Here is a 55,839-nt window from a genome sequence, read left to right on the forward strand (position 1 = left end):
GTACATGAGCGCGTTCGCGAACCCTTGCTTGACGGCCTCGGGGATCTCCGGCGGGGGCTCCAGCATGATCTCGCCCTCCGGCATTTGCGGAGGTGGACGCCGTTCCGGACGACGTACGAGAACGCTGCTCACCGCTCGGACCCTTCCGAATCATCAGTACAGATCACCATGACCGGCAGTCAATGACCGGTCATCCTAGTGATCGCCATTCTCCCGGCGAACCTGGCAAACGTCGTACGGCGGATCTTGACCCTGAGGTTCAAGCGGTCAAAATGTCGCTTCTGTGAACATCGAACCCGTTCATGAACGTTGCCGTAAGTTCTGTCGGGCTGGTAGTCAATATGCGGTCATGATCGCTCAGTGAGATCTCGTGCGGCATAACCGCTTGACCGAACCAGCCAAGATCGGTCAATCCGAGCGAAATGATCGGAGGTCGCATGAATCCCATGACCGGAGCCGACCTCTGCCGCATCGCGCTCGTCGCACCGGGCCGCCGCATCGATCTCTCCCTCCCCGCCGACGTCCCGCTCGCGCACATGCTCCCCACGCTGCTCCAGGCAGCAGGCCGGGACCTGGCCAACGCGGGCCTAGCGCATTCCGGCTGGGTGTTGCAGCGCCTAGACCAGCCACCCTTCGATGAGTCAAAGACTCTGGCCGCCCTAGGTGTCCGCGACGGTGAGGTGCTCTACTTCCGCCCCGAGATGGCCCAGCTCCCCGAAGTGGTCTTCGACGACGTTGCGGACGTAGTGGCCACTGGTATCAATGAGCATTCCGACCGCTGGAAGCCAGAGCACACCCGTCGCTTCGGCCTAACCGCAAGCGCCGCGCTCCTAGTCTCCGGAGCAGTTGGCCTGGCTCTCTCAGGCCCACCCTGGCCCCTGATCTCAATCGCCGCCGGAGCCATCGCCGCCGTACTCCTAGCCGCAGGCGTAGTCCTGTCCCGCGCGCTCTCGGACGCCGGTGCCGGGGCGGTCCTAGGCTTCAGCGCGCTCCCGTACGCGTTCCTAAGCGGCCTGGTAGCTCCCGCCCGTCCCCTCGAGTTGACCGACCTAGGCGCCCTGCACGTCCTGTCGGCCACCGCAGCAGCTGCCCTTGCCGCGGTCATAGCCGCCTTCGCCGTCATCGAAGGTCTCCCGACCTTCCTAGGCGTAGCCTTCGCCGCGCTACTGGGCGCTGTCGCCGCAGCCCTAGTAGAAGGCGTTGGCGCAGATCCCACCGGTGTGGCAGCCAGCTCGGCCTCAATCTGCCTGGTCCTAACGGCCCTAATCCCATCCCTGGCGTTCCGCTTGGCGAGACTGCCCCTCCCGCCCGTACCGGAGAACGCCGAAGAGCTCCGTAGCGCCCAGACTTTCGACGGCCCGTCCCTCCTCCGCCGCACCAGAGAAGCCGACCGCTACAGCACAGGTCTAGTGGCAGGCGTAGCCCTGGTCTCCCTAGCCGCCCAATTCTTCCTCGTAGCCGAACGAACCTGGCTCGTCACCACCATGAGTCTCTGCATCTCCCTAGTTCTGTTGCTCCGCGCCCGCGTCTTCCACGGCAGAACGCAACGCCTCTGGCTTCTTGGCAGCGGCCTAACCGGCCTAGCGCTCCTAGGCGTCTCCTGGGGAACGACAACATCCCCCGGCCAAATCCTCCTGGCCGCCGCCGCCCCCATGCTCCTGACCGTAACGGTCATGCTCGTGATGGCCCTGCGCCTCCCGACCCACAAACCCAGCCCCTTCTGGGGCCGCGCAGGCGACATCCTCGACCTGACGCTCATCATCAGCCTGTTCCCGTTCGCGATGGCCCTGCTCAATCTCTACTCCTGGCTGCGTGGATTGGCCGGCTGATGCAAACCCGCAAGGACCTCTACCAAGCCCACAAGCTGATGACGCAGCGCGTCGCCCTAGCCCTACTCCAAGGCAAACCAGGCGCCGCCGAGTCACCCCTCCGCCGCACAGGCGTAGGCGCCCTCTGCGGCGTGATGGTCGTGGTGCTGGTCGCCGCAGGCTTCGGCATCACTGGCCTGCTCTTCAAGGGCGGCGCCCGCAACCTTGAAGAACCAGGCCTAGTCCTCATCGAAAAGGAAACAGGCGCCGCATACTCCTACAGCGCCGAACAAAAACGCCTCATCCCGTTCCTCAACTACACCTCGGCCCGCCTGGCCATGTCAGGCAACATCCAACGCAAGTTGGTCTCAAGCCGCTCCCTGGCCAAGTATCCCCGCGGTCCCCTAACAGGCATCCCGGGCGCCCCCGAATCTCTCCCTGACCCGAAAAAATTGGTCCGCGCCCCCTGGTCCCTCTGCGCCCACACCCCACCCTCAAGCGCCATCGCCACCGTTTCGCTTCTAGGCGGCCAAGACGTAGGCGGTCGCCCGCTAACAGACACCCAAGCGGTCCTAGTCAAAGCCGGCCCTCAAGCCTGGCTGATCTGGCGCAACACCCGCATGCGGATCTCGCCCCAATCAGCCCGCACCCTCACCAACGCGCAACCAGCCCCCGTAGGCGAACGCTGGCTGAACGGACTTCCCCAAGGCCCCGACTACGCACCCCCGCTCATCCCCAACCGCGGCGGCCCCGCCGCAACAACCCCAGACGGCCGCACCCCCACCATCGGCCAGGTCTACCGAGTTCCGCCCATCGCCGGATCCGCCGAACGCTGGTACGTGCAACTAGCCGACGGCGTCTCCGGCATCTCCAAGACCCAAGCTGGCCTGCTCCTCTCCACCACTGGCACCGCCGCCGCCATCGACATAACCCCAGCAGCCGCCACCAACGTCTCAGCGACCAATCTCTTCAACCGTCAACTGCCAGAGAGTCCACCCCAAGCCCTCCCATACGAACCAAGCGAACCCCTCTGCGCCGTCTACAACGACACGAGCCTGAACGCCCGCTTCACCATCGGCGGCACTCTCCCAAGCCCCCGACCCCCGATCGTCCTACCCGGCGGCGCCACCTTCGCAGGCACACTCACCGCCCCCAACCAGCGCCCTCAGTCGTTCTCCCTCATCACTGAGCAAGGTGTCCGCTACCCCATCCCCACCCCCGAAGACGCAACCAAGCTCGGTTACTCCACAAGCTCGTCCGTTCCCATCCCCGCCAACCTCCTCCAGCTCTTCCGCCCAGGCCCCGCCCTGACCTCATCCGCCGCCGTCCGGCCGCTTCCGGCCACCTAGCCCTTGAGTATTCAAGCCCTTGACCACGTACCACCTGGCAAGACAACTCCAAGACCACGACAACCCCACGTTGACCACCAACCTGACTGGTAGACAGAAAATCCATTACGTACCTACGATCCAATTTGCTCAATGTCACGGGGTGTGTCGCCTAACCGGCGCTACAGGAGACATCGGCTGGTTTGCGCAGGGCGCGTCGTGATCGATTCCGAACCCCACGCGCAAGGAGCAAGCAATGACACAGCAGTCAGCGCACAGCCGGGAAGGCATGCGGCGCGGCGCCGACGCGATCGAAGAGGCCGAGAACAAGCTGCGTAAGACCCGAGCCCGCCTGGACGCAGAGCAGAAGGCACTCGCGGCCACCTGGAAGGGCGAAGGCGCGACCGCTTTCGTGACCGTCTTCCAGCGGTTCGACCAGCAGTTCGTCAAGGTGCTCACCGACCTGAACACGATCCAGAAGAAGCTCGGCGACGCCCGGGTCACCTACGCGGCCAACGAGTCCGAAACCGTCGCCCGCGTGAACGCCCTCAAGGGCCTCATCAACGACTGAGCTCCTTCACCAGACGACATCGGAGACCCGAGACCATGAGTGATCTGACCCGAGTGCACTTCGGCTCAATGCAGCAAGCCCAGGCGAGCTTCCAGAAGGCATTGAGCGAATACAAGGCCGCCCTCGACGAGCTCGAGAGCAAGGTCAAGTCCACGCTCGCGGAGTGGGAAGGCGGCGCCCAGCAGGCGTACCACCGCATGCAGTCCCAGTGGAACGCAGCCGGTGCCGAGCTCGGCAGCGTCGTCAACCGCATGGGCGCCGCCATCGGCGAGTCCCACGACGGCTACCGCACCACCGAAAACCGCAACGCCGCCAGCTTCAACGGCTAGGGCGAGACCCATGCCACAAGGAGCAGGCGCAACGGGGGCGCCCCGTCCTGACAGCGAACACAGCCCAGAGAAGATGCGCCAAGTCGCCCGAGCGATGCGCGCAGAACTCGACAAGCTGAGGTCTGGCACTAGCGGTCACCCCAGCACGGTTGGCGCCATCGGTGACTGGGACGTACCGGAGCAGCTCGCAGAACGCGTCGGCACGGCACATCAATCCATGCTGACCTACATCACCCGGTTCGCGAAAGCGTACGACGCCGTGATCGCACGCATCGAGTCCTCTGCAAAGGACTTCGACCTGGCCGACCTGGCCGCTAGAGACGCGGCGAACAGAGCGGGCCGAGGCATGGAGCCGCGAGCCACGCACGAGAGCCAGAACTAGACTTCGACGGTTCCCGAGGGGGACAGGGGTATGGGTGGTCAGTCCTACCCGATCAGACGTGGCTCGATCGGCGCTGGTCATCCAGAGCAGTTCGACTACCACCAGATCATTCAGAAGATCAAGGCTTCTGACTCCGCTGGTCTGCACAATCTTGCCGGCACGTACGAATCGTTGAGCAAGCTGCTCGACCAGGCGATGTCGGACCTGGCCTTCCACCGCGGCCGCCTGAAGGCAGCATGGCGGGAGGGTCCGTCTTCTGATGCGGCGCAGGGCCAGCTCAAGACGCTGGAGAACGCCGCGAACGAACTCGCCGCGGCCAGCATGACGTTCGGCTTCGCCTTGAAGCAGGCAGGCACGCAGGTCGACACCTTCAAGAGCAATGTCCCCTCAGAACCCACCGACCTCCTCGGACGGCCCAAGGCCCCCAAGTCCGAGCTCTTTATGGAGAAGTCCGCCAAGGACCGCGAGGCCCAGCAGTACATGGCCACCATGAACCAGACCCTCGCCGACGTCTACTCCGTTATTCCTGCCTCCATCTCCCTCGACCTTTTCGGCGAAGAACGGGACCCGAAGTTCGGGCTGCCAGGCGGTGGCGGCGGCGGGACTGGTGCCGGAAGCGGTTCGGGAGGCCTGGGGGGCGGCGGAGGAGCCGCCAGCCAACCTGCTCCAACCCCTGGTCAACTTCCACAGTCCCCCTCAGTTCCCCAACCTCTTGATCCTGCCGTTCCACCGCCGGGCGGCGAAGATGCTGGAGGCGGCCCACGCAACGGAGGCGGCGGGACCGATCTCGAGGGAATCAAACCGGCGGGCATCGCCCCGGCACCCGGCCCCGGCACAGGACCCGGTGGGGGCGGCCCAGTTCCCAGCAGCCCTGGGCCTGGCGGAGGTTCCGGCGGCCTAGGGCCGGGGTTCCTGCCAAGCCCGGCTAATCCTGCGCCTGGAACCCCAAGACTGGGCTCGGCAGGACCGCGTCCAGGCAGTGTAGGTCCCCGTCCGCTGCTTCCGGCACCCAGGCCAGGTCCGATTGGGCCGAGCCCCATGGCTCCGGGGCCGGGCGGTGCTCGTCCGACACCAGGAGGCTCGTCCCTGCGTACTCCCAGGTCGGCGCCGATTCCTTCCGGGGCGATCGGTGGAGGAGGACTTCCCGTTAGCGGCGGTGGCCAGAGGGGAACGTCAGGCCCGGCGCAGGCCAGACCTCTCGGCAGCACCCACTCAGGAAGAGCCGGCGCGGACGGAGTGATCGGCCGTTCACCGACCGCAGGCCCACGTTCAAACCCCGCTGGAAGAACGGGCGGCCATCTTGCGTCGAGTTCCGGGAATCGCTCCGAACGGACGGGCCGAGAAAACGTCCGCGAGACATGGCTCTCGGAAGACGGGGACGTCTGGACCGATGATGAAGGCACGGCGCCGCCCGTGATCCGCTGAAGAGATTGGCAGAAGATCTAATGCTGGCGAGTGTGCGAGGGAGCGTGGGACTCGCAGTCGTTGCAACGCTGGTCCTGACATCGCCGAGCCCGGCGCTGGCTCTGCCCAAGCCTCGCAAGGAGCTCTACTGGTTCAACTGGTGGGAGCTTGAGGAGAAGGTGTGGCCTATCTCCACGGGCAAAGGTGTCACCGTCGCGGTGATAGATGGGGAAGTCAATCGCGACCTGCCAGACCTCCAAAACGCGGTCTTGCCGAACGTGAACATGGACGAGGTACGGGTCAAACCTAAGCGTGAGAGCGGTGGGCATGGCACCGCGATGAGCGCTCTGATCGTTGGGCAAGGACACGGAACGGGCATGGTCGGTGTCGCACCAGGCGCCAGGGTGCTTCCTCTGACAGCCCATGGCCCGATCTCCTGGTCGCGGGGCCTGCGCTACGCGTCCGATCACGGTGCCAAGGTGATCAACATGTCCGTTGGGGCGGAAACTTTCCAGCCTTGCCTACCTGAAGTGCAAGAAGCCGTCTCCTATGCGGTGAAGCGGGACGCAGTCGTCGTGGTCTCGGCGGGCAATGAGGGCCGACGTGCGGACTGGCGAAGCGAACCGGCCAATTGCGCCGGCGTACTGGCCGTCGGCGGCCTGGACGGCTACGTCAAACCTTGGAGCGGATCGACTCCTGGTGAGTACGTCATGGCGGCAGCTCCCGCAGTGGAAGCCGGAAGCATCGACGGCGGCGGCCGGTTCGAATGGCGAGGCCACGCAGGCACAAGCCAGGCCGCGGCGCTGACCTCAGGCGTCGTAGCCCTAATCCGCTCCAAATACCCGAAGATGTCGGCCCGCGAGGTCGTGCAGCGGATCCTGGCCACATCCAAGGACGTAGGCAAACCAGGCTGGGACGACGTCACCGGCTACGGCCTGGTCCGCCCCTACCGAGCCCTAGTAGACAAGGTCCCAGCCAACGCCCCCAACCCCATTTACGGCCGCCTTGAGCGATCACCGCAGAGCGGCCTTCAGAGCCCACACAGCGCTAACCCCTCGACGAACCTTGCAAAGCGTAGGGAAGGCAAGGCTTCCGAAAAGCCATGGATACCATGGAACGGTGTTCTGGCTGGATTGATCGGTGGAGTCATGGTCGGCGCCTTCGCGATTGGGTGGCGCCTGCTACCCCGTAATAGAAGAGCATGAAATTCCAGACCAAGGCCGTGAAGGAAATGTAGACGATGGGAAATACTTCCGGTTCTGACTTCTCGTCGCTCGTCAATCAGGACACTCCCTTTGCGCCCGCGAACAAGAAGGAAGTAAAGCGGCGCATCTCCTCCTCCGCTGTCGGCGACGAGGAGCAGGATTCTTTGCTGCCCGCCGAAGAAGTGATCGACATGGTTGAGCTTTCTTCTCTCTCAAGTGCCTTCGTTCCCACTGCTGGGGCCACAGGCCCGGGAGAACAGCCTCAATATGAAATGCGAACACTGGAGGATGGTACGCCTGGCCTTGCCATATTTACTTCATCGGAAATTCTCCTCGAACGAATGGGCGGTGACCAGAATTGGTCGGAGGTGCCGCTCATAGAGTTGCTTTACCTGGTGGGAAGAGAACGTATAGGTGTGGCCGTCAATCCGCGACTGCTTTCAGGTCATGACAAGAGAGTAGGGAAAGATCGTTGAGTGCAGAAATAAAGGTCGTGTTCAAGGATATCCTAGCGGCATCATCCATATTTAAAAGCCAGGGCAAGAGGTACGACGCGATTGTTCCCAGGCCTATTAAACCTGTGCCTGTAGTCACCGATTCTTCTCTGGATGCATCACTCTCGCTTGTGCTCCAGTCTGTCGCTCTGGTGTATGACTCCGTTGGAGCTTCCATGCAAGCACACGGTGACAAGCTGAAAAGCGCACATGATCGTTACGTGAAGGTCGAGGATGACGTCTCTGACCTCATGAAAAGCATAGATGTTCCCAAAGACGTGAGACCTAGAATAGGCAATTAACCATAGGAGTAGAGGTGGCACCAAAAAAAGAGGCTGCTCCAGTTCCGCCAGGCGTCCAGCGGATCGGCGAGGAGAACTCACTGGGCGTTGATATCCATGGCCTAGCAGCGTTGGCGAACAAACTTTACTCCTATGTGCCACCTGCCAAAGAGATAGTGAATGACCTCAGGAGAGCAGTAAGGAAGCTGGTCACCGACGCTGGATGGAAAGGTGATGACGCCAACAGATTCGAGGATGCCTGGGGGGTTGACGCCGCCAACGCCGAGAAGCTTTCGATGTTTATCGAGGACGTCGCAGGAGTGCTCGATAACCTCGCGACCTCGCTTTCCGAGCTTCAATTGGCCTTGAACGAGCGCATGATCTCCCTCAAAGGGAAGGAAACAGGGAAATTCGACAAGTTGGCGCTCTGGAAAGACGCAATAACCCAGTCCAACAAGGTGCAGGCGGAAGCGGCCAAACGACTGGTCACACTATATGCAGGCAATAAGGAGTGGTCAGTCCTTGCCGTCACCAAGTCTCTCTCAAAGGACAAGAACATCGACTCTGGTCTACGGAAGAGCCTCGGTGATCTGAACGACGAGCTCGACGACCACCTTCCCGACAATGACTTCGACTGGTCAGGTTTTCTGACTTGGGCTGGCACTGGAGCGGGAATTGGCGGTGTGATCGGATCACCTTTCGCTGGTGTGGGGGCCATTCCAGGGAGCGTCGTAGGCGGTTCCGCAGGACTGCTGATTGGCGGCGGCTACAGCTCTGGAAAGTGGGCTATCGACCAGCTTGATGACTGGTTCTAGCCGTCTACCGGACCGGCGTCGACCGATCTTGTCCGGGTTCTCCGCGCTGGACCGAGCACCTCTCAATGGAAGGATCTTGTCGATGAGATCTGTCGACGTACTAGCGATTGCTGCTCCGGCGATCATCGGCGCCAGGGCCATCGTTTTTGGAATCATGCTGAAGCGGGGGCAGGGCAGGGCGAGAGTTACGCGCAGAGAGCATGTTGACTACGACAAACTTCCGCCAAATATCCGAGGTCAGGTGAGTCGACTAAGTATCGTGTTGGGACTGGCTTTTTTGGCTTTTAGTGCCATCGGAATGGTCGATCCGGGTCCTATTCTGCTGGTGCCCGTTGGGGTTATGATCTATTTTGCATATCCTTACTATCGTCAAGCTAAGCAGCTTAAGGATGCCGCGAAGCAGATTACGCTCAATGAGCGGTCTGGATGAAGGCTATGGCCGAGGTCGCCGCGATTGCGGAGGACGTCTAGGAAAGACTCTGGACCTGGGCGGCCATCATAGGAGAGTTTATGTCGCACCAGCCGTACTCGTCCAGCAGTGGTTGGCGTCAATGGCTGCCTCCGCAGTCGCCGCGGCAACTGGAGCCGGCCTCATCGCCGCGGTCGGTGGGCTAATAACTACTCAAGTCGAAACGTTGACCGATTATGACGACAAGATATCCATGTACTCCGCCTTTCCGCAAGGGTGCTGGCCACGGGCGACGGAGTCCGCACCTTCTGACAGCTCGATGAAAGACAAGAATGGTGCCAGCAGTTGGCGGTTGCGCACGTGAGAACGTCACCTTCCCGTCATGGAGGTCGGTAGTGCTTCCAATCGGCTCTGATGAATGGCTTGACGCTTGGTCTGCAGAACAGCGCAGGTCTACGATCGAGTTGGCTTGCCGTACGATTCGCAAGCTGCGCCTTGGATTGTCGCTATCATTGCTCGGAGTTGTTGTCCTGGTTGCAGGGATAATCCTCGGGGTCGAGTCCGATGATACGCGTCTCGCGCTCTCGGCTGTACCGTTGCTCGCTGCGCTTCTGCTGGATTCCTTGTCTCTCCGGATCAGCCTGTCGGGCTGGCGTTCCGTAAGAGAAGTATTCTTGGGAAATGCCCGTCCGGCAAAACTGCGATCAGTGCGTATCAGATCGGGAGTACTCGGACTGGTGGCGGTGATCACAACAATGCTCGCTGTGATACCAGTTGGGGTGAAGATCGGTGTCGTCATGCTAACCACAGAACTTACGGCCGCTCATAGTATGATCAATATTTCGATGGTCTGTGCAGTTTTTGCGGGTGTGGTGGCAGTGCGATTCTGGGTGAACCTGCTCCCGATACGTACCGTATCGAATTAGCGAGCTCTAAGAATGCGGTGACTTCTTAGCTGACGCGGAGCGTCTCGAGCGAATGGCAGTCAACAAGATTCGCCTTGATTCCTGAACTAATATCCTTTGGATATAGCTGAGAGATGACATGCATGGTCGTCTCACTAAGACAGTAGGTCTGATCGTTTGTAGTGTTTCCGGAATGCTTGCGGGTGGTAAGGACTTCTGACTTTGAGAGTATTCAGAGCCTTGACGGTGAGTGTGTTGTCTGTCGGACTGCTCTCGTCGGAGGGTTGTGACGGCGGTGGCCCTGTACGCGGCTCGGCGCAGCCGCGGGTGGATGCCGGCCGGGCGCCGGTGTGGGCTGCGCAGGTTCCTTCTGATGCGGGGGATCTGGAGCGGGCGCAGGTGGCCGGTGACGTGATCGTGGTTCAGGCGGAGAAGAAGGTGCTGGCCTACGGTCGGCGCGCCGGGAACTTGTTGTGGTCGGTCGAACGGCGGGGGTCGTTCCAGTTGGTCTCAGTGTCCGGTGGCGTCGTGGTGCTCAGCCGGTCGGGAACCTCGGACGCGTTGGTGGGGGTGGTGGATCTGCGGACTGGGGCCGAGCGGTTCTCAGCGGGGGAGTTGAGTCGTGTCGGCGTCACTGCTGATTCACTTCTGGGAGTGAGGCGCGATGGGCCCTCTGCTGAACGGGTTCAGTCGTACGATCTGCGTACCGGGCGCATCCGCTGGTCCAGGAGAGAGCTGGGCTTCTGGGACGTGGTGATGCCGAATCGCGCGCAGGACGCACAGGCCACGATGCCTCCGCGATCGGAGCCGGGCGGGGTGACCGATCCGCTGCTGGCGTCGGGTGCTCGGCGGTTGCTGGTCAGGCCTCTGAAGCGGCACCGTGAACGTTCCGAGTCGCTCGTTCAAGTGCTGGATACTCGCACGAGTCGCGTGGTCGCCAAATGGCGCTCCTCGGAGGAACTTTGCGGCCAGCTCACTGATGACAGCGGCTACCTGCGCCGGAACACGTCCCTGATAGACCCCACTAGTAGCTGCCCGGAGGGCGAGATCTCGGCAGTTGACCTGGCGACAGGGCGCCGGAGCTGGGCGGTTTCAGGAGTCGTCAACGCGGTCACGGGTGAGGGCGCTCGGTCGCCGACAGTGGTGACCGGACGCACTGTGCTTGTGATGAACGCTGAAGGGCGGCCCCAGTCGATCGAGCGGAACGGCGGCCGGATTCGATGGAGAGGCCAGCCGGGGCACCTGATCCTCGGGCTGAACGATCAGGTGGTGGTGGTCCGTGACGGGCAGGGCACCGGTGACCTGATCGGCTTGAACGCCACCAGCGGCGCGAAGCGTTGGACCAGGCGGCTGGATGGGCCGCTGACCGGCCGCCTCGGCAAGGGGCAGCGCGATCCGTATTGGATGGAGCGGCACGCGATCGTGGGGAACAGGCTGGTCTATTCCGGCCGGTCACAACGGCTTCCTCCCCAGGGCAGCGGACCGCTCGCGAACGCTCGGCTCGGTGCCGTGGTGACTGTCGTCGATCTGGCTACCGGCAGCGAGATCTGGACGGCGCGCCGCGATGCGGGCTTGCTCGGCGCAGGGCCGGGTTGGGTCATCACAGGGCGATCCGGGCAGGAGACCGGCGAGAAAGGTCCTCCGGACATTCAGCTTTATGCATTGTGATCGCGTTGGGGTCACGGATGGCGTGGCGGTCCGTCGCTGGTGGAGGTGCGTTTATCGGCCGTCTGGCGGGAGGGCGCGTAGCAGGTGTGTCGCGACGCGTTCGGAGGTGGCGCGGAGTTGGGCGTCGTCCTTGCCGGGAGCCGCGTAGGTGATGTCGATGATCAGGAGGCCGTCACGTACCAGGAGGGTGGCCTCGTTCTGGAGGTCGTCCTTTGTGACCGCGACCTTGGCCTCGTCCCCGAGCTGCTGGATGGGGTTGAACGTGAGGCGGTCTCGGCCCAGTGGGTCGGTGAACTGCTCCCGTGCATAACGTGCCCAGTCCTTGTCGGTGTGGACGCTCGAATCCCACGGGCGTTGCACCCAGACGCGGAGCTGTTCGCGTTCTTGGTCATCGGGGGCCGAGAAACTGCAGCGTGCTTCGTTCCGGTCCAGTGTCCGGCTGTCGGGGGCGGGCTGTAGGCCGGGGGTCGGGCTGTTGTCTGCGCGGAAGACGTTGCACAGGTCGGGCAATGGCGTCCGTGCGGACGGGACGATTTCGGAAGGCGAGACGGGGCGGGTGAGCAACTGTGAGGGGCCGCCGCCGTAGAAGAACATGATCGCGTTCGCGGTCAGGATAACGGTGAGTACCAGCCAGACGGATTCCCAGAGGCTCAGCGGTGTGGCCCGCCTCATGACCGGTCCCGCAGGTTCGCGTTGACGAGCCGTACCACTTCGATAGCGCGTTGCTCGAGATCTGGGCCGGAGGTCTTCGCCTTGCCGGTGACTTCCGCCGTCACGTTGTAGTCGCCCACGCGCAGGATGGCGGTGGCATCGGTGCTCGATCCCTTGATCTCGTGCCACGAGTAGCCGCGCAGGCCGGGGATGCCGTGGGTGATGTGCTCCATCTGGTTCTTCCGGCGCTCCTCCTCGAACCTATTCCGGCCGTATTCGTGGGCGTGGCCTGTCACTGTGAGCTTGAGCGGAGTCTCGTCGTCCGGGACGCCGGACGCCTTCCGCGTCCAGTTGCAGATCCACTTCGCGTTCTCGGCCTCTGCCGGATAAACACCGGAGAATGTCCTCTCTGCCGCGGCCCGGGGGACCAGCGGACAGGCGGCGACGTCAGGAGGCCGATCTCCGAGTCGAGCGAGTGTGCAGCCGATCAGCCATATGTCGAGGGCCAAGACGAGTGCGCAGCAGATGGCGACGGCAGCACGCCGCCTCCAGCCTGGCCGTGCCGGCTCCTCCGGAACGGCGGCCTCGGCGGCGGACATTCCCGTAGCGGCCAGATGCCGCTGCTGGATTGACGCGATCTGCTCGTCGAAGCTTTGGTTCCTTGCGCCGTTGGGATGGCGGACCCAGAGGACCCCACCGTCCTTGAGATGGAGGACGGGAAATCGAGTGCTGTGGAACCTGCGGCCCTCGACAACCGCGATGTCGTGCCACGGGATCGAGATCGGGCCGCTCAGCTGCCAGGGGCGTCCCACCTGCCGACAGGTGATGCCCTCATCGTTGATGACCGTCCGGCTCTTGCGTGCCGCGAGGAACAACCAGGCGAGGAGGATCGCCATCACGGTGAAGCCCCAGGGCCTCAGCTCCACCCGCATGCCGAAGAGCACCGGGACGAAGTTCGTCGACAACAGCAGCGTGAACGCCACCATGGCGAACCAGTTCCGCCGCAGGGGCTTGAAGACCAGTTCGTGTGCTGCAGGCGGCGATTCGGGTGGGCGGCGCAGGTCCGCAGGTACGGGTGTTTCCGGTGGCTTCTGAGCCCTACGGCCTCGTCCCATGAGGCCTTATGAGAGCAGAACGAACATGGTCATTCCAGCGAAGGTCAGCAAAAGGAGTCAAACACGGCCCATATTCATCGGATCGGTTCCCAACGGCCTCGCCGGGGCATTGACACTGCCAGTCAGCCCGGAGGGGAGGACGCCGACGCGGGCAAGCGGTGGTAGGAGCCCTGAGCCATGGTCAGGGCTAAGTGTCCCTTGAGTGACAGGCCAGGAACAGGGTTCATGATGCGTTCCGGACGCTACCCTCTCACTTTCGACGACGATGACAGTGCCGCACGTGACCTGGCAGCCGTGATCCACAAGCATCTCCGCGCCCGGTGACCCCATGAGGCCTGGTGGTGGTGCGGAGACGTTCAGAGGAGGCGCCGACACAAAGCCGAGGAGACGGATTTAGTTCGGGGGGTAGGTAAGAATATCGTTGTCGTTTGCCTTTAGTTGCCAGGTGTCGTTGGGGCCGGGCGTCAGATCCAGATGCCATTTGTTGGAGAACACGATTCTCTGATCGCCTGTATTGAAGATCACCCACGAGAGAGGGCGAGCCGAGACGAGTGCTTGGAGTTCCGCTGCTGGGAGGGCGGTCACAGGTCGGGGGCTGGCATTGGGCGAGTTGATGGAGCCGATCGTCTGGAGCACAGGGGCGGTTGACTCGAGGGTCACGCCGTTGGAGAGGCGGAGGAGGAAATGGGGAGATGCTTGGATCTGCACCACATGGGCGTCTCGGACCTTGAGTATCTTGCGGTCTTCTTTTTCGAGATACTCGACCATGGTCGTCTCCTAGCGCCGCTTAGGTAGGTGGTCGAAAATGTTGCCCAAGCTATCTTTGCCAACGCCGTCTCGCGTCTGGGGGTAGACTTCGCCGGATTCGGGATCCACCATGACGTCCGGGTTTCTGTTTCCGCCGATGCCGCGCCAGTCGGATGCTGCCTTCACCTCATGGATGGCTTCGTTGATCTCCTGTTCCGTGTAGCCGAGCTCTCTTGCGATGTTACCGACATCCTTTTCCAAGTCATCAGGGTCGGGTTCGTCGTCGGGACTGTTCCATTCCCGGAGTACGGAGTCGTTCAGTTCGGCTTCGAGGATGCGGAGGTTGGGGGCGTTGGCGGCACCGGTGCTGACCATGGTGACGAGGTGGGTGCCAAGGGCCCCGACGGCGATGAGGCCGGTCGTCTGCAGGAGCTTGCCCGCGGCTTCGGCGAGGGCGGCGCGCATGGCGGCTGCGCCGGCCAATGCCGCAATGGGGTTGCTGGCAGTGCCGCTTACTTTCGTCTGGGCCTCTTGGACCGCAGTCGCGTACTCTCGGCAAGCCCTCGCGATGGCGGCGCAGAGTTGAGGAAGTCCGTCCAGCAGCGTGTTGGGGAAGCAATCTGTGTAGAGCCTGCTCCAGTAGCCGCCGAAGGCGTCGATGTCGGGCGCATCGCTGTGGTCAGTGACCGTCCTGACGTTAGCCGCCATGCGGGACCGTGCATCGACCAGTGAGTCCTGGGCGGTCTGCCAGGCGGTCCCGGCTTGGGCGAGCGCTCTGCTGTTTCCGGTGGGCCAGTGTTCGGAGACATCAAGCCAACCGATCTCGACGCCAGTGAGGGTTTCCAGGAGTGACTTCGGTGCTGGGACCCCGGGGCCGGATGCCGGCGGTGGTGCAGGAACGCTTAGGGCAGGCGCTACAGCAAAGCCCAAAATACGCTCCCGGAAGGATCCTTGCTGTTGCGGCACCATCGAGAAGCCGCCGCCCATCACCGAATGCTGGTCGGCTTTGGTGTAGTTGTTCGCTGTTTGGGTGAGACCTCGTGACATGTCGCCGGTGGATCGGTGCAGGGCCTGAAAACCCCGCCATGCTGCCTGGACCGCGGGCTGATAGGCGCTGACGAATTTCGCGGCGGCTTGGTCGGTGCCAGGGTTTCCGGCCATGCCCGTGGATGAGACCAGCGCCCCTGCGAGCGTTGTCCAGGTCGTACCGAGTGCGTTCTGCGAGCTGGCGACATACTTGGCTGCGTTGTGCACCAGATCGGTGTCCACCATGACTTTGGTCATCCCGACCACATCCGAGTATTGGTGTCACTGGCGCTGCGGAGATTCCGATGGGCTCGGACGATTGCCGCGTGGAGCCTTGCCAGTTCCCTGTGCATCTCGCGAGTGGACATGCTCCAGCGGTCGCGGGCGGCTGCGTACGTCTTTTGAGCGTCGCCTTCCCATTCGGCAAGCGACCCTGCGAGATCCCTCTGAAGGGTGTCCAGCGTTGAGTCAAACTCCTGTAGCGCGCGCTGGAAGTTACGCTCAGCCTCGCGGAATGCTGCGAACTCCGCCTGAATCCGGACCATTGTCTTCACCTCAAGAGGCAGCTGGATAGTCCTGCGGGCAATCGTGGTCAGCTGACAGGCTGGCACCTCGTGGCCTGCGGCATACGGGATAGCTCCTGCTGGCGAGAGCCCGGGCCATCTGCGTTGGGTCATCCTGCGAAGAGTCGCCTGCCTGGAGATCACTGGTGACTTTACCTGGAAGCACTCCTGCGGTCATGAAGCTGGAGAAATTCCATGAACGGCTTGTCGCCGACATAGCGGCCGTGCCAGGCAAGGGTGTGCATGAGCACGTTGAGTTGAGCCCACTCGGCGCTCGGTTGGGCTACTGGCGGATCTTGGCGAGGAAGGTGGCCCACTCGGCGCGGGTGAAGTCGAGGATTGGCCCCTGTCCGCTGGCCTTGGTGTCGCGCACACCGATGGTGTTGGCTGTGGAGCGCGCGACCTCCACGCAGTTGTCGGTCGGCTCGGTGTAGCTTGCTTTGCGCCAGCCGTAGTACTTCGTGGTCATGTCGTCATCCTGCCGTACTGCTGATCTCGTCGGCGAGCGAACCGAGGAAGCTCAGGCTGCTCACTTCCGATAGTGCCGCGTCGCGGACGTGGTCGTAACGCCGCAGGTTGGCGGCGACTTCGGCGGACTCGGTGACGATCAAGTCGGTCGCGACCGTCGCCTCCACCACGATGGTCGGATCGGCAGGGTCGGGGAAGGTGTAGACGGACAACTGGGCGCGTGGCATGAGTTCCCCGATGGGTGCAGTGCGTAGAGGGAGTACGCGCACAGCTACATGAGAGTTGGACTCGGCTACTTCGACGATGTGGTGCAGTTGCGCGACGTACACGTCAGCGGGGCCGCTATAGCGGCGGAGCCCCACCTCATCGAGAACCACCTCGTACCGTGGTCCGTTGGCGCGAAGAATCTGGCCCTTGCGCTGAAGCCTCGCCTGCACCAGCCGATCGACCGAATATTTGAGCGGTCTTGCGGCCTGGGTCAGTTGGATGAGCGCCAGGATGTATTCCGGTGTCTGCATGGGGCCGGGCAGCAATCCGGGATGGTACTCGCGGATGATGTCGGCCCCGGACTCCAGGTCTGCGTAAACGCGCTGGCGCTCGCCCATCGCGTCGCCGTACTTGTCCCACCAGCCCTTCTGGGCGGCGTCGGCGGCGAGTTCCATGTAGCGGCGCCATTCGGCGTCGGGGACTTCGAGGACGCGGAGAATGTTCATGACATCGGAGAGGTCGGGACGTGTGTGGGCGTTCTCCAATTTGGAGATCTTGATTCGGGATTGGTGGATGCGGGCGGCCAGTTCGTCGGCGGTAAGGCCGTGGGCCTCGCGGAGGGCGCGCAGTTCGATGGCGAGCCGACGGCGGCGTACATAGGGGCTGCTCACGCTCGTTCTCCCTTGAACGAACCGGTCGGGTCAGCTTCGGTCGTGCGACAGATCCGGATCCAATCGACACGATAGGCGACATAGTGTCACGCTGGGTAGCGATTTCATCGTTACGCGGGGTTCCGTCGGGTCGTTACGTACGGCTGGGGAACGTTCGCGAGCGTGACGTACGGCCTCGGAACGTCGGGGATGAGCCCGGTCGTCCGGCGCATCGTAGGAATCGGTCGGAGGGGCGAGCGGACGCGTCGAAACCGAGACTCCCGCCATGCGGGTCGGTGAACTGGAATCGACCACGCCGGGCGACCGGTAGAACACCGCTCGTGTCCACGGAGGACGCCGATGCTGCTCGCGATACCCGAGCCTGCCCCGACCTGCCCCGAGATGTACTGGCAGCGCACCTTCCCCGGACGTCCCGATCAGGCCAGGCAGGCTCGCTGCTTTCTACGCGCGCTGCTACCCACCCACCCGGGCCTGGACGACATGCTGCAGGTCGTCGATGAACTCGTCGTCAACGCCATCCAGCACACTCACTCCGGCGAGCCCGGTGGCACCTTCCAGGTCAGGGTGCTGCTCGATTCGGCCGTCATCGCCGTCTCCGTGATCGACCAGGGCGGACCCAATCGCCCCGAGAGCCTGGCGTCTGGCGGCCTGGCCGAGTCCGGGCGCGGGCTTGCCCTTGTCGCAGCGCTGGCCGTTCGCTGGTTCTGGTCAGGTTCCGACCTGTCGCGTACCATCACCGCCTGCTTCCCCGCCGTCTCACACCCCGAGGTCTCGTCGCGTTTGTGAATTGTCGGCGGAATTCCGGACGCCGTCTACACCAACGCCGCCACCCGCGATGAGTGGTAACGCCTGCTCGACGATGATGGCGTCACCATGGACATGGCGCCGGCTGAGCGGTGCATGCCGGGCCCCGACCTCCAGCAGCTCGCGCATGCCCGCCGTCACCCTGGCCGACGACGTAGGAGTCGGCGACAATCCTTCATGGTCGGTGACAGGCCAGGAACAAGGTTCATGATGCGGTCCGGACGCACCTTCTCACTTTCGACGACGATGACGGCGCCGCACGTCTTAGCTGTTGGGGGCGTTCTTTGGCCTGTTGTGGTTAGCCATGGTGGGGAGGGCTGCGGGCTAGTTTCGGGGGGCGGGTTCGCGGGTCAGGATGGCGGACGCGTCGGCGGTCGGTGATCCGTCGTGGTGGTAGGCCACGTGCAGTTTGTTCTTCTTGAGGGTCGCGCGGATTTCGGCGTCGTCGCAGCCCTGGTCGCGGTCGTGTGCGTACTCGCGGATCAGCAGAGTGCCGCCGGTGTAGGAGACGGGTGTCAACGAGCCCTGGCACTCGCCACGGAGGTAGCGGATCTCGCCTCGCGTTCGTCCGGAGCGCAAGGTTAGGGTGATCTGGCGCTTGACGCCTCCGTTCGTCTTGTACGAGCCCTTCCAGGTGCCGGCGAATTTCGCGGGGACCGCCGCGGCGATTTCTGGTTCGTCTTGCTCCATTGCGGTCACCAGAGCCGAAAGCATGATGACCCCGACGCACAGTCCCCACACGCCTGTGCAGCCGATCGCGATCACGTTGATGGCGCGGAAGCTTCGATGTGGGCGTGGTCTGTATTGGCGGTGCGGATAGTAGGGAGGGGGTGTTGATCGTGGCGGAGCTGGTGGCGGGGGTGCCGGGCGAGGTGGGGGCGGTGGCGCGGCGCCCATCTGGGCGGTCTCCCAGGGGTCGATCACCTCTTCGCGTTCGGGCGCTTCGTCGGCGGGACGGGAACGGTCGGCGTCGTATGCAGTCCGGTGTCTGCTCAGCACTTCGTGAGCGCGGGTCACCAAGTGGAAGGTGGCATCTGCTTCGGGGGTTTCGGACGACCGGAGGTCAGGGTGGTATTTGCGTACGAGCCGGCGGTAGGCGCGCTTGATCTCCTCGGCCGAGGCATCGCGGTCCACACTGAGTACCTCGTAGGCGTCCCGGCCGTTCAGTCCCCAGTCCCTGCCGGTCGTGTTCGAGTCGGTCATTTCCCGCTTCGACGCGTCACGGTGGCGCGCCGGCATTCAAGGTTCCAGTGGGCTGTGGCGTCGGTGTGCCCGGCAGGGATGATTTTGGTTCCATTCGCGACCGTCACGCTTTGAGGGCAAGCGAGATAGACCATGAACATCTTCAGGTGGTGCTCGTGGCCTTCGTAATACCAGTCGCAGCGCAAGACGCGTTCACCCGCGAGGAAAGGTGCCTGGAGGAGCTCCTGGGCCGTGGGCGGCAGGTTGCCGAGGAGCCCGCGAGCTGCGGGGGAGAGGTCGAGGTCTGGACTTGCCGGTCCGGTCGCCGGAGGTGGCGGGACCGGTGGGGTGGTGGCGCTCGGGCGGTGGTCCACGGTCATTCGCCGGAAGGAGGCCGGGTCGAGTTCGTATGACGAGAGCGCATACACCTGACGGTGTTCGCTGTTGAGCCGCGGTTCGGCGACAAGGAGCCCACGATCTCCGAACACGACCGCGTACGGCCTGTGGTCTGGGTCGGAGGAGTCTTCGAACGCCCACCACTCGATGATGTTTCCGGCCCGTTTGAGCAGGCGGTCGCGGATGGCGGGACCCATCGTGTTCCAATGGTCCTGGCGCAGGGGACGGCCCTGCGTGAGCTCCATCTCACCGCGCTGGTGAATGGGAGCGGAGCGTGGTGCGCCTCGGGCGAGATGCCGCCCGCCGGCGCGGTCCGGAGGGCCTGGCTGGGAGGGGACGAGCCAGGACGCGGGCATCCGTTACCGCCTTCAGAAACTGAGGTCCACGAACTTGTCAAGCATAGGCCGATTGCCACGAAGCGGCCCTGTAGATGATGGGGTGCCGGTGTCCTATTCCGGCGGCGTGCCTGCATTGTGTGTGGACCCGACCGGTGGTGGTGCGCGCGTTCCGCTGGGTGATCTGCGTTCTACGAGATCGTCGCGGTCCATATCGTTCCGTTGTAGAGCTCGGCCATCACGTTGGCGCAGCGGCTGGCCGTCTCGGCTGCCAATGCGCTACCTGCAGCCGCTCGCATCTCGACCCACCAGACAGGCGTCGGGGCGGACACTCCGAGCAACCGTTCTGCCTCGCCTGGCACTTCGACCAGGAATGGATCTCTGATGACGACGAGCATTCGACTGTTCTCATCGAACAGCTGTGTGCCGCCGACCTGCGTTTCCGCCTGAGGGACCCAGCCATCGGGTATCTCAACTCGTTCGAGTAGCAGGGGCACATGTGGGCGATCGGTGGCCAGGACGATGAACTCCCGGCTCACGATGCGTTCCGGGCGAGGGAGTGGGAGAACGCCTGCGCGGCTATTCGGGTTGCGGCTGTACGAGTGGCGGCTCCGAGGCGACCTGCGGAGATCGTGACTCCGGGCGCGAGGTGCCGGTCGTACGGCACGATCTCGACCGAACGGCCGCCCGCGGCTAGGAGGTGGCGTGCTCGATCGAGATCGGTATCCGGGTTCGGGGTGTGGGCGGCCAGCGCGATGACTGTGCGAGCCAGTAGGGACACAAAGCCGTTCTCCGCGAACCAGCGCAGAGCCGCTCGGGCACTGAGAGCGCCGTCCGCAGTTCCTGGAGCCACGAAGACCTGGGCGTGGGCCGATGACAGGATCCCTTTGTGGAGGCCGGTGACCAGGCCTGCGCCGCAGTCGATTACTGAGGTCGAGAAGTAGCGGCTCAAGCGTCCCGTTGCTGCCTGGAACTCTTCGAAGCTCAACTCATCGCCGACCTCGCCGTCAGGGTTGCAGGACATCAGCCAAAGCCCGTTGGGTGTGCGAGCCAGGTATGTGGAGGCCTCGTCCCAAGAGGACGGACGAGCGGACGCGAGATCGCGTAGTGAACGGGGCGGGGTGACGCCCAACCTCAAGGGCAGGGAGCCTAGACCTGGGTCCGCATCGATCGCGAGCACTCTGTCTTGACGGTAATGGCGGATAACGTCCGCGATCAGCGAGGCCATGCTCGATTTGCCGGCGCCGCCGCGGATGCTGGTGACGACGATCCTGCGGCAGGACGGGACCGGCTGCCCTATGAGCGCGGCCAATTGGTCGGAGTCACGTACGTCTGAGGCGGCCGAGGCGCCGATGACCTTTTGCATGCTGCGACGCATTCGGAGCCCGACCGGATCGCCATGAGACCTGCGCCGGACCAAGTCGTCAGCGGCCCGGTAGTCCGTGGGCTGGTGTGGCGTGTACGGGTTCTGAACGGTTGCGGGGGCGGGCGGTGTTCGGGCGGTCGGAGCGGCGGACTCTTTGGGGGCTTGGGAACGCGTGGCTAGCTCGCTTGTTAGCCAGGGGCCGATCGCGGCTGGTGCGCTGAGTGTGCCGTTCTCGGGTTGTGGGCTTTCGTTGCTTGGAACCTTGAATGCCTCCGGCTGGGCGGCCGAATGGTTGCCAGACGGTGGGCGGAGGGGAGACCGTGGAGGGCGGGTGATGGACGGGACCAAGCCGGTATCGAGGGCGCCGAGTTCCTGCAGCACCTCGTGCTGCCAGTCTCGATAAGCCACCGATTCCTCGCCCCGTCACCTTTGCAAAACACGAATAGTAGAAATTCTGACGAGTCTAGTCATGCCTCGTGCCGGGAACCCCAATGGGACGCTGTCCGCCCCCTTCGGTCACCTGTGATCGAGGGCGGTCGTCGAGCCGACCAGCTTGTCCAGGGCCTGAGCCAACTGCTCGTCGCTGTCGCGCCGCAGCTCAGCAGCCACGTCCTCGGGCCGCACCCGGTGCACCCCCATGACGGAGCGTGATGGTCTCGCCGAAGTGAGGCGTGTGGTGGGCGAACACCCGCAACATCGGGGGAGCCTCCGAGTAGCGAGGGAGTTCCGAGTAGCGAGGGAGTGTCGCCCAGCCCTGACCCGCGAGCGCGTCCGCGAGCTGGTCCAGGGGAGTGGTGATAGAAGTTGGGGGGATGCTCCGGTCCCGTTCCATCGTCGACGGGCTGACCTTCTGGGCGATCGCAGGCCACACCGACAAGCGCCATCAAGGGCCCAGCGAACGCGGCGCCGCCACACTCAAGTCATGGCGGATCCTGCGCAAGTGCCTGTCGAGCAGGTCGCGGGCGTCGTCTTCGAACTCGTTTCTGTGAGTGATCTACATTTGCCGGCGGACGTTCTGGGACAGGTGGCGTTCTAGAGGGGTGTAGTCCCGCGGTGGGGTGATCGGCTCTGGGGCCTTCCGGTAGACCCGTCCCAGTGGGCTGGTCCAGATGGTGTCACCGAGTCGGTTGCGGCTGACGCGCCAGCCTTGGTCTTTGAGGTGATGGCAGGGAGTGCATTTGCTGTCGCAGTTGGCGGGGACGCTGGGTCCGCCCTTGGCGTGGTCAACGATGTGATCGATCTCGGTCCGCTGGGCGGGAACGCGGCATCCAGGGCCCCGGCAGGTCCGGTCACGGGCGATGACGAATGCGCGATCACGTCCTGTGAGGTAGCGGCGCTGGTCACGTGCCGGATGACTGGGCCGCGCACGCGTGGTGCCGTGGTTGATCAGCTCGCCGCTGACGGGGTCGGTGATCGAGAAGCGCCAGACCGTGTCATCACCTCCAGCCGCGGAACGCCGGGCTGCCTGCCGCGCGATGTCGGCGATCACATGGCCCCATCCGTGCAGCTCGGCAGCGCCCTCGCGCAGCCCCATCAGGGTCGCCAGATCGCAGGTGATCTCCAGAACGCCCCGCCGCCCCATCGGCCCGGCACCCTCCCAGGTCCCGGCGAGCAGGCCCAGATAGACATCGCTGCGGATCTGGTCCATCGGCCGGTCATCGCCGCTCTGTTTGGCGGCTCGCGCCATGGCGTCAATGCGTTCGAACGCGGCGGCGGCCTGATCTACGGGCAGTCCTCGGCCGTTCAACCGGGCGGTGCCGTTGGCGCTGAGACCATGCTCGACCCACCGTTCGTCTACACCACGCTGGTAATCACGGCGCAGCGCCTCGGGATCGGCTTCCACCACCAGCTTGTGCAGCCGGTGATCCAACTGACCTGTGGTGAGCTCGGGAGCCTCCGGCAGAACCGTCGCGGCCACCTGACGGGCGAGCGCCTCAGACAGCACGCCGGTGCGTTCCACCAGCACCTTGGCCTTGGCCTGGTCGATGCACCCTCGCCGGAGCGCACTCCATACGTCCGGCAACCGGTTGACCAGCGCCCAAGCATCCTCATAACGACTCTGTGCGGCACGCTTGGTGAGCGTCAGCGCCGCTCCGACCTCGGTCGCGACCAGACGAGGAAGATCGCTGCTCCACACACTGGACATGTCGGCCGTGGCGTCTTGGACCCTGTCGGCGACTGTCATCATGTCCGCCGCAAGCTCGGCCTGCTCGTAGGCGATCTGCCGGGCACGGGCCCGCAGCAGATCAACCGCGTCATAGCCCGACAAACGATCCCTGTCGACGGTGGCCAGCAACGCGGCCAACTCCGGCCCCGGCGGCATCCCAGCCAACTCGGACGGCAGCGTGGTGCCGCCCGGCGGAATCTCCTCGGTGACCATTCCGAACGCACCCCCTCAACTCAAATGCACTCGAAAATTGTATCGAAGATACGTGCGACATTTTGGACACCTCAAAAAGAATCTTGAACTAAATAAATAGCAATCGCCCCATCCTGGTTGAGGTAATTTCATCCCTATTCGCCCCTGTATTTGAGTATGGCTTGGATTGCGGCGGCCTGACAGATGGGGAGGGCAGCGAGCCTTGGGTACCGGCCCAGAAGAGATGCGACTGGTTATTGCGGAGTATCAGGCCTGCTGCGGGATCCTGTTTTCGGCTGACGTTCGGGGACACGGAATTCGACGCGGCCGTACGAGCCATCACAGACCGACTTGCTGTCGCGCCAGCGTGCCTGGCACGTTCCTCCCAGTCCCGAAGACATTGCAGCGGAGAAGCGGATCCAGGAGTGCGCCGCTCGAGGCCACACGTTCGACTAGCCACCGACTCTGCAGCCGACCGAGTCGACAACCGGCCCGTACGGGCCGCAGGGGCACGTGTGCGCCACGGGTGGCGAAGGCAACCTTGTAGGTCGCTGCCCGGCGTCGTGGATACGAGGCCCGCCACGGCTGTTCGAGCGTCGATGCGGCCAGTGGCGTATTGATCATGCACCCAGCCGATAGGTGGGTGAACGGTGGAATCGCAGTCAATGGGCTGTGAGGCGCGGCTGGCGGACACGCGCAGCGTGCGGACAGCGACTGTGGGGCGACTTCGGACCTGGTGGCGGGTGAAAGGCGGGGCCCACCCGTCGGGGACGCTCGACTCCTTGGCGATGCGTCATCCGCCGTCCTCCGGACGCCGTCGGGTGCTGTGACAGCGTGCACCCAAGTGGATCTGATCAGTAGTTGAACCAGGGTTGTCGCAGCGCATGTGGATGTCCGAAACCAGGAAAGTGACCCTTGACACATGGTCGTAACGCGTCCTAGCGTTAAATTACATTCAAGAGTGAATAGATATTCAAGGCGAAGGTGGATACATGTTGACGGCGGATCCGGGCGAAGTCGCGCTCTACCGGGGGCGGCGGGGGCGGACCCCTGGGCTTCCGGTGGGGCAGCAGGCCGAGGTGCTGCGGGAGCTCGCGGGAGAGGTGCGGCGGAGCGTCGTGCGCATGATCGATCGGGCTCAGATGGGGCACATCGGCGGGGACTTCTCGGTCGCCGACATCCTCGCAACGCTGTTCGGGGGTGTGCTCAACGTGGATCCCGGAGATCCCCGGAACGCGACCAGGGACCGGTTCGTGCTCAGCAAGGGCCACTGCGCGGCATCGCTGTACGCGACGCTCGCACATTGCGGATTCTTTCCCAAGAGCGAGCTGGAGACGTTCATGGCGCCGCTGTCGGCGCTCAACGGGCATCCGAACCGGACCAAGGTGCCCGGGGTGGAGACCAACACGGGGCCGCTGGGGCACGGATTTCCGGTCGCGGTCGGGTGTGCGATCGCCGGGAAGCTCTCCGGCCAGGACTGGCGGACCTTCGTGGTGCTCGGTGACGGGGAGCTGCAAGAAGGCAGCAACTGGGAGGCTGCGATGACCGCCTCCCATCACGACCTCGGCAATCTGACCGCGATCGTGGACCGGAACCGGTTCCAGCAGGGCGCCGGGACCGAGGAGACCAAGTCCCTGGAGCCGCTCGCCGACAAGTGGGCCAGCTTCGGATGGGACGTCCGGGAGACCGACGGACACGACCACGCGCAGCTGCTCCAGGCGTTCCGGCCCTCGGACACCGGCCGGCCCGTCGCCGTCATCGCGCACACGATCAAGGGGAAGGGCGTGTCGTTCATGGAGGACCGCGTGGAGTGGCACCACAAGGTCCCGAGCCGCGACCAGGTGCACGCCGCGCTGGAGGAGTTGAGCCGATGACCGCCGAACTCGTACAGGAGACCTTTGACTGCCGGCAGGCGTTCGCGGAGGAGCTCATCGCCCTGGCGAAGGAGGACGAACGGGTCGTCGCCGTCTGCAATGACTCGGTCGGGTCGAGCAACCTGGTCAAGTTCAAGGAGCTCTTCCCGGAACGGCTCGTCAATGTGGGGATCGCCGAGCAGGACCTGGTGGGTGTCGGCGCGGGGCTCGCCAATGGCGGATTCGTCCCGTTCGTCAGCGCCGCCGGGCCGTTCCTCACCGGGAGGGCCACAGAGCAGATCAAGGCCGACGCCGCGTACAGCGGGGTGCCGATCGTGCTCTGCGGCCAGAGCCCGGGCATGGCGTACGGGGAGCTCGGTCCTACGCATCATTCCATTGAGGATCTTTCGTGGATGCGGGCCATCGCCGACCTGGCCGTGGTGGTTCCGGCGGATCCGGTGCAGATGCGGCAGGCCGTTCGGTGGGCGGCGGGCTACGGCAAGCCCGTTTACATGCGGATTCCGCGGTTCAAAGTGCCCGAGGTGACGCCGGAGAGCGCGCTGTTCGAGCCTGGAAGGGCCGTCCAGCTCACCGAAGGCGATGACATCACGGTGATGGCGGCCGGGACGCTTGTCTCGCGCGCTGTCGAGGCTGCGGAGACGCTTCGCGACGAAGGCATCGGAGTACGCGTCCTCAACATGACGTTCATCGAGCCTATGGATGTGGAGGCCGTCCTTAGGGCGGCCCGCGAGACCAAGGGCATCGTCACCGCGGAAGAAGCGACGACCACCGGTGGCCTCGGCGCGGCGGTCGCGAACGTGGTTGTGCAGAACGAGCCTGTTCCGATGCGGATCCTCGGAATCAACCGGGAGTTCGCGCCCACGGGAAGCGCCTCGTTCCTACTGGAGCACTTCGGGCTGACCGCAGACGGCATAGGCCGCGCCGTACGTGAGCTGCTACAGCCATGAAGCCCTACGTTCTGGCCATTGACCAGGGAACGAGCGCCACCAAGGCGATCCTCGTCGATCGCGGGCGGAACATCGTCTCCCATGGTTCCGCCCCGGTCGCCCTTTCCGCGCCCAAGCCGGGGTGGGTGGAGCAATCGGCCGAGGAGATCTGGGAGAGCTGCGGGACGGCGGTCGCGAGCTGCCTCGAAGGCCATGACCCCGGCGATGTCGCGGCCGTCGGCCTCAGCACGCAGCGGGAATCGCTGCTGCTCTGGGACCGCGCCACGGGGCGGCCGATGGGTCCGATGCTGAGCTGGCTGGACCGCCGCACGGCAGGTGACCTGGACCGTCGTGCGGCAGGCGACCTGAGTCCGCGCAAGGTCGGCGACCTGGACCGTCGTGCGGCAGGTGACCTGAGCCTGGACGCCGCCGACATGGTCAAGGAGGTCAGCGGCCTGCCCTTGGACCCGATGTTCTCGGCGCCCAAGGCCCGCTGGCTGCTGGACGAGTACGACCCCGACCGCAGCCGTGCCAAGGCGGGAGAACTCTGTCTCGGAACGGTCGACTCCTGGCTGCTCTACAAGCTCGGCGGCGACCACCTGATCGAGGTGGGAAACGCGGCCCGCACCCAGCTCATGGACGTCCGGGAGAGGACCTGGGACAAGCGCCTCACTCAGCTCTTCGACGTTCCGCATGAAGTTCTGCCAACCATCGTCTCGTCGCAGGGGCCGTTCCCCAGCACCAAGGGGCTCGGGCCGCTGCCGGACGGCATCCCTGTAACGGCGGTGCTCGGCGACTCCCACGCTGCGCTCTTCGCCCACTGCGGCTGGACAGAAGGCACGGTCAAGGCGACGTACGGCACGGGTTCCTCGGTCATGGCCGCGGCATCCCCGACGGCCCGCGTGCCTCAGGGCATGTGCCTGACGATCGCCTGGGACGTAGGCGAGCCGACCTGGGCCATCGAAGGCAACATCAGGTCGACCGGCGCGACGCTCACCTGGCTGGCCGGTGTCTTGGGACTCGAGCCGGATGACCTGGCTGACCAGGCCGCGGAGAGCAGCGAGGGCGTCGTCATCGTCCCGGCGTTCAGCGGCCTGGGCGCCCCGTGGTGGGACGACGCGGCGGTGGGCCTGATCAGCGGCGTCACGTTCGGCACCAGAGCAGAACACCTCGCCCGCGCCGCGCTCGAATCGATCGCCTTCCAGATCGAGGACGTCCTCAGCGCAGTCGAACGAGATGCGGCGCCGATCACCACACTCCTGGTGGACGGCGGCCCGACGTCCAACGAAACCCTGATGCAACTCCAGGCCGACACCAGCGGCAGAACAGTCGAACGATCTCCGGACCGGGACCTCTCCGCGCTGGGCGCCGCCCACCTGGCGGGCCTGACACACGGCCTGTGGAGCCAAGGAGACCTGGAAACCCTGCGGCGTCCCCGCGAGACCTATGTGCCGCAAGCCTGCGAGGCCGAACGTGAAAGCCGCCTCAAGCACTGGCACGACGCCGTGGACCGTGCGCGTCACCAGGGAGGGGCATCGGCATGAGGCTCGAGGGCAGGCCGGCATGAGGTTCGAGGGCAAGACCGTGGCCGTCACCGGAGCGGGGCGGGGCATCGGCCTGGGCATAGCGCGACGCTTTGCCGAGGAGGGAGCCGACGTCCTGATGCTCGACCTGGACGACGGCATAGAAGAAACGGCCGAAAGGCACAACGCGCGAGGAGTCAAGGCCGACGTCACCGACCGTGGCGACGTCACTGCCGCCTTCGGCGGGCTCGACCGCCTGGACGTTCTCGTCAACAACGCAGGCGTCATCACCATCAGCCGCCTGGAGGACCTCACCCTCAGCGATTGGCAAAAGGTCCTGAACGTCAACACCACCGGCACGTTCCTCTGCGCCCAGGCCGCCGCCGCCATCATGCGGAGGAACGGGCGAGGCGGACGCATCCTCAACGCCGCCTCGGGCCAGGCAAGACAGGGCTTCATCTACACCCCGCATTACGCGGCCAGCAAGTTCGGCGTCGTCGGCCTCACCCAGAGTCTGGCCAAGGAACTCGCCGAGGATCAGATCACCGTCAACGCCTACTGTCCCGGCATCGTCGACAGCGACATGTGGGACTACAACGACCGCGAGTGGGGCCGCCTGCTCGGCGGATCCAAGTCCGGCGGATCCAAGTCCGGTGGAACCAAGCCCGATGGAACCAAGCCCGGCGGAACCAAGCCCGGCGGATACAAGCCTGGCGAACTGATGGCCGAATGGGTCGCGAACATCCCGCTCGGCCGCGCCGGAACCAACGACGACATAGCCAATCTGCTGCTTTTCCTAGCCTCGGACGACGCCGCCTACATCACCGGTCAGGCGATCAACGTCGACGGCGGCATGTTCATGAGCTAGTACGAGGAGATCCTGATGAGCACGACGCAGGACACGGTGTCGGCCGTCGACACATCGCCGGGCAGGGGGCGTTCGAGAACACCTGCATGGGCGGATCAGCTGCTGACAGGCTCACGTGGGCCCGCGCTCGGCCTCGTGGCCCTGTGCGTCGCCCTCTTCATCGCGACGCCGCACTTCCTGACCGGCCCTAACCTGCTCAACATCGTCGATCAGATCACCATTCTGGGGATCCTGGCGCTCGGCATGACCGCTGTGATCATCATGGGCGGCATCGATCTGTCGGTCGGCGCGGTGCTCGCGCTGGCGACGATGGTCGTCGGCTGGCTGTCGCACGAGGCGGGCTGGCCGCTGTGGCTCAGCGCGATCACGGCGATCGCGGTCGGCGGCCTGTGCGGGCTGCTGTCCGGCCTCGGCATCACCATGGCCAAGCTGCCGCCGTTCATCGCGACCCTGGCGATGTTGTCGATCGCCCGCGGTGTCGCGAACGTGATCACTGACGGGCAGCAGATCGTCGGGTACCCCGACTGGTTCGACAACCTGTCCACCGTGCGCTACCTGGGCATCTTCACGGTCACCTCGATTGTGCTCGTACTGCTGTACGTAGCGGGCTGGGCGTACATGCGCTACCGCTCCGGCGGCCGTTCGATCTACGCCATCGGCGGCAGCCCCGAGGTGGCGCGGCTGGCGGGCATCAGCGTCAAGAAGACCACCACGCTCGTCTACGTCGTGGCCGGGCTGCTGGCGGGGCTGGCGGGTGTCTTCATGACCATGCGGCTCGACTCCTCCCAGCCCAGCGCGGGCCTGAGCTACGAGCTCGACACCATCGCCGCCGTGGTGATCGGCGGCGCCAGCCTGTCCGGCGGCGTCGGCCGCGTCACCGGGACCGTGATCGGCGTCCTGATCATCGGAGTGCTGCGCAACGGCCTCAACCTCCTCAGCGTCTCCCCGTTCGTCCAGCAGATCGTCATCGGCGCGGTGATCGCGCTCGCGGTCATGCTCGACGTGCTCCGGCGCCGCGAGGCCCACTAGCAAACGCCGCGAGGCCCCCTGGCCGCGAGGCCCACTAGCAAACGCCGCGAGGCCCCCTGGCCGCGAGGCTCACTGGCAGAAGCCGCAAGGCTGCCCAGCAGAAGGAGTATCCACCCCATGAAAACCCCCATGGCCATAGGAATGGCGGCTGTGCTCGCCTTGGGCGTCGCCGGCTGCGGACGCGGCGGCTCGTCCGGCGAAGGCAAGATCGTCATCGGTCTCGCCGTCGCCAACCTCCAGGCCGACTTCTTCAACCAGATCAAGCAGGCGGTCGAGGAGCAGGCCAAGACCAAGAACGTCGAGGTCGTCGTCGCGGACGCCCGGGGCGACTCGGCCACCCAGGTCAACCAGATCCAGGACTTCATCAGCCGCCAGGTCAAGGCGATCATCTACATCCCGGCGGGCGCCACCGCCGCGGGCGTGCCGGTCAAGGCCGCCGAACGCGCCAAGATCCCCGTCATCACCGTGGACCGCAACCCGCCGGACCAGCCCGGCAAGTCGTTCATCGCCACCGACAGCGTCGCCGCCGCCAAGACCCTCGGCGAATGGACGACCAAGAGCGTGGGTGGCAAGGGACAGCTGGCCATCCTCCAGGGCCAGATCGGGACGACGCCGCAGGTCGATCGGCAGAAGGGCTTCGGCGAGGCGCTCGCAGCCGCGCCCGGGGTCAAGGTCGTCTCGCAGCAGACCGCCGAGTGGGCGCAGGACAAGGCGTTCTCGGTCGCACAGGACATGCTCCAGGCCAAGCCCAGCATCAACATCTTCTGGGGCCAGGCCGACGCGATGGCGCTCGGCGCCGCCCAGGCGGTCAAGTCCGCTGGTACTGGCAAGAAGTACACGATCGTCGGGTTCGACGGCGACGTGGCCGGGATCAAGGCGGTCCGCGCCGGGACGATCGACGCCACCATGGTCCAGCAGACCCGCAAGATGGGCCGGATGGCCGTGGACACCGCGATCAGCGTCATCGACGGCAAGGCGGTGCCTGCTCAGCAGCTTCAGCCCGCGTTCCTGCTGACCAAGAAGGACACGGCCAAGGCCGACGAATACATCGCCACCCACCCGTAGGAACGCGCCATGACTCCCGTACGAACGCGCGGCGGCTCCGGACCAACGTGCCGCGGCCCCGTAGGAACGCACCGACTCGGTAGGAACGTGCAATGACTGACAACGGCAGCCGTGGCCTGGTCGTTCGGGGTGTGTCCAAGCGCTTCGGCGCGACCCAGGCGCTCGACCACATCGACCTCGACGTACGCCCGGGGGAGGTCGTGGCCCTGCTGGGCGAGAACGGCGCGGGCAAGTCGACGCTCTCCAACGTGATCGCCGGGACGTTCCCGTCCGACACCGGCGACATGACGTGGAACGGCGAGCCCTACGCGCCGGGTTCGCCCGGCGAGGCGATCAGCCAGGGCATCGGGCTCATCCACCAGGAGATGCGGCTGTTGCCGGATCTGTCGGTGGCGGAGAACGTCTTCGTCGGGCGCCTCCTCCAGCGCGGCGGCAGGATCGATCGTGCGGAGATGAACCGGCGGGCCAGCCAGCAGCTCACAAGGCTCGGGCTGGACATCCCGCCGACCCGGCTCGTCCGGACCCTGCGCGTCGCCGAACAGCAGCAGGTCGAGATCGCCAAGGCGCTCACGCTGAACGCCCGGCTGCTCATCCTGGACGAGCCCACCGCCGCGCTCGGCTCCGACGAGACCGATCATCTCTTCGAACGGATCGAGGCCCTCAAAGGCGAGGGCATGGCGTTCATCTACATCAGCCACCGGCTGGAGGAGATCACCCGCATCTGCGACCGCATCGTGGTGATGCGCGACGGCCAGCGAGTCGCCTCGCACGACACCGCCCACGTTCCGGTGGCCCAGCTCGTGGAGGAGATGGTCGGCCGCAGCATCGAACGGATCTTCCCCGACACCGGGGCGCCGCGCGAACGCGCCGTTCTGCGCGTGGACGAGCTCACGGCCGCCAACGGGACGTTCCAGGACGTCTCGTTCGACGTCCATGAGGGCGAGATCCTCGGGATCGCGGGCATCGTCGGAGCCGGCCGCACCGAACTCGTCCGGGCGGTCGCCGGAGTCGACCCGGTCAAGACGGGCACGGTCTCGGTGGAGGGCGACGTGCTGAGGCTGCGCGGGCCGCGCGACGCCATCGACGCCGGGGTCGTGCTCGTTCCCGAGGACCGCAAGAACCAGGGCGCCGTCCTCGACCTGTCCATCGGCGACAACGTCGCGCTGCCCAATCTGGACCGCGTCGCCACGCGCGGCTGGCTCACGCCGCAGCGCGTGGCCTCCGCCGCCAGCGCCGCGATCACCGAGATGGGCATCAGGGGACGGCCGTCCCAGCCGGTGAGCACCCTGTCGGGCGGCAACCAGCAGAAGGTCGTCATCGCCAAGTGGCTGGCGCGGCGGCCCAAGGTCGTGATCCTGGACGAGCCCACCCGCGGCATCGACGTCGGTGCCCGGGCCGCCATCTACGAGGTGATCGCCGACCTCGCCCGTTCGGGGATGGCGGTGATCGTCGTCAGCTCCGACCTCGACGAGGTGCTGGGCCTGTCGCACCGCGTCCTGGTGCTCAGCCGAGGACGGCTGCGGGGCATTCTGGCCGGGGCGGAAGCCACCGACACCGCCGTCATGCGGCTGGCCACGGCATGATGCTCAGTGCCGGAACGTCCGCGCCGGCCCACAGTCCGAAAGGCCACGATGACCAGCATCCGCCGCGCCACCCGCATGGCGACCACCGACGAGCAGTTGCGCCTGATGACCCGGGTCGCCCGCATGTACCACGAGCGGGGGATGCGCCAGCCGCAGATCGCCGAGGAGCTGCGCATCTCCCAGCCGCGGGTGTCCCGATTGCTCAAGCAGGCCGTCGAGCTGGGCATCGTCCGGACCATCGTCGTACCGCCCGCCGGGGTCTTCACCGATCTGGAGGAGGCGGTGCAGAACCGGTACGGGCTCCGTGACATGGCCATCGTCGACGTGGAGGGCGAGGGCGAGGAGGTCCTGCCCGCCCTCGGCGCCGCCACCGCCGTCTACCTGGAGACCACCCTCATGGAGGGTGACCGGGTCGGCATCTCCTCCTGGAGCGCGACGCTGCTCGCCACCGTGGAGGCCATGCGTTCCAAACCCGGCGGGCGGTTCTTGGAGCAGGTCGTGCAGCTTGTCGGCGGCGTCGGCGACCCCAAAGTGCAGGTGCAGGCTACGCGCCTGATGGGCCGCCTCGCCGACATCACCGGCGCCGAGCCCATCTTCATCTCCGCGCCCGGTGTCGTCGGCAACCGCGCGGCCCGTGACGCGATCGTCGCAGATCCCAAGGTCGCCGACGTCATCGCGTCCTGGGACCGGCTGACCGTCGCGCTCGTCGGCATCGGCAGCCTGGAGCCGTCCCCGCTGCTGCGCGAGAGCGGCAACATCTTCTCGGCCGAGGAACAAGAAGAGCTGCGGCGCCTCGGCGGCGTGGGCGACATCAGCCTGCACTTCTTCGACGAGGACGGCACACTGCTGAACACCGACCTGGACGAACGCGTCATCGGGATCGCGCCCGGAACGTTCCGCGGCATCCCGCGCCGCATCGGCGTCGCCGGCGGCCACCGCAAGTACGCCGCGATCCGCGCCGCCCTGCGCGGCGGCTGGATCGACGTCCTCATCACCGACTTGGGCGTGGCCCGGCGCCTCGCCGACGAACCCGACAGGAGCACCCCGTGACCGCACCCTCGTTCCGCCTCGACGACCGGGTCGCCCTCGTGACCGGCGCCGGATCGGGCATCGGCCGGCGCCTGGCGATCGCCCTCGCCGAGATGGGCGCCGACGTCGCCTGCCTGGACCTGCCCGGTGCCGACCTGGACGTGGCCGTCGAGGCCATCGAGAAAGCGGGCCGGCACGCAGTGGCGTTCCACGGCGACGTCACCCAGGCCACCGACCTCGACGAGGCCGTAAGCCTGGCCGAACGTTCCCTCGGCCCCTTGCGCCTGGCAGTCAACGCCGCTGGGATCGCCAACGCGGCGCCCGCAGAGGACATGTCCCTCTCCCAGTGGCAGAAGGTCATCGACGTGAACCTCACCGGCGTCTTCCTCTCCTGCCAAGCCGAAGGCCGAGCCCTCCTCCGCAACGGCGGCGGCTCCATCGTCAACATCGCGTCGATGTCCGGAACGATCGCCAACCGCGGCCTCACCCAGGCGCACTACAACGCTTCCAAGGCCGCTGTCATGCACCTGTCGAAGAGCCTCGCCACCGAATGGGCCACCCGCGGCGTCCGCGTCAACAGCATCAGCCCCGGCTACACCGCCACCCCCATGAACCTCCGCCCTGAAGTCGCCGACCGCGTCGAACGCTTCGAGTCCGAAACCCCCATGGCACGCATGGCCACCGTCGACGAGATCGCCGGCCCCACCATCTTCCTGCTAAGCGACGCCGCCTCCTTCGTCACCGGCACAGACCTCCTGGTGGACGGCGGCTTCGTAGCCTGGTGACCCGCGCCCCGACGTGACGTCGCCGGGGCGGTGTGGTGGGCGTGGTGTTCGCGTGTCAGTACTTGGGTGCGCAGCGGAAGTTGGCGGCGTCGTTGGCGGCGCCGTGGCCCGTGTAGCGGGGGACGGCGGGCCAGCGGCACAGCGGCCGGGTCATGTCGCCGTTGCGGCCGAGTAGGGTGTCGGGGGCCTTGCCCTTCTCCACCCAGGTCACCAGTGCGGCGAGGGGGTCGGCCGGGGCGGCGCCGGGGCCGCCGGCGCAGTGGTCGACGCTGGGGGCCATGAAGAGCCGGGCGAATCGTTCGGTGCGGTGCGGTCCGCCCATCGTGGCGGCGACGCGCTGGTAGTAGTCGATGGTGCCCTGCGGGAAGATCAGCTGGTCGGCCCAGCCGTGCCACATGATGAGCTTGCCGCCTGCGTCGCGGTAGGCGCGCAGGTTGGGGTCGTCGGTGCCGAGCACGTCGTGGTACTCGGCGCGGGACTGGTCGAAGTAGGCGGGGAGGCCGGCCGTGGTCACGCTGCGCCAGTCGAAGGCGGGGTCCTTGGCCAGCCACCATTTAAACCACTCGACTGTGATCGGGAACGGTGTCGGTTCCAGATCGGCGGTGCTTCCGGCAAGCCCCGCGAACTTCGTCCCGGGCGTCAGCCCGTACCAGAGGAACGAGCCGTCTTTGCGGCGCGGTCCCTGCCATATGCGTTTGACGACGGCGGCGTCCCGGGCGGTGATGGTGCCGCACGGGGTCTTCGTGCCGATCAGCGCCGAGGGATCGAAGCGGCAGTTCCGGGGGTCCATGATCTGGTCGGTGACGCCGTCTGCGGGGTCGCAGGCGGCGGTCACGGCCTGGTTGATCGCGTCGAACGTGCACGGGGAGATCACGTTCCCCATCTCCCGCATCACGACCTGGGGCCACAGTTGGGCGGGGTGGAACCGGTCCCAGTTGATGGCGGGTGCGGCCGAGAGGATGCCGTCGTAGTCCCGCGGGTGGCGCTGGGCCTCCATCAGGCCCTGCCGTCCGCCGGTGGAGCAGCCGTTCCAGTACGAGTAGGCGGGCTGACGCCCGTAGTAGGCGCGGGTCACCGCCTTGCCCTTGATGGTCAGTTCGTGGAGGGAGCGGTAGGCGAAGTCCTTGATCTGGTTCCACTTCATTCCGGTGGGTGACCATGCCCAGTCGCCTGTCAGCGGGGTTCCGGTGTGTCCGGTGTCGGTGGACGCCGCTGCGTAGCCTGCCTTGGCGGCGGAGTCGGGGGGTGTGAGGACGCCGGCGAAGCCCCCACCTCCAACGCCCTGGAAGCGCCCGTTCCAGGAGTGCACAGGCATGGAGATCGCAATGTTGATGCTCTCGGGGACTCGCAGGGTGACGCGGCAGATCGCCGGGGTGGTGGAGGTCTGCTCGGCGCTGGTGACCCGGGTCCCGTCGGTGAAGGTCAGCCGGGCCAGGCCGGCGCAGGATCGGGCCGGCTCGCCTGGCCGCGCGGCGGCGGCAGAGCGGCCCGCCGGTGCAAGGCCTGTCAGGCCTGCCGTCACGACAAGGGTGGCCAGGACGGAAGTCCATGATCTGGCGGTGGGGCGGGACGGTCTCATGAAGGGGGTTCCTCTCCCGGGTCTTGGTGGGCTCGCGCGGCCGGTCAGCCGACGCCGAGGAGGGCGTGGGCCCGGTCGCGGTCGCGGCGGAAGTCGGTGGTGGTGCTTCGGTGCACGATGCGTCCCTTCTGCATGACGGCGACCTGGTCGGCGAGGCGGAACGCCAGGTGAAGATCCTGTTCGACGAGGACGACGGCGATGCCCTCGGCGCGCAGGCCCTCCAGTACCTCGGCGACCTGGTGGACGACGGCGGGCGCCAGTCCGTCGGACGGCTCGTCCAGCAGAAGCAGCCGCGGCTTGCGCAGCAGCGCCCGCCCGATGGCCAGCATCTGCTGCTCCCCGCCCGACAGCTCGTCGCCGCGATTGCCACGGCGTTCGGCCAGACGGGGCATCAGCTCGTAGATCCGCGCCGGTGTCCACGCACCACGGCGGTGGCCTTTGGCGGCGATGCGCAGGTTCTCCTCAACGGTCAGCGGCGCGAAAACCCGACGGCCCTGGGGGACGATGGCGACACCGCTGCGAGCGACGGCGTGCGCGGCCTGCCCGGCGAGTTCCCGGTCGCCCAGGAGGATGCTGCCGGAGTACGGCTTGAGCATCCCCATCACCGTGTGGATGAACGTGGTCTTGCCGACGCCGTTGCGGCCGAGCAGCGCCACGACGCCGCCCGCTGGGACGGTGAAGTCGACGCCGTCGAGCACGGTGGTGCCCGCGTAGCCGGCGCGCAGGTCGCGCACGGTGAGCAGGGCGCTCGTCGGTTCGGTCATCGCGGTCCTCCGGCGTCGATGAACAGGTCCTCGGTCCGGGCCGCGCCCAGGTAGGCGCGCTGCACCGCCTCGTCGGCGCGGATCTCCTCCGGCGTCCCGGAGGCCAACACACGCCCCAGGTGCAGGACAGTGATGTGGTCGGCCAAGCGGAACACCACGTCAAGGTCGTGCTCGACGACGACGATGGTCAGCGTCTCGGGAAGCCCTTCCAGCAGAGCCACGAACCGTTCGGTCTCGGCCGCCGACATTCCCGCCGTGGGTTCGTCGAACATCACGAGGGTGGGCTCGGCGGCCAGGACCATCGCGACCTCCAGTTGCCGCCGCTCGCCGTGGGACAACGCGGCCACCTTCTCCTGCGCCCGCCCCGCCAGGCCGACGGCGTCCAGGTGACGGAACGCCTCGTCCTGGACGCGGCGGAAACGCCGCGCGGCTCGGTCGAGGCGGTGCGCCACGCGGCAGACGCGCTGGGTGGCCAGGGCGACGTTGTCCAGCACCGAGCAGCCGAGGAACAGGCTGGCGTGCTGGTAGGTGCGCAGCATGCCGCGCCGGGCCCGTTCCGCTTCCGGCAGCGAGGTGACGTCCTGCCCCTGGAACAGGATGTGCCCGGAGGAGGCGCGCAGCGTCCCGGCCACGGTGGCGAACAGCGTTGATTTGCCGGCGCCGTTGGGACCGATGAGCGCGTGCCGCCGGCCCTTGGCCACCTCCAGGTCGACGTGGTCGACGGCGGTGAGTGAGCCGTAGGAGCGGGTCAGCCCCTGCAGTTGCAGAACGGGTGTCATGACGCGGTCTCCTTACGGCGGCGGACGCCGGTGATGCCCGCGAGGCCGCGCGGCATCAGGAAGACGACGGCGATGAACACCGCGCCCAGCACGAGCGGGCCGTGGCCGCCCACGTAGGTCGACAGGTTGTCGCGTACCAGCAGGACCAGGGCCGCGCCCAGGCACGGGCCCCACAGGCTGCCCGATCCGCCGATGACCACGCTGAGCAGGGCCAGCGCCGCGACCTCGAAGCCCATGTCGCCGGGGGAGACGAACCGGGCTTGGGCGGCCCACAGCGCACCGCCGACCCCGGCGACGGCTCCCGCCAGGCAGAAAGCGCCGTAGCGGGCGAGTGCGGGACGGTAGCCGAGCGCCCGCATCCGGGACTCGTTGTCGCGGATGCCGCGCAGCGTCCGCCCGTAGGGGGAACGCACGACCAGGGCGACGGCGGCGAGCACGGCGATCGCCACGGCCAGCACCCACCAGTAGACGAGGCCGGCGGCAAGCAGCGACGGGCCGCCGAACAGGCTGATCGGTGGCATCCCGGCCAGGCCGTTGCTGCCGCCCACCGCCTTCCAGGTGTCGGCGACCTGATGCACCGATTCACCGATCGCCAACGTCAGCATCAGGAAGACGATGCCGCGGGCACGCACCGCGATCCATCCGGTGACGGCCGCTGCGACCAGGCCCATCGCCAGGGCGGCGAGCGTCTGCACAAGGGCGTCAGGGGTGATGTGGATGCCGACCAGCACGGCGGTGTACGCGCCGACGCCGAAGTAGGCGGCCTGCCCCAGCGCGGGAAGCCCGGTGACCCCGGTCAGCAGGTCGACGCTGAGCACCAGCACCGCGAAGGCGAGCATCCGCGTCATGGTCGTCACCGGGTAGGGGCCCAGCATCAACGGCGCCGCGACCAGGATCGCGACGACCGCGACCATGATCACGGCCCTGCGGGGAGCCGGGCGGGCAGCGCCGCGGCCGGTCTCGCTTTCGCTCGCTCCGGGCGGGGACGCGGTGGTCTCCATCGTTGCCACGCCTTCCTGTATCGCCTTCATGCCGGCACCCCCGTCCGTGCGGGCAGCAGACCCGCCGGGCGCAACAGCAGCACCAGCGCCATCGCCGCGAAAAGGAAGAAGGAGGCGTACTCGGGCAGAAGCGCGGTGCCCAGAGCCTGCACCTGCCCGATCAGCACGGCGCCCAGCAGCGCGCCGCGGACCGAACCCAGGCCGCCGACGACCACCACGACCAGCGCCAGCAGCATCACCTCGTCGTCCAATCCGGGTGCGGCGCCCAGGATCGGGCCGGCCAGCACCCCGCCGACCGCCGCCAGCGCCGCCCCGCCGGCGAACACCCCGACCAGCACCCGGCCGGTGTTGATGCCCAGCGCCGAGACCATGGCACGGTCGGCCACAGTGGCCCTGATCACCGAGCCCAGCGCGCTGCGTTCCACCAGCAGATACACCGCCGCCGCCAAAGCGACACCGAAAGCGATCACCAGCAGCCGGTACACCGGATACGTCTCGCCGAGCACGTTGACGCCGCCGCCGACCATGGCGGGGGTGCCGATCGACTGCACGTCGTTGCCGAAGGCCACCGACAGCAGTTCGGTGACCACCAGGGCAATGCCCAGCGTGAGCAGGGCCTGGTCGAGGTGGTGCGGCGTGGCCCGGGTCAACCCGGCCAGCGCACCTCCCAGGACGGCCCCCGCCACCGCGGCGACGAGCACCGCCAGGACGAAGGCCGCCAGGCCACCGGTGTCGGCTACAAGAGCCACCGCGACGTATGCGCCGACCAGGTAGATCGCGCCGTGGGCCAGGTTGAGGACGTCCATCATCCCGAACACCAGCGACAGGCCCAGCGCGATCGCGAACAGCAGGGAACCCATCGCCAGCCCGTTGAGAATGCTCACCAGGTAAGTTGCCATTCCGGGCCCGCTCAGCCGAGGTCGCCGATGACGGCGTTGACGAACGTGCCGCCGCTGGACTTGACCTCGCGCAGGTAGAACTTCTGCTGGACGTTGTGGTCGGCGTCGAAGCTCCACTGGCCCCGCGGGCTGTCGATCGGCCCGACGCCGCCCAGCGCCTTGACCAGCTCCTCACCGCCGGTGCCGGACGCCTTGGCCAGCGCCTTGTCGAGCACGGCGGCGGCGTCATAGGCCTGCACGGCGAAGACGGTGGGCGGCTCGTTGAACTTCTTGCGGTAGCCGTCCACGAACTCCTTGTTGCGCGGGTTGTCCAGTTCGGTGGAGTAGTGCAGAGAGGTCTTCACCCCGACCGCGGTCTGGCCTTGTGCGGCCAGCACCCCGCCCTCGGTGAGGAAACCGGGGCCGTACAGCGGCGTCTTGCCGGCCAGCCCGAACTGCTTGTACTGCTTGACGAAGCTCACCGCCTCCGCCCCGCTGTAGAAGGTGTAGACGGCCTTGGCGTCGGAGGCGCGGATCGTCGACAGGTACGGCTGGAAGTCCTGCGTCTTGCCGAACGGCGTGTACTTCTCGCCCGCCACCTTGCCTCCGGCCGCTTCGAAGGCCTTGCGGAACCCGGCGACCATCTCCCTGCCCGCGGCGTAATCGGGGGCGATCAGGTAGACCTTGCCCTTGACGTCCTTGGCGACCTCAGGCCCCAGCGCGCCGGAGACCTTGCCGTTGCTGAAGCTGGTGCGCCAGATGTACTCGGACTTGCGGGCGCCGGTGATGGCGTCGGCTCCGGCGTTAGCGACCAGCAGCGGCTTCTTGGACTCGTGGAAGAAGTCCCGCATCCCCAGCACGGTGGCCGAGTTGACCACCCCGACCACGGTGGTGACCTGGTCCTGGGTCACCAGTTTCTGCGCGGCCGGGACACCGGTCTGCGGACCCTCGCCTTCGTCGGCGGTGACCAGCTTGACGGTGCGCCCGCCCAGCTTGCCGCCGTGCTGGTCGAGGTAGAGCTGGAAGCCGTTGCGCATGTCCTCGCCGAGCGGCGCGTACACACCCGACAGCGGCACCAGCAGCCCGACCTTGACATCGCTGCCGGAGCTACCGCCGCCGGACTGGTCCAGGCTCGAGCCGCAGCCCGACAGCGCCAGGGCGCCGACGGCCAATCCGGCGATCGATCTGATGAGGGAGGAGACGGAGCGAACGCCCATGAGGACTCCTAGGGGGAGAGGTGGGCCCTGAATCTACATCTTCTAGTACGACCGTCAATAGTTTGTAGAAGATCTATTTACGGTATTTCCGCAGTACAGCACCAGGATCCTAGGAAGGTATCGGGCGCCGAAGATGCCAAAGCTTTCGACAGATGGAAGGTGATACCCCATGGTTTTGCGACTGAGGCGTCCGTGTGTCCGGACGCAGGCAGGGATGCCGCGCCCTACGCCGACGCGGCTACGACGACGCGGCTACGACGACGCGGCTACGACGACGCGGCCACGACGGTCGCCGCCCTCCAGCGCTGGTGATCACAGCCGTGTACGGCTCGTTGCAGGGGGGCGAGGCGTACCCCGACAGGCTGTGCGAGCCGGTGTCGTGGTGGAGCCTTTACTGGGCCTGCCTGCTGATCCGCTCCCATTCGCGTGTCCCGGCGGGGAGCCACTTGGCGTGTTGCCGGTGGAAGAGCTTCGCGGCGCGAGCGCCGCTCCACCCAGCGGGCAGCAGTTCCGTGGGCAGTACGGGATCGATCAGCGGAAGCCGGCGCCAGGCATGCACGAGTTGCGTGAGCCGGACCAGCGGATCAGCGGACGGCTGACGTGTGAACGTCGCGAGGAACGCCTCGTACTCCCGCTCGACCTCATCGAGATCCCACGCCTGGCGCACGAGGGTCGGCAGGTCGCCGCCGGCAAGGTGCTCGGAGAGGAAGATCTGAGCATCGTCGTGCACCCCGGCTTCCCGCAGGACGAACTCGGCCTCCTTGACCCGGTCGGTGTGGGTGCTGATCCAGATTCCCGGCGCCGGGTTACCGAACCCCGCCCAACCCAGCCGGGTGCGCAGCAGGTCGCGGCCCGCCCGGTTGGTCTCGGCGGCCCGTGCCAGCACCACCAGCCATCGACGGTCCCACTCCGGCTGGGTCGCGGTGAAGCCGAAGATCCGCTGCGCGCCGAGATCGAGGAACTCCTCGAAGGCCGGGCTGAGCCGCCACCACACGTACCGTCCTTCACGCCTGGAGACGAGCCAGCCGTCCGCCGAGGCTCGGGTCAGAGCCTGCCGGCAGGCCTTCTCGTCAACACCGAGGCGGCCCAGCACATCGATGAAGGCCGACGTGGGCGCGGGTCGCCTGGCCCGGCGCACGTACTCACCGAGAACCGTGATCAACAGCCCGCGCGCCCCACCCGAGCCCGCGGCGTATCGACGCGACAGGACGAACCTCTCCGGAGAGGCGTTCCCGAATGGGGCTGTCGGCGCGCTGCTCTCCTGCGGCTCAGACATGCCCTCGCCGGTGACCGGCCATCTGATCGTGGGCGGGATCGGAGCGCATGCGGGCATTGTATTGCCGCTCGCAGGGCCACCCGATCACCAGCCGACGCGATCGCCGTGGGCTGGGCCGACCTCCTGGCCCGAACCCCGAGCCCGCACGCGGAGAACCTCTGTCCTTGGGTGGTACAGCCGTCGCCGTGGGAGGCGATGCCGATCTCAGCCCGGTTGAGCCCGTGCCTCCGGCTCCGACTATGCCTGCTCGTGGTTGGTGAGCCCGGCCGCTACGGCAGGGACGACTCCGTGGTGGGAACGAGGCGATCCCGTGCGAGCCGCGCCGCCTCGGCGACCTCCGTCTGAGGATGGTGGGCGACCATCGCCTCAAGGACGCGCACGTTCCACGGGTGGTCGACGTCACCGAAGAGAGAGATCAGTTTGGCCATCTTGTCGGGCTCCTGGTCGACGTACCCGAGCCGTTCGATCATCTCGGGCGCAGGTGTCCCGGCCTGCAGGCTCATCGCCGCCAGGTCGACGAGGGCCCAGGTGTTCGCGGCCCTGTCCGGCATAGGCACCTGCTCCTTCTCCTGCGCGGTCAGGAAGTTGTGGGCCAGCGCGCCGAGCTCATCATCCTCCACAAGCTCCACCAGAACGCGCCTACCGGTTTCCCCGAACGCGCCGTTCATCGTCCCGGCCAGCAGATCGAACCCGGCACGACGAGCGATCGGGCCCACCTCACGCAGTGCGCCCCGGATCTCCGCAGCGCCCGCCTCAACCGAACGCTTGGACAACCAGGCACGCACCTCCTCTGAGATGTGATCGACGCGATAGACGGAGAGCGCCTCCAACAGCGTGGTCGCATCGGCGCCGGCGTACGACCCGACCGCCGGGATCGTCAGCCCGCTCGCCTCTTCGAGCAAGGCGCGGCACACGAACCTGCCCAGCGGTGTGATCCGGACTCCCAGCCGATCCTGTTCAACGAGCCCTGCATGCGTGAGCAGGCCGACATGGATACGGACGCAGTCCCGGGCTTTGGGGTCGGGCGTCGGAGACAGGTGTTCGTGCGCGATCCGATCGTCCTGCGTGTACATGAAGACGAGCAGGTTGGTGCAGAGCCCGATCTCCTCGGCCTCCTCGTGTTCCGAGAGACTCCAGTGATCAAGCATGGCGATGAGGAACGTCTGCCACGCGTCCAGCGCCGCGTCGCCATCCGACCCCGTGACCGCGATCGCGCCAGGCCCGGGCCACGCGAGCGACCTCGTTCGATCGACATGCAGCATACCGGTCCGGACGAGCAGGTCCCAGAACCGCAGCGCCGCCCGCGTCTTCTCCTCCGACTGACGGACGGCCTCCTGGTCACTTTCGTCCAGCACACCGAGGAGCTCAGCGAAGCTCTCAATCGTGGGCTTGCCGTCCGTACCCACTTCGAAGCCCGAGCGAGCCCGTTCGATCTGTGACGCCACCACCCCATAAAGACCCGACCCCCGCACCGCGGCGACCAGCTCGTCCGTCCCCGCGATCCGGACCGCAGGAATGAGGAAACGAACGTCCTCCTGGCTGTCACTCAGATACGTCCGCCGAGGGGAGCGCTGCTCGATGGCGCGCCCTGCCAGCTCCTCGCGGATCCCGTGCGTAGACCTCACAAATCACGAAGCGTAGGCTAACGACCACACACAGGTCATGCTTTCCGCCTATCCAACCCCTCCGCAGCGCTGAACGACCCATCGGCCTCCGCGATGGCCACGATGGCGCCAAGGGCTACGCCTCTCTCCGCCACCCAACGTTCGTCACCATCCCGTTCCAGGCTCTGAGCTGGACGTGGGCAGCGCGAGACTCAGCTGTCGTCCGCTGCAGTCACGCCATCCGTCCGGCCAGCACCGTCCAGCAATGCGGCCATACGCGCCGCGTTGCGCTGGGAGTGGTCGGCGCAGCAGTTGTTGAAGATCACGTGTGTCGTCACGGCGTCCGCAGCCAGTTCCTCGATGCGGCGAGCCCATGCCTGCAGTTCGTCCTCGCTGTAAAGGTAGGCGAATTTGTCGTAGACACTGCGGCTGTCCCACCTGGCGCTGTGGCCGTGAAAGCGGACGACCACCAGATCGGATGTCGCTGCCAGCACCGGCGGCACCGAGGAGGGATGCCCTTGCGGCATGTCCACACCCACGTACGGCACGTCGTGCTGGGCCAGGAACTCCAGCGTCGTGGCCTCGTTCTCCTCGTTCAGCCAACTGTGATGGCGGAACTCCACGCAGATCCGCACGGGTGCGCAGCGCTCCTTCACCTCAAGGATGTAGGCCCGCGTCCGTTCGCCGAACGGGAACCAGCGCGGGAACTGGAACAGCACCGCCCCGAGTTTGCCCGCCTCGTACAGCGGCCACAGCGCGCTCAGAAACCGTTCCCACACTTCCTCGGCAACGTGATCGGGCACATCCTTGAGGTATACCGACTGCTTGGCCGGCACCAGCCCGCGCAAGTCCGTGTAGAGCGCGGCGACTCTCGTGGGGTGTTGTGTGAGCAGCGAGAACGCCTTGATGTTGAACGTGAAGCCGTCGGGCGTACGATCCCGCCACAAACACGCGGTCTGCTCCGCCGGCGGCGCGTAGTACGTCGCGTCCACCTCGACCAGCGGAAACTGGGTGGCGTAAAACCGCAGCCGATCCTCGGCGGTCTTGGCCGTAGGGGGATACCAACCCGATTCCAGCAACGTCTTATCGGTCCAGGAGGCAGTGCCAACCAAGATTTGACCCATGCCGGAAAGTCTAGAAACTCCCTTTACTTTGCCCGCCACAGTCAAGGAATTTGGTGCGACTGGCGTTCGACGCCATCACCGGCCGCCACCTGCCCAATGCCCTGGATGCCCGCAGGTGCAGCGCGTAGATCGCGGATGGATCGGCGAGCCGTTCCTCCTGGATGCGGCACCGCAGCGCGTCGCGCAGCCGGTCCGACTGGTCGCCGGTCCGACTTGTCGCGGGTCTGGAGCGGTTGGTGTCATGGGCTCGGTGCCGGGACGCAGGGCGGTACCGTCCCGCAAGCCTTCGGTGTAGGCGTTGTCCTGCTTGCGTTCAGAACGACTGCTCGATGCAATCGAGGCGCATTTCAAGGAAACATCCCTTGAGTCGGAAATCCTGCTCGAAGGTGAACCCGTACAGGGACAGCCTGCAGAGCCAGTGCGGTTGGGACTGGCGCGCATCCTCATACTGGACAGGGCCGCGGAGCCCGCATTCCGCGACGCCGTGTGGGCCGAACTGGTGGCCCGCGCGCAAAGTCACGAAGGGCAGTGGCAGCTCGCAGCGCTCTGGATGATGGTTCCGGGGTTCCGCGGAATCGTCAGCAAACTTTCTCGTGGCCTGATCACCGACCGTAAGGAAGTCGAAGCTGAGGTCGTCGCAGGCTTCCTCGAAGCGCTCCACAAGGCAGATGCGAACCGCCCCCGGCTTGGTACACACCTCTGGTGGGCGGCCTACCGTCACGGCTGTAAGGCACGCACGCACATGCTCCAGGAGATCCCCAGCGAGGAACTCGCTCTGTTCACCGCCCATCAGACCGGGCAGGACCATGAAACCCACCCGCTCATCGGCGCCGTGCATGAGGGCGTGCTGTCGACGAGCGAAGCGGACCTCATCAATCGCACCCGGCTTGAGGGAGAACGTCTCGGCGCGGTCGCCGAGAGAATGGGTCTGCAATATCAGGCATGTCACCGGCGCCGCGCCCGCGCCGAGGGGCGGTTGGCCGGCTACTTGCTCATCGACAACGCCACCGGTGCCCCGCCCACCGCTCTGAAGGGCGCCGTCGCCCGACGCCGCGCTGACGGCAAGGCAGGGCTGCAGACCCGGGGCGCCAGCCGATCGGATGACGCAGCGTGATCAACCAAGCCGCGCACGGAGAGGGCCTGTCGCGGGGGCGCCGCGGACACGTCAGGCCCGTGACCTTCCCCGAGCTCTTTGAACTCCCCACAGTGGTCGATCTAGCAACCGCTGGACGCGCGGTCGGGGTCAGCATCAATACGGCCTACAAGCTCGTCCACGCCGAGGCGTTCCCGTGCCCGGTCATGCGACTGGGATGGCGCTACAGGTTCCCACGGTGGCCCTCATGAGGGCCTTGCACATCGAGAGCCTTCCCATCTTCGACGAGGACGTCGAAGCGGGCTCTGACTTCGCCGCCCGGGTCGCCTGATCCAGGCCCTACTTCCTATCGGTGGCTCCGTCACGGTCACGCTATGGCCGTGACGGAGTCGTCGACGAGCTCGATCCTCACGGCGAGAGGTCCTTCACGATTGTGGGGAACACCGAACCCACGTCACCCTGCGGCGGAAGACCGCAGGTCACGCTATGGCCGCGAGTTACTGGTCCGCCCTTTGAGGACTCCACAGGTGGGAGGCTTCGCCTGTCAGCGGCCGGTCGATTGGCGGGCGAGCGAGAGGACGCCGGTGACCTGGACGCGGGTGAGACCGAGGTCGGCCCCGATCACAGCGAGGGTCTCCTCTTCCGAGGCGCTGAGCGGGCCGTCGGCGAAGGCGATCTCGGCGGCGGCGCCCAGGATGTTCTCGCGTGCCTCAGGCGCCAGCGCTCCGGCGGCGTTCGCGATCTCGACGCGGATCTGGTCGAACGGGCGAGACAGGTCGTAGTCCAGCGCCGCGTGATCATAGGCGTGGTCACCGGTCCGGCGGACGACGGCGACGGCGTGGTCGCGGGCTCCCGGGTGGGTGACATCACCCGAGCGCAGCGCCTGGGCGGCGGCCAGCCGCATGAGCAGGGCGGGCATCGAGGCGAGCTGGGCGGTGGTCGGCGCTTCCAGCACGCCCATGTTCCAGCGGCCCTTGCACGTGCCGCACTGAACGAACTCGCCACCGGTCTTGTTGAGCGGGATCACCGGAATGAAGAAGAGACTGAAGAAGTTGCGGCCCTGCCGACGCCGGTACTCGCGGTCGCCGCCGCAGTCAGGGCAGTGGAAGACCCCCTTGCTCAAGGTGAAGTACACGACCTGCAGCCCAAAGATAATCAAAACGTGCCTTTCTTTCGCTGAGGGCGGCCATCGTAGCGACAAACGATCAGAACGGCCCCTTCGTTTCCTGATCATCGCTAGGAGCCTCCTACGGGAGGCTGGCGACGTTGGATTGGAGCGCGCGGGACGGCTGGCTATTTTTCGGGGCAGAACACCGCTTTGACCGCCTGGTTGACGGCCGGGCTGACGGTCCCGGCGTTGGCCAGGCTCACCGTGGTGGATATGGCGAGCTGGTGGCGGCCATCGGCCGTTGTGAAGGTCACCGCGTTGAAGCCGGGCGCGCCGCCCGCGGACCCTTGCAGCACGGGCGCGCCGCCGCACAGGCCACCGGCCGGCGGCTGCGGCACGCCCTCGGGCGGGTCGGTGATCACCCGTTGGAGGGACGGCGGCAGCAGCTCACCTTGGGCGAACGCGCGGTGGAAGGCGGTGATGTCATGCGCGGTGGAGATCACTCCTCCGGCCGCGCCCCCGTAGCTGGCGTTGAACCGGTGCATGTCGCGCGGCCTGCCGTCGGCATCGGGGTGGTAGCCGTGCCCGTGCGGGCCCTTGATGCCCTCAGGGGGCCTTGTGGGCAGATAGGTGCGGTTCATCCCGAGCGGGACGAACAGGCGCCGGGCGAATTCGGCGGCCAGGGCGGTGCCGGTCACCTTCTCAATGATCATGCCCAGAAGTGTGTAGTTGGTGTTGGAGTAGAAGAACTTCTCTCCCGGTTCCCCCGTCCGAGGTTGGCCGCGTGAAATCCGCACCAGGTCGATCGGGCGGACATAGGTCGTGGTGTCGAAGATGTCGACCAACCCTGGGGTGAACCAGTTGGGGATGCCAGAGGTGTTGCGGATCAGCTGCCGTACGGTGATCTCACCGGCTCGCTCCACCAGGTCGTGGTTGGCCACTTCGGGCAGGATGTCGCTGAGCTTGTCCTCCAGGCCGAGCCTGCCTTCCTTGACCAGTTGCAGCACGACCGTGGCGGTCATCCCCTTGGTCTGGGATCCGATGCGGTAGCGCGAATCGGCGGGAATCGATCCGCCCCTGCCGCCCAGCAGACGAGTGCCGGCCGATCCCTGACCGACGCGCCGGCCATCGACGTATACCTGCCCGATGGCGCCCACCACCCCGGTAGTGCCCGCAAGGGTGTTCAACGCCTGCTGCACATTCCCCATCCGGTCTGGGCCGAAGCCGGTGCGAGCGGATGCGGCAGCAGTGGCAGGCACCGCGATGCTCAGCGTCACCATGCAGGCGAGCCCGGCGCGAGCCGTCGTCACACACTTCACGACAATGGTCCTTTCCTCGTCGAACGTGCGGAAGAGGACCTGTCAAAGCTCACGAAGCCCCCTCGCGCTGAGAGACGAGGGTCTTTGTAAACCAGCAGATGTTTCCCCATCGTTAACACCCGCCTCACCTGGCCTAGCCGCACTGAATCTGGTCTGCAGGCTCAGCCGATCGGGCGGCACCCGAACGGGTGGACGCTCGGGACAGCGCCTGGTGCCAAAGGCAGATGGCGGAGGGGTTGCTGACGCTAGCTGGCACGTCATTCCGCACGGTGAGCGATCCCGACGTTTGTCGGTGCTCCGGATTCATGGAGCTGGCTGTAAGGGCGACCACCCTGTGGGATACGTTGACTCGTCGTGCTGAATACGCGCCTCGATCTTGACCGGATCCGCATGGCTCGCCGTGTGATCGACCCGATGTTCCTGGACACTCCGCTGTTTCAGTGCGACGCCTTGGCACGTCCGCTTGGTTGTGCGGTGAGTATCAAACTGGAGACGGCCAACCCTGTCCGCAGCTTCAAGGCCCGGGGTACCGAGCTTGTCGCGAGCCAGCTGAGCGATCAGAGCCGGGGCGCTGCGGTGTGTGCCAGCGCCGGCAACCTTGGCCAGGCACTCGGTTGGTCAGGCCGCCGCCATGGCCTCGACGTGACGGTCGTGGCATCGCACCGGGCACCCGCCGCCAAACTTGATCGGATCCGCGCTCTAGGTGCGGCGCTGGAGTTGGTCGACGGCGACTTCGAGATGGCCCGGGAACGGGCGGCGAGCATCGCGCAGCAGCGCGGCATCCGGCTGGTCGAGGACAGCCTGGACATCGAAACCTGCGAGGGCGCGGCGACCATCGGCCTTGAACTCGCGCGCCAGGCGTCCTCCTTCGACGTGGTCCTGATCGCCCTGGGCGGCGGTGCGATGGCCACCGGCGTGGGCTATGTCTTGAAGGCTCTGGCGCCAGGAGTCGAGGTGATCTGCGTACAGCCCCAGGGCGCACCCGCGATGACCCGCTCCTGGCATGAGCGCCGTGTCATCACCACCGACTCCACCGACACCATCGCCGACGGCGTCGCCGGCCGATTCCCCATTCCCGCCGTTCTGGACGACCTGTTGAACGTGGCCGATGACGCCGTCCTGGTCCATGAGGCCTCGATCGTCGCGGGCATGCGGATGCTTCTGGAGCACGCGGGCCTGGTCGTCGAACCCTCAGCAGCCCTCGGCGTCGCTGCCGTCCTCGAAGACCCGGACCGCTTCGCCGATCGCCACGTGGTCAGCATCATCTGCGGCAGCAACGTCAACCTGGACGACTATCACCGCTGGGTCGGGCCCTGACCTCCCTGGGCAGCCGAGACGAAGCGGACCCGGCCGGTGGTGTGACCAGCCGGGTCCGCCGGGGCGGTCAGGGGGCGTTGACGAGCTGGTGGGGCGGCACCGTGACGGTGCGGGCGCCGGGCTTGCCGCTGAGGATGACCTTGCGGAGCGCGACGTTGTTCTTCAGGTCGGACTCGAAGAGCCGGCGGGCGGGGTTGGCGATCACCTGGATGTAGTAGGTCCCGTTCGGCAGGTTCGTCACGTCGAACGACTGGCCGGGCAGGTCCTGCGAGTAGGTGTCACCGCTGCCGACGTCCAGCACCTCGCGGACCGACAACGATGACAGGTCACCGCAGGCCGAGTGCAGATCGGTGTTTCCCGGCTTCCAGTTGGCGTTCTTGACCAGGTAGTTGATCGCGTCGGTGTTGGCCAGGCAGAACGCCTCCTTCTGGCTGCGTACGACCTCCTTCTTGTCGGCCTTGAGGAGCCGGTAGCTTGCGAAGTCGGTGAAGTGCCAGTGCTCGTGGCCGTCCCGGGCGTCCCACTCCATGGTGCCGGTCTTGGCGTGGCCGACTTGCTTGCCCTTGGCGTCGTAGAAGTACTGGTAGGCGTCCATGAGACCCTGCTTGACGCGGAAGCCGTCCACGACCAGCGGGGATGGACCCGCGTTCCAGACGTTGGCGCTGAAGGCGAGATAGTCCTTCTTCGTTGCCGCCGGGTGCCCGTCGCCGCGGCCGTCGGTGAGCTTGATGTTCCATGCCGGCAGGGAACGCAGGTCGGGCTTGGGTCCCTTGGGCACCACGTTGGGTCCGGTGGGCCGCGAAGCCGCCCTGAGCGTGGGCGCCGACTTGCGCGGATGCGGACGTTCGTCGTCCTGCCTCATACGTACCGTGACCCGTACGGTCCTTGGTTTCGCGGGGATCCCGAACAGATCCCGATAGGCCTTGTTGATGGTGACGGTGGCCGTGTACGTGCCGACCGCGAGTTTGACCGGCTTCTCGTTCTCGTCGCTTCTGGCGGGGATGGCCCAGCCGCGTTGGATGCCCCAGACCGACCCGAGCGTGAACGGATTGCCTGCGCAGCCCACCGGATACGGAGACGTCGACGGCCCGCCGGGCTCGGTCCGTGCGCCTTCACCGGCAGGGCAGATGGCCTGGTCGCGTTCAAGGACCTTCTTGCCCCGGGCGTCGGTCAGCGTGACGTGCAGGAACTTCTTCAGGCCGAGGAAATCGCCGACCATGCTGCGCGGCAGCGTCCGGGTGCGGACCTTGCCGCCCTGCCGGATGATCTGCGTCGCCACGACCGGGTCGCCGTACGACCTGCGCTTGACCTGGATCTCGAAAGGCGCACCAGTGGCGCCCAGGTACGTTCCGAGATAGAGCTCGACACCGCGTGAGTTCGGTGTGGTGTCGAGGGTCACCGTGTTGGAGGCGACCAGCAGGTGGAGACCCGGCTTGGAAGGCGCGGCCGTCGCCGCCTGCGTTCCGCCGGCCGCGAGCAGGAGCATTCCGGCGGCGAGAGTGAGGGAACCCGCCGGACGAAGGGAACGGATGATGGGAGTCCTCCAGGCACGTATTCGCGAGGAATCGCGGAACTTCGAGGGCAGGCGGGGATGCGGTCGCGGGCCGTTTCCATTGAGGAAGGGCAGCGGCCGCCTGAACTCCATGACATTCCTAAGATGTCCGGGAGGTCACAAATGGTTGCCTCGCACTAAAAAGTATTTGCACGAGTACAAGCCGTGATGTCGGCTGGTCAATCCGTCCTCTTGCGACCGCCATACCTTCAGCCCGTCATGTGGTTCAAAGCCTTCCGCTGACTTATCGCTCGATTAATATTGCTAATTGATCGACGACCTGGCCGGGGCAGGGCAGCCAAACAAAGTTCGGCGCCTACAGGCCGATTGGCCATCCAAAAAAACGATCTTCCAGCTTCACGGCCGCCTTCGCCCAGCGCCAGCGTTGACCAGCGCACGGCGCCACCACTCGCGATTCTGGAGTCTGGTCTACCTGCTCCGCATTTTCGACTGAACGGCTCGCAAACGCGGCTGACACATGCACATCACGCTTTCCGACCTCACCCCGCCACAGCGAAGCGAATCGAGCTTGTGCCGAAGTCGGCCGCTCCACCCACGTTTCGGCTTCCAGTGTGGGCGCGTATCCGGCGGCGCGGAGGGCCTCAAGCGTCGCGGCGACAGGGTTTGGTACTGATCACGACCGTGGGCGCGATGCGGCGTAGCGCCAGCTTGCGCAGCGAGCGGTGCCCCGCGAGCTCCTTGATCAGCGCTGTCCAGGACCTGCAGGAACTGGTGCACGCGGCGGCTGGCAACCGCCCGATGACGTCGTTCTCTGCCTTCAGTTCTGCCAATCGCCTTAGCTCTGCCAGTCGCCGACTCCGCTCCAGATAATCTCCAGCCAGCTGCTCTCCGTCCGGTCCGTGCGCCTGCCGAAGGCTTCGTGGGCCTGGCGCATAAGGCTGGTGCCGCCGGCCTCGTGCAGCCGTTCACCGATTTCCACAACACGTGCCCTGGCCGGGCTCCCGGGGTCGGGTGGCCGGGACCTGCGGGTCTCGATCCCCCAATCGGTGAAGATCATGAGGAGCTCCAGGCTCGCCTCCTCCGGGCGTAGGTCCCGTAGGGATTGTGTAGCCGCCTCGGACCAGTCGGGGTGGGCGCAGGCGCTATCGAGGGCCGCGCGGGCGTCGGCGAGGTCATCGGCCTCGGCTTTGAGCAGGCCAAGGGCGAACGCGGCGGCGGGATCGGCAGGAGACGCGTCGCGGTGGAGCTGGGCGCGCAGGAGCGCACCTACGCGCAGGGGTCGACCCGAGTCGCTGGTAGAGAAGTGGCCCTCATCCTGCACCTCGCCGTTGGGCATACGGACGTGTGCGGTGGTGACCCACCGTTCGTCGAAATGACGCACGACCAGGTCGCTGTCGATGGCATCGGTGACGAACGGCGGCGGGTCGGCTGCTTCGCTCAGGACGTGCAGGCGGGAGCAGCATCCGACGAGGTGGACGATCAGCCTGCGCTCCTCGTCCAGCATTCGTCCGTTGCCCAGGCTGATGGAGAGCCAGAACGCCAGGAGGAACCACGCCTGGTCGAGGAGGTCCGGCAGATCCGCCCCGGCTCCAGTCTCCTCGATCGAGCGAGCCCCGGAGAGTACGCGTGTGGCCGCCGCCAGATGAAGGTGCGGGTTGATGCCGCGTTCGTCAAGCCGGGACAGCATGGCCAGGTTCCCGAAACCCTCCTCTTCTAGCTGTACCGCCGGTTGTGCCGGGTCATCGACCGATGTCAGGCGACCAGCCCGGACCACCAGGCCGTGGCGAGGAGCCGGCGGCACGTCGCCGCCAACGGCTTCCTGGACGGTCGTGTACAGCCGGTCGGCGTAGCCGCGCACGATCTCGGTGGCGAGGAACGCGCCGGCCCGCTGGGCGCGGACCAGGTCGTCGGTCATGGGCGGCAGCAACGTGACGTACGGACCGGAGCGGAGCGGGAACCGCTCCACCAGTTCGGGAATGTCTCTCGGGATCTGCCCAGGGTTCCCCCGGGCAGGCCCAGGGCCAGCCGCCGAGTCACCGGTCACGTCCGTGGGCGACTCTGCCCGCCCCACGGGCTTGCGGTTCTTCTTCTGGAAGCGCTCGAGCCACTTCATGTTGCCAATCATGGCCTAGTCCGGCGATCTAGCTACCGATCGGGAAGGTTCGCCGGGTTGGGCGGAACATGATTGTTGGGTCAGGGGCGTGCCCGGTTCCGGGCTTGTTCGATCTCGTTGATGTGGGTTTCCGTCCACTGTCGGAGGGCGGTGATGGGTTCGGCCAGACTGCGGCCGAGCGGCGTGAGGTCGTATTCGACCCGGGGCGGGATGGTGGGGTGGACGGTGCGGGTGACGAACCCGTCGGCTTCGAGGCTGCGGAGCGTCTGGGTGAGCATTTTCTGCGAGACGCCATCGATGCGCCGGCGCAGGTCGGTGTAGCGCATGGTGCCCTCCAGGAGGGCATCGACGATCAGGACCGTCCACTTACCTGCGATGTGGTCGAGGATCTGGCGGGTCGGGCACTTCGCCGAGAAGGCATCGGCCGGCAGTCCGGAGGACTCCACAATGGTCTCCATGTAGAGAGAGTAGGGCACTAATAGGTGCCCTCTTCCCGATGGGGAGTCACTCTCCGATAGTTAGTTGCATGACACACCACACCATGTCTGTTGCAGAAGCGATCCGCACCCGCCGCACCGTCCGCCACTACCGGCCTGATCCGATCCCCGCGGCCGCCGTCGACGTACTCCTGGATCTCGCCATTGAGGCACCCACCAGTTGGAATCTGCAGGACCGGTCGATCGTTGCCGTCACCGGAGAAGAGGGCCGCGAGGATCTGGCCTGGGCTACCGGTGGGCAGCCCCAGCCGCAGGAGGCGCCGCTCATGCTGGTCTTCGTCGCCGAACCACTGTCGTGGCGGGATGACCACAGCGACGTCTATGACCAAGCACGCCACAACCGAGCGTGGAGCGAGGAGTTCGTCACGATGTTCTCCGCGGCATCGCACGCATTCCAGGAAGACCTTGAGGAACGTGGCCTGCTGCGGGAGTACGCGGTCAAGGACGCCATGATCGCGGCCACCTACGTGATGCTCGCCGCGACGGAGATGGGGCTGGCCACCTCGCCGATGAACGGCTGGGACGAGGCCCGGGTGAAGAAGGCGATCGGCATCGGTGATCGCGACGACCTGGCCATCGCACTGCTGATGTCCGTCGGCTATCCGGCGGAGAAGCGACGCCACCCCGGCCGCCGCGCCCCGGAACACAACGTCTTCCGCGAAGTCTACGGATCGACCAGGGATGCCTCTCCCGCTGCGTGAGTGATCAGGCTGCGGCCTTCGTGCGCCGCTGGCCCCATTCGTGCGCCCGCTGGCCCCAGCGGATCCCCTTCTCGCTACGGATGCGTGCGCGCTCGCGACGCTGGGCGGCAAGAACTGCTTCGTAGTCTCGAGCGCCCATTCGCCACGGGCGTGCCTTGTACCGCGCGATCATTCGGTTGGCGTTGCTTAGAATGTGCGCCTGCGGCGGGAGGAAACGTGACGGGATGGCGTAGCTGGCAGGCCGACAGCGAGGAAATGGCGTGGTTGACCGCCACCCGCCGTGATCCCGAGGCCGCCGCGTCCATTGAGGCGGCCTGGCGCGACGGCGACCAGATCGGCGACGCCAAATCGGCCCGTCATCTGGGATGGCTGTTGTATGAGCGCGGCGACCTTGAGGGGGCGTTGGAGGCGTTCCAGCGAGGCGATCAGCGAGGTGATCCTGAGTGCGCGAGCCGGCTGGGGTTCATGCTCAGAGCGCGGGGAGATCACAAAGGTGCTGACGCGGCGTTCCGCCGTGCCCAGGCAGGCTGGCGGCATGGCGACGCGGAGGCGGCCTACCACATCGGGGAGGGCCTGTTCATGGACGGTGACCTGGCCGGCGCGCTGGCGGCGTGGGAGTACGCCGATGAACAGGGCTCCGCGGTTGCCGCTAGAAGAATCGGCCAATACTTGTCAGAGGAGCGGGGACATGACGACGCCATGCCCCGCGATGCAGTGGGAGCCGCGTCCGCGTTCAAGCGCGCTGACGAACGCGGTGACGCCGACGGCGCCTGCAACGTCGGTTACGCGCTTGAGAAGAAGGGCGATATCGCCGGTGCCCGCTCAGCCTTTGAGCGTGCGGTGGACCGAGGTCACGATCACGCACCGTTCGGACTGGCGCGCATGCTGGAAAAACTGGGAGATCTCGTCGGCGCCGAATCTGCCTTGCGGATGGGCATTCAGAGAACCGAACACCTCAGCTCCATGAACCTCTGGAGCCCGCTTTACGATCTGGCCAAGTTTCTCGAAAGGCATGGCGATCTGGACGGCGCCGAGGCCGCCCTCCGTCAAGCAGCCGAACGAGAAGCTCCCAGCGCGTCCTTCATGTTGAAGAGATTCCTAGAACGGAACCACCGAGAGTAACCATGCGCCACCAAGGTCGATCTTCTTGATCCCCCTTCTTGATCCCCGCATCGCGAATCGGTGCCGATGGCCCATCACAATGCGAGGAACAGCAGAAGGCCGGCGACGACCGATCCGAGGATCGCCCCGCCGTAGCAGAACGTGTTGATCAGCTTGTTGAGATGCTTGAGCTGCAGCCCGTCGTACAAGGTGTAGCGGAAGCGATGCGCCCAGTGGAAAAGGGACAGTACGCAGAGAAAGAACAACGCGACCCGGGCGAACGGATTGCGGAGAAGGGCGAGCAGGTCCCCGTGGTCCGGCGGCGACATCCATCCCAGCGGGAACGCCAAGCCGAACAGCAGCACCAGAACCGGCATCAGCAGCGCCGCCACCGCGCCACCGGCACTGAAGAGCAGCCACAGGAACGGTTCGGGAGATCGCCTCGCCGCCATCTCATCCCTCCATGCCGCCATCTCAGCCCTCCATGACGAGCCAGACCGCCAGTGCGGACGCCACCGCCCAGGCGAGGTAGAGGGAGGCGAGGATCCAGCCGTGCGGTACCCGCCTGCCGCGCAGTCGGACCACCGCGGCTTTGGGGGTGAGGTTGAACCAGGTGATGGAGTGATACATCAGGAACAGGAACGCCACGACATTCACCGCCAGGACCCACGGCGTGGCGGACCA

57 protein-coding genes (2 of these 57 cut by a window edge) are annotated in these 55,839 nt (G+C 66.1%); 26 read left to right on the forward strand and 31 right to left on the reverse strand.

Annotated elements, in window-relative coordinates; all coding sequences use genetic code 11:
• Positions 1-132: the beginning of a type VII secretion protein EccCa gene (gene eccCa / locus ACH34W_RS03180; protein ID WP_395959136.1), read on the reverse strand. 3,879 nt of this gene lie to the left of the window's left edge; only the first 132 of its 4,011 coding nucleotides appear in the window; the start codon lies at positions 130-132; its stop codon lies off the left edge, out of view.
• Positions 133-446: 314 nt separating this feature from the next.
• Here eccCa and eccD point away from each other — a divergent pair, with 314 nt between their 5' ends.
• From eccD to ACH34W_RS03235, 11 genes are all read left to right on the forward strand, one after another.
• Positions 447-1,829 (forward strand): type VII secretion integral membrane protein EccD, encoded by a 1,383-nt coding sequence (eccD, locus tag ACH34W_RS03185; RefSeq protein ID WP_395959137.1) that lies wholly within the window; start codon positions 447-449, stop codon positions 1,827-1,829.
• The gene (eccB, locus tag ACH34W_RS03190) at positions 1,829-3,157 is read left to right on the forward strand and encodes a type VII secretion protein EccB (RefSeq protein ID WP_395959138.1); all 1,329 of its coding nucleotides are present in this window, start codon (positions 1,829-1,831) and stop codon (positions 3,155-3,157) included. The genes eccD and eccB overlap by 1 nt, the downstream gene beginning before the upstream one ends.
• 235 nt (positions 3,158-3,392) lie before the next feature.
• Positions 3,393-3,707, forward strand: a complete 315-nt coding sequence (locus ACH34W_RS03195; protein WP_395959139.1) for a WXG100 family type VII secretion target — start codon at positions 3,393-3,395, stop codon at positions 3,705-3,707.
• Between the two features lie 35 nt (positions 3,708-3,742).
• On the forward strand, positions 3,743-4,036 hold the full coding sequence (locus ACH34W_RS03200) for a WXG100 family type VII secretion target (RefSeq protein ID WP_395959140.1): 294 nt from the start codon (positions 3,743-3,745) through the stop codon (positions 4,034-4,036).
• A gap of 73 nt (positions 4,037-4,109) precedes the next feature.
• Positions 4,110-4,418, forward strand: a complete 309-nt coding sequence (locus ACH34W_RS03205) for a hypothetical protein (RefSeq protein WP_395959141.1) — start codon at positions 4,110-4,112, stop codon at positions 4,416-4,418.
• Positions 4,419-5,887: 1,469 nt separating this feature from the next.
• Positions 5,888-7,027: a S8 family serine peptidase gene (locus tag ACH34W_RS03210; RefSeq protein WP_395959142.1), complete on the forward strand. Its 1,140-nt coding sequence runs from the start codon at positions 5,888-5,890 to the stop codon at positions 7,025-7,027.
• A 35-nt stretch (positions 7,028-7,062) separates the two neighbouring features.
• Positions 7,063-7,503: a hypothetical protein gene (locus ACH34W_RS03215; RefSeq protein ID WP_395959143.1), complete on the forward strand. Its 441-nt coding sequence runs from the start codon at positions 7,063-7,065 to the stop codon at positions 7,501-7,503.
• Entirely contained in the window at positions 7,500-7,823 is a 324-nt protein-coding gene (locus ACH34W_RS03220; RefSeq protein ID WP_395959144.1) for a DUF6317 family protein, read from the forward strand. The genes ACH34W_RS03215 and ACH34W_RS03220 overlap by 4 nt, the downstream gene beginning before the upstream one ends.
• A gap of 14 nt (positions 7,824-7,837) precedes the next feature.
• Positions 7,838-8,617: a hypothetical protein gene (locus ACH34W_RS03225; RefSeq protein WP_395959145.1), complete on the forward strand. Its 780-nt coding sequence runs from the start codon at positions 7,838-7,840 to the stop codon at positions 8,615-8,617.
• An 82-nt stretch (positions 8,618-8,699) separates the two neighbouring features.
• The gene (locus ACH34W_RS03230) at positions 8,700-9,047 is read left to right on the forward strand and encodes a hypothetical protein (protein ID WP_395959146.1); all 348 of its coding nucleotides are present in this window, start codon (positions 8,700-8,702) and stop codon (positions 9,045-9,047) included.
• A gap of 1,130 nt (positions 9,048-10,177) precedes the next feature.
• Positions 10,178-11,599, forward strand: a complete 1,422-nt coding sequence (locus tag ACH34W_RS03235) for a PQQ-binding-like beta-propeller repeat protein (RefSeq protein ID WP_395959295.1) — start codon at positions 10,178-10,180, stop codon at positions 11,597-11,599.
• Positions 11,600-11,650: 51 nt separating this feature from the next.
• Here ACH34W_RS03235 and ACH34W_RS03240 read toward each other — a convergent pair whose 3' ends face one another.
• From ACH34W_RS03240 to ACH34W_RS03270, 7 genes are all read right to left on the reverse strand, one after another.
• Entirely contained in the window at positions 11,651-12,271 is a 621-nt protein-coding gene (locus ACH34W_RS03240) for a hypothetical protein (RefSeq protein ID WP_395959147.1), read from the reverse strand.
• Positions 12,268-13,365: a hypothetical protein gene (locus tag ACH34W_RS03245; RefSeq protein ID WP_395959148.1), complete on the reverse strand. Its 1,098-nt coding sequence runs from the start codon at positions 13,363-13,365 to the stop codon at positions 12,268-12,270. Before ACH34W_RS03245 ends, ACH34W_RS03240 begins: the two co-directional genes overlap by 4 nt.
• A 393-nt stretch (positions 13,366-13,758) precedes the next feature.
• Positions 13,759-14,133 carry a hypothetical protein gene (locus tag ACH34W_RS03250; protein ID WP_395959149.1) on the reverse strand — a complete coding sequence of 125 codons (375 nt, stop codon included), beginning with the start codon at positions 14,131-14,133 and terminating at the stop codon, positions 13,759-13,761.
• A gap of 9 nt (positions 14,134-14,142) precedes the next feature.
• Positions 14,143-15,396, reverse strand: a complete 1,254-nt coding sequence (locus ACH34W_RS03255) for a hypothetical protein (protein WP_395959150.1) — start codon at positions 15,394-15,396, stop codon at positions 14,143-14,145.
• Complete coding sequence (locus ACH34W_RS03260) at positions 15,393-15,815, reverse strand: WXG100 family type VII secretion target (protein WP_395959151.1); 423 nt, start codon at positions 15,813-15,815, stop codon at positions 15,393-15,395. The genes ACH34W_RS03255 and ACH34W_RS03260 overlap by 4 nt, the downstream gene beginning before the upstream one ends.
• Before the next feature lie 169 nt (positions 15,816-15,984).
• Positions 15,985-16,170 (reverse strand): DUF397 domain-containing protein, encoded by a 186-nt coding sequence (locus tag ACH34W_RS03265; RefSeq protein WP_395959152.1) that lies wholly within the window; start codon positions 16,168-16,170, stop codon positions 15,985-15,987.
• Positions 16,171-16,174: 4 nt separating this feature from the next.
• Positions 16,175-17,047, reverse strand: a complete 873-nt coding sequence (locus ACH34W_RS03270) for a helix-turn-helix domain-containing protein (protein ID WP_395959153.1) — start codon at positions 17,045-17,047, stop codon at positions 16,175-16,177.
• A 339-nt stretch (positions 17,048-17,386) separates the two neighbouring features.
• Here ACH34W_RS03270 and ACH34W_RS03275 point away from each other — a divergent pair, with 339 nt between their 5' ends.
• On the forward strand, positions 17,387-17,833 hold the full coding sequence (locus ACH34W_RS03275) for an ATP-binding protein (RefSeq protein WP_395959154.1): 447 nt from the start codon (positions 17,387-17,389) through the stop codon (positions 17,831-17,833).
• Positions 17,834-18,175: 342 nt separating this feature from the next.
• Here the strand turns inward: ACH34W_RS03275 and ACH34W_RS03280 are convergent, their stop codons facing one another.
• From ACH34W_RS03280 to ACH34W_RS03300, 5 genes are all read right to left on the reverse strand, one after another.
• Positions 18,176-19,054 carry a J domain-containing protein gene (locus ACH34W_RS03280; RefSeq protein ID WP_395959155.1) on the reverse strand — a complete coding sequence of 293 codons (879 nt, stop codon included), beginning with the start codon at positions 19,052-19,054 and terminating at the stop codon, positions 18,176-18,178.
• Positions 19,051-19,674 (reverse strand): hypothetical protein, encoded by a 624-nt coding sequence (locus ACH34W_RS03285; RefSeq protein ID WP_395959156.1) that lies wholly within the window; start codon positions 19,672-19,674, stop codon positions 19,051-19,053. The genes ACH34W_RS03280 and ACH34W_RS03285 overlap by 4 nt, the downstream gene beginning before the upstream one ends.
• A 281-nt stretch (positions 19,675-19,955) precedes the next feature.
• Positions 19,956-20,303, reverse strand: a complete 348-nt coding sequence (locus ACH34W_RS03290; RefSeq protein ID WP_395959157.1) for a hypothetical protein — start codon at positions 20,301-20,303, stop codon at positions 19,956-19,958.
• The gene (locus ACH34W_RS03295) at positions 20,300-20,788 is read right to left on the reverse strand and encodes a hypothetical protein (RefSeq protein WP_395959158.1); all 489 of its coding nucleotides are present in this window, start codon (positions 20,786-20,788) and stop codon (positions 20,300-20,302) included. Before ACH34W_RS03295 ends, ACH34W_RS03290 begins: the two co-directional genes overlap by 4 nt.
• Before the next feature lie 858 nt (positions 20,789-21,646).
• On the reverse strand, positions 21,647-21,769 hold the full coding sequence (locus ACH34W_RS03300) for a hypothetical protein (RefSeq protein WP_395959159.1): 123 nt from the start codon (positions 21,767-21,769) through the stop codon (positions 21,647-21,649).
• A gap of 173 nt (positions 21,770-21,942) precedes the next feature.
• Between ACH34W_RS03300 and ACH34W_RS03305 the strand changes: the two genes are divergently transcribed.
• Entirely contained in the window at positions 21,943-22,119 is a 177-nt protein-coding gene (locus ACH34W_RS03305; RefSeq protein WP_395959160.1) for a hypothetical protein, read from the forward strand.
• 5 nt (positions 22,120-22,124) lie between these two features.
• Here ACH34W_RS03305 and ACH34W_RS03310 read toward each other — a convergent pair whose 3' ends face one another.
• The gene (locus ACH34W_RS03310) at positions 22,125-23,510 is read right to left on the reverse strand and encodes a DUF222 domain-containing protein (RefSeq protein WP_395959161.1); all 1,386 of its coding nucleotides are present in this window, start codon (positions 23,508-23,510) and stop codon (positions 22,125-22,127) included.
• 971 nt (positions 23,511-24,481) lie between these two features.
• On the opposite strand from ACH34W_RS03310, the gene ACH34W_RS03315 reads away from it, so the two are divergent.
• The 9 genes from ACH34W_RS03315 to ACH34W_RS03355 all read left to right on the forward strand — a co-directional run bounded on the left by ACH34W_RS03315 (position 24,482) and on the right by ACH34W_RS03355 (position 34,171).
• Positions 24,482-25,363, forward strand: a complete 882-nt coding sequence (locus ACH34W_RS03315; protein WP_395959162.1) for a transketolase — start codon at positions 24,482-24,484, stop codon at positions 25,361-25,363.
• Positions 25,360-26,310: a transketolase family protein gene (locus tag ACH34W_RS03320; protein WP_395959163.1), complete on the forward strand. Its 951-nt coding sequence runs from the start codon at positions 25,360-25,362 to the stop codon at positions 26,308-26,310. Before ACH34W_RS03315 ends, ACH34W_RS03320 begins: the two co-directional genes overlap by 4 nt.
• The gene (locus ACH34W_RS03325) at positions 26,307-27,833 is read left to right on the forward strand and encodes an FGGY family carbohydrate kinase (RefSeq protein ID WP_395959164.1); all 1,527 of its coding nucleotides are present in this window, start codon (positions 26,307-26,309) and stop codon (positions 27,831-27,833) included. The genes ACH34W_RS03320 and ACH34W_RS03325 overlap by 4 nt, the downstream gene beginning before the upstream one ends.
• Before the next feature lie 19 nt (positions 27,834-27,852).
• Positions 27,853-28,680, forward strand: coding sequence for an SDR family oxidoreductase (locus ACH34W_RS03330; protein ID WP_395959165.1), 828 nt, complete (start codon positions 27,853-27,855; stop codon positions 28,678-28,680).
• A 15-nt stretch (positions 28,681-28,695) separates the two neighbouring features.
• Positions 28,696-29,709, forward strand: coding sequence for an ABC transporter permease (locus ACH34W_RS03335; protein WP_395959166.1), 1,014 nt, complete (start codon positions 28,696-28,698; stop codon positions 29,707-29,709).
• Between the two features lie 117 nt (positions 29,710-29,826).
• A complete protein-coding gene (locus tag ACH34W_RS03340; RefSeq protein ID WP_395959167.1) occupies positions 29,827-30,774 on the forward strand; it encodes a sugar ABC transporter substrate-binding protein in 948 nt (315 codons plus the stop codon).
• A 92-nt stretch (positions 30,775-30,866) separates the two neighbouring features.
• Positions 30,867-32,357, forward strand: a complete 1,491-nt coding sequence (locus ACH34W_RS03345; RefSeq protein ID WP_395959168.1) for a sugar ABC transporter ATP-binding protein — start codon at positions 30,867-30,869, stop codon at positions 32,355-32,357.
• Positions 32,358-32,405: 48 nt separating this feature from the next.
• Positions 32,406-33,407: a sugar-binding transcriptional regulator gene (locus ACH34W_RS03350; RefSeq protein WP_395959169.1), complete on the forward strand. Its 1,002-nt coding sequence runs from the start codon at positions 32,406-32,408 to the stop codon at positions 33,405-33,407.
• A complete protein-coding gene (locus tag ACH34W_RS03355) occupies positions 33,404-34,171 on the forward strand; it encodes an SDR family oxidoreductase (RefSeq protein WP_395959170.1) in 768 nt (255 codons plus the stop codon). Before ACH34W_RS03350 ends, ACH34W_RS03355 begins: the two co-directional genes overlap by 4 nt.
• 55 nt (positions 34,172-34,226) lie before the next feature.
• On the opposite strand, the gene ACH34W_RS03360 is transcribed toward ACH34W_RS03355, so the two are convergent.
• The 9 genes from ACH34W_RS03360 to ACH34W_RS03400 all read right to left on the reverse strand — a co-directional run bounded on the left by ACH34W_RS03360 (position 34,227) and on the right by ACH34W_RS03400 (position 44,432).
• A complete protein-coding gene (locus ACH34W_RS03360; protein WP_395959171.1) occupies positions 34,227-35,750 on the reverse strand; it encodes a tannase/feruloyl esterase family alpha/beta hydrolase in 1,524 nt (507 codons plus the stop codon).
• Positions 35,751-35,794: 44 nt separating this feature from the next.
• Positions 35,795-36,514: an ABC transporter ATP-binding protein gene (locus ACH34W_RS03365; RefSeq protein ID WP_395959172.1), complete on the reverse strand. Its 720-nt coding sequence runs from the start codon at positions 36,512-36,514 to the stop codon at positions 35,795-35,797.
• The gene (locus tag ACH34W_RS03370; RefSeq protein ID WP_395959173.1) at positions 36,511-37,293 is read right to left on the reverse strand and encodes an ABC transporter ATP-binding protein; all 783 of its coding nucleotides are present in this window, start codon (positions 37,291-37,293) and stop codon (positions 36,511-36,513) included. Before ACH34W_RS03370 ends, ACH34W_RS03365 begins: the two co-directional genes overlap by 4 nt.
• On the reverse strand, positions 37,290-38,324 hold the full coding sequence (locus ACH34W_RS03375; RefSeq protein ID WP_395959174.1) for a branched-chain amino acid ABC transporter permease: 1,035 nt from the start codon (positions 38,322-38,324) through the stop codon (positions 37,290-37,292). The genes ACH34W_RS03370 and ACH34W_RS03375 overlap by 4 nt, the downstream gene beginning before the upstream one ends.
• Positions 38,321-39,178 (reverse strand): branched-chain amino acid ABC transporter permease, encoded by an 858-nt coding sequence (locus ACH34W_RS03380; RefSeq protein WP_395959175.1) that lies wholly within the window; start codon positions 39,176-39,178, stop codon positions 38,321-38,323. Before ACH34W_RS03380 ends, ACH34W_RS03375 begins: the two co-directional genes overlap by 4 nt.
• 26 nt (positions 39,179-39,204) lie before the next feature.
• Positions 39,205-40,389 (reverse strand): ABC transporter substrate-binding protein, encoded by a 1,185-nt coding sequence (locus ACH34W_RS03385; protein WP_395959176.1) that lies wholly within the window; start codon positions 40,387-40,389, stop codon positions 39,205-39,207.
• A gap of 391 nt (positions 40,390-40,780) precedes the next feature.
• Complete coding sequence (locus ACH34W_RS03390) at positions 40,781-41,665, reverse strand: PaaX family transcriptional regulator C-terminal domain-containing protein (protein WP_395959177.1); 885 nt, start codon at positions 41,663-41,665, stop codon at positions 40,781-40,783.
• 269 nt (positions 41,666-41,934) lie between these two features.
• The gene (locus ACH34W_RS03395) at positions 41,935-43,290 is read right to left on the reverse strand and encodes a hypothetical protein (protein ID WP_395959178.1); all 1,356 of its coding nucleotides are present in this window, start codon (positions 43,288-43,290) and stop codon (positions 41,935-41,937) included.
• 191 nt (positions 43,291-43,481) lie between these two features.
• Positions 43,482-44,432: a DUF72 domain-containing protein gene (locus ACH34W_RS03400; RefSeq protein ID WP_395959179.1), complete on the reverse strand. Its 951-nt coding sequence runs from the start codon at positions 44,430-44,432 to the stop codon at positions 43,482-43,484.
• 268 nt (positions 44,433-44,700) lie between these two features.
• On the opposite strand from ACH34W_RS03400, the gene ACH34W_RS03405 reads away from it, so the two are divergent.
• Complete coding sequence (locus tag ACH34W_RS03405) at positions 44,701-45,507, forward strand: hypothetical protein (protein WP_395959180.1); 807 nt, start codon at positions 44,701-44,703, stop codon at positions 45,505-45,507.
• A gap of 523 nt (positions 45,508-46,030) precedes the next feature.
• Here ACH34W_RS03405 and ACH34W_RS03410 read toward each other — a convergent pair.
• Positions 46,031-46,621, reverse strand: a complete 591-nt coding sequence (locus ACH34W_RS03410; RefSeq protein ID WP_395959181.1) for a hypothetical protein — start codon at positions 46,619-46,621, stop codon at positions 46,031-46,033.
• A 158-nt stretch (positions 46,622-46,779) separates the two neighbouring features.
• Entirely contained in the window at positions 46,780-47,913 is a 1,134-nt protein-coding gene (locus ACH34W_RS03415; RefSeq protein WP_395959182.1) for a serine hydrolase domain-containing protein, read from the reverse strand.
• Positions 47,914-48,327: 414 nt separating this feature from the next.
• Here ACH34W_RS03415 and ACH34W_RS03420 point away from each other — a divergent pair, with 414 nt between their 5' ends.
• Positions 48,328-49,230, forward strand: a complete 903-nt coding sequence (locus ACH34W_RS03420) for a threonine/serine dehydratase (protein ID WP_395959296.1) — start codon at positions 48,328-48,330, stop codon at positions 49,228-49,230.
• 67 nt (positions 49,231-49,297) lie between these two features.
• On the opposite strand, the gene ACH34W_RS03425 is transcribed toward ACH34W_RS03420, so the two are convergent.
• The 3 genes from ACH34W_RS03425 to ACH34W_RS03435 form a co-directional block, all read right to left on the reverse strand.
• On the reverse strand, positions 49,298-50,875 hold the full coding sequence (locus tag ACH34W_RS03425) for a lysyl oxidase family protein (RefSeq protein ID WP_395959183.1): 1,578 nt from the start codon (positions 50,873-50,875) through the stop codon (positions 49,298-49,300).
• A 703-nt stretch (positions 50,876-51,578) separates the two neighbouring features.
• The gene (locus ACH34W_RS03430; RefSeq protein ID WP_395959184.1) at positions 51,579-52,856 is read right to left on the reverse strand and encodes a hypothetical protein; all 1,278 of its coding nucleotides are present in this window, start codon (positions 52,854-52,856) and stop codon (positions 51,579-51,581) included.
• Positions 52,857-52,936: 80 nt separating this feature from the next.
• Positions 52,937-53,314, reverse strand: coding sequence for a winged helix-turn-helix transcriptional regulator (locus tag ACH34W_RS03435; RefSeq protein ID WP_395959185.1), 378 nt, complete (start codon positions 53,312-53,314; stop codon positions 52,937-52,939).
• A gap of 83 nt (positions 53,315-53,397) precedes the next feature.
• On the opposite strand from ACH34W_RS03435, the gene ACH34W_RS03440 reads away from it, so the two are divergent.
• Positions 53,398-54,054 (forward strand): nitroreductase family protein, encoded by a 657-nt coding sequence (locus ACH34W_RS03440; RefSeq protein ID WP_395959186.1) that lies wholly within the window; start codon positions 53,398-53,400, stop codon positions 54,052-54,054.
• 4 nt (positions 54,055-54,058) lie between these two features.
• Here ACH34W_RS03440 and ACH34W_RS03445 read toward each other — a convergent pair whose 3' ends face one another.
• Positions 54,059-54,421 (reverse strand): DUF2399 domain-containing protein, encoded by a 363-nt coding sequence (locus ACH34W_RS03445; RefSeq protein ID WP_395959297.1) that lies wholly within the window; start codon positions 54,419-54,421, stop codon positions 54,059-54,061.
• Here ACH34W_RS03445 and ACH34W_RS03450 point away from each other — a divergent pair.
• Positions 54,319-55,176, forward strand: coding sequence for a tetratricopeptide repeat protein (locus ACH34W_RS03450; protein WP_395959187.1), 858 nt, complete (start codon positions 54,319-54,321; stop codon positions 55,174-55,176). The genes ACH34W_RS03445 and ACH34W_RS03450 overlap by 103 nt on opposite strands.
• A 74-nt stretch (positions 55,177-55,250) precedes the next feature.
• Here the strand turns inward: ACH34W_RS03450 and frdD are convergent, their stop codons facing one another.
• Together frdD and ACH34W_RS03460 are read right to left on the reverse strand one after the other, a co-directional pair.
• Positions 55,251-55,607: a fumarate reductase subunit FrdD gene (frdD, locus tag ACH34W_RS03455; protein ID WP_395959188.1), complete on the reverse strand. Its 357-nt coding sequence runs from the start codon at positions 55,605-55,607 to the stop codon at positions 55,251-55,253.
• A 22-nt stretch (positions 55,608-55,629) separates the two neighbouring features.
• A protein-coding gene (locus ACH34W_RS03460; protein WP_395959189.1) for a hypothetical protein crosses the window boundary here: on the reverse strand, positions 55,630-55,839 show its 3' end. Its footprint extends 216 nt past the window's final position; the window shows 210 of its 426 coding nt (coding positions 217-426); its start codon lies beyond the right edge, outside the window; its stop codon occupies positions 55,630-55,632.

Origin of the sequence: Actinomadura sp. 6N118 (assembly GCF_044326415.1) — a bacterium.
Lineage (GTDB): Bacteria > Actinomycetota > Actinomycetes > Streptosporangiales > Streptosporangiaceae > Spirillospora.

Excerpts from the sequence above, each read along its gene's own strand:
- eccD (WP_395959137.1), top strand. The coding sequence starts at position 447 with ATGACCGGAGCCGACCTCTGCCGCATCGCGCTCGTCGCACCGGGCCGC.
- eccB (WP_395959138.1), top strand. The coding sequence starts at position 1,829 with ATGCAAACCCGCAAGGACCTCTACCAAGCCCACAAGCTGATGACGCAG.
- ACH34W_RS03195 (WP_395959139.1), top strand. The coding sequence starts at position 3,393 with ATGACACAGCAGTCAGCGCACAGCCGGGAAGGCATGCGGCGCGGCGCC.
- ACH34W_RS03200 (WP_395959140.1), top strand. The coding sequence starts at position 3,743 with ATGAGTGATCTGACCCGAGTGCACTTCGGCTCAATGCAGCAAGCCCAG.
- ACH34W_RS03205 (WP_395959141.1), top strand. The coding sequence starts at position 4,110 with ATGCGCCAAGTCGCCCGAGCGATGCGCGCAGAACTCGACAAGCTGAGG.
- ACH34W_RS03215 (WP_395959143.1), top strand. The coding sequence starts at position 7,063 with ATGGGAAATACTTCCGGTTCTGACTTCTCGTCGCTCGTCAATCAGGAC.
- ACH34W_RS03230 (WP_395959146.1), top strand. The coding sequence starts at position 8,700 with ATGAGATCTGTCGACGTACTAGCGATTGCTGCTCCGGCGATCATCGGC.
- ACH34W_RS03240 (WP_395959147.1), bottom strand. The coding sequence starts at position 12,271 with ATGAGGCGGGCCACACCGCTGAGCCTCTGGGAATCCGTCTGGCTGGTA.
- ACH34W_RS03245 (WP_395959148.1), bottom strand. The coding sequence starts at position 13,365 with ATGGGACGAGGCCGTAGGGCTCAGAAGCCACCGGAAACACCCGTACCT.
- ACH34W_RS03250 (WP_395959149.1), bottom strand. The coding sequence starts at position 14,133 with ATGGTCGAGTATCTCGAAAAAGAAGACCGCAAGATACTCAAGGTCCGA.
- ACH34W_RS03255 (WP_395959150.1), bottom strand. The coding sequence starts at position 15,396 with ATGACCAAAGTCATGGTGGACACCGATCTGGTGCACAACGCAGCCAAG.
- ACH34W_RS03260 (WP_395959151.1), bottom strand. The coding sequence starts at position 15,815 with ATGACCCAACGCAGATGGCCCGGGCTCTCGCCAGCAGGAGCTATCCCG.
- ACH34W_RS03265 (WP_395959152.1), bottom strand. The coding sequence starts at position 16,170 with ATGACCACGAAGTACTACGGCTGGCGCAAAGCAAGCTACACCGAGCCG.
- ACH34W_RS03275 (WP_395959154.1), top strand. The coding sequence starts at position 17,387 with ATGCTGCTCGCGATACCCGAGCCTGCCCCGACCTGCCCCGAGATGTAC.
- ACH34W_RS03280 (WP_395959155.1), bottom strand. The coding sequence starts at position 19,054 with ATGACCGACTCGAACACGACCGGCAGGGACTGGGGACTGAACGGCCGG.
- ACH34W_RS03285 (WP_395959156.1), bottom strand. The coding sequence starts at position 19,674 with ATGGAGCTCACGCAGGGCCGTCCCCTGCGCCAGGACCATTGGAACACG.
- ACH34W_RS03295 (WP_395959158.1), bottom strand. The coding sequence starts at position 20,788 with ATGTCCTGCAACCCTGACGGCGAGGTCGGCGATGAGTTGAGCTTCGAA.
- ACH34W_RS03300 (WP_395959159.1), bottom strand. The coding sequence starts at position 21,769 with ATGGGGGTGCACCGGGTGCGGCCCGAGGACGTGGCTGCTGAGCTGCGG.
- ACH34W_RS03305 (WP_395959160.1), top strand. The coding sequence starts at position 21,943 with ATGCTCCGGTCCCGTTCCATCGTCGACGGGCTGACCTTCTGGGCGATC.
- ACH34W_RS03310 (WP_395959161.1), bottom strand. The coding sequence starts at position 23,510 with ATGGTCACCGAGGAGATTCCGCCGGGCGGCACCACGCTGCCGTCCGAG.
- ACH34W_RS03315 (WP_395959162.1), top strand. The coding sequence starts at position 24,482 with ATGTTGACGGCGGATCCGGGCGAAGTCGCGCTCTACCGGGGGCGGCGG.
- ACH34W_RS03320 (WP_395959163.1), top strand. The coding sequence starts at position 25,360 with ATGACCGCCGAACTCGTACAGGAGACCTTTGACTGCCGGCAGGCGTTC.
- ACH34W_RS03325 (WP_395959164.1), top strand. The coding sequence starts at position 26,307 with ATGAAGCCCTACGTTCTGGCCATTGACCAGGGAACGAGCGCCACCAAG.
- ACH34W_RS03330 (WP_395959165.1), top strand. The coding sequence starts at position 27,853 with ATGAGGTTCGAGGGCAAGACCGTGGCCGTCACCGGAGCGGGGCGGGGC.
- ACH34W_RS03335 (WP_395959166.1), top strand. The coding sequence starts at position 28,696 with ATGAGCACGACGCAGGACACGGTGTCGGCCGTCGACACATCGCCGGGC.
- ACH34W_RS03340 (WP_395959167.1), top strand. The coding sequence starts at position 29,827 with ATGAAAACCCCCATGGCCATAGGAATGGCGGCTGTGCTCGCCTTGGGC.
- ACH34W_RS03345 (WP_395959168.1), top strand. The coding sequence starts at position 30,867 with ATGACTGACAACGGCAGCCGTGGCCTGGTCGTTCGGGGTGTGTCCAAG.
- ACH34W_RS03350 (WP_395959169.1), top strand. The coding sequence starts at position 32,406 with ATGACCAGCATCCGCCGCGCCACCCGCATGGCGACCACCGACGAGCAG.
- ACH34W_RS03360 (WP_395959171.1), bottom strand. The coding sequence starts at position 35,750 with ATGAGACCGTCCCGCCCCACCGCCAGATCATGGACTTCCGTCCTGGCC.
- ACH34W_RS03365 (WP_395959172.1), bottom strand. The coding sequence starts at position 36,514 with ATGACCGAACCGACGAGCGCCCTGCTCACCGTGCGCGACCTGCGCGCC.
- ACH34W_RS03370 (WP_395959173.1), bottom strand. The coding sequence starts at position 37,293 with ATGACACCCGTTCTGCAACTGCAGGGGCTGACCCGCTCCTACGGCTCA.
- ACH34W_RS03375 (WP_395959174.1), bottom strand. The coding sequence starts at position 38,324 with ATGAAGGCGATACAGGAAGGCGTGGCAACGATGGAGACCACCGCGTCC.
- ACH34W_RS03385 (WP_395959176.1), bottom strand. The coding sequence starts at position 40,389 with ATGGGCGTTCGCTCCGTCTCCTCCCTCATCAGATCGATCGCCGGATTG.
- ACH34W_RS03390 (WP_395959177.1), bottom strand. The coding sequence starts at position 41,665 with ATGTCTGAGCCGCAGGAGAGCAGCGCGCCGACAGCCCCATTCGGGAAC.
- ACH34W_RS03420 (WP_395959296.1), top strand. The coding sequence starts at position 48,328 with ATGTTCCTGGACACTCCGCTGTTTCAGTGCGACGCCTTGGCACGTCCG.
- ACH34W_RS03425 (WP_395959183.1), bottom strand. The coding sequence starts at position 50,875 with ATGGAGTTCAGGCGGCCGCTGCCCTTCCTCAATGGAAACGGCCCGCGA.
- ACH34W_RS03430 (WP_395959184.1), bottom strand. The coding sequence starts at position 52,856 with ATGAAGTGGCTCGAGCGCTTCCAGAAGAAGAACCGCAAGCCCGTGGGG.
- ACH34W_RS03435 (WP_395959185.1), bottom strand. The coding sequence starts at position 53,314 with ATGGAGACCATTGTGGAGTCCTCCGGACTGCCGGCCGATGCCTTCTCG.
- ACH34W_RS03440 (WP_395959186.1), top strand. The coding sequence starts at position 53,398 with ATGTCTGTTGCAGAAGCGATCCGCACCCGCCGCACCGTCCGCCACTAC.
- frdD (WP_395959188.1), bottom strand. The coding sequence starts at position 55,607 with ATGGCGGCGAGGCGATCTCCCGAACCGTTCCTGTGGCTGCTCTTCAGT.